Source organism: Pelotomaculum isophthalicicum JI (assembly GCF_029478095.1).
GTDB lineage: Bacteria > Bacillota > Desulfotomaculia > Desulfotomaculales > Pelotomaculaceae > Pelotomaculum_D > Pelotomaculum_D isophthalicicum.
In genome coordinates this window covers 1-57671 of sequence record NZ_JAKOAV010000016.1, presented here as the reverse complement: position 1 = coordinate 57671, position 57671 = coordinate 1, and the positions used below count along the sequence as shown (strand labels likewise).

The following is a 57671-nucleotide window of genomic DNA, read 5'->3' as shown; positions in this document are numbered from 1 at the left end:
AACTGAGCCTCGGCAGGAAAATCGCTCTCGTCCAAAACATACGCCCGCCTGAGTTGCATGATTTTGTTGGCATGCTCGTTCATATTGGGACACTGTTCACGGCAGGCCCGGCATGTAGTGCAAGCCCAGATTGCATGCTCGTCAATCACTTCACCAAGCAACTTTTTGGCATCCTCAGCATCTTCTGACTTTTGCTCCTGCTGATCAAACACCCAATGACCGTCAACCGTCTTGATCCGCGGTTCGCCGGGGACGATCTCTTCCAGGTGTTCTTTGATTTCAGCCAGCAGTTTTTTCGGGGAAAGTGGCTTCTGGGTCAAATAAGCCGGGCAGTTATCCTGACAGCGGCCGCACTCGGCACAGGCATAACAATCCAGCAGATCTTTCCAGGTAAAATCCGCCAGCTTATTAACGCCGAAGGTTTCTCTCTCTTCATCTTCAAAGTCGATTGGTTCCATCGGCTCGATCTTATTGTCCAAATACCTGAATATAATATTAAGCGGGGCGGCCGCAGGGTGAAGCAATGGAGAGTAACGCGGAACACCGATCATGGTAAAAGCGGCTAATATATGCACCCACCAAAAGACCAACGAAAGCTTGCCGGCCATGGCAGGGTCCACACTGCTAAACAAGGAGGCTACCAGAAGGCTCGCCGGAGCCATGGAAAGCCGCCAATGGTCAAAATAATCGGGTGAGCCGATGAGTTTAAACCCATAGGAAAGGAAGAAGGCTACAACAATCAAGCTGATATCTGAAATAAGAAAGACAATAAATCTTTCTTGTTCCCAAGTTCCCGTGTCCAGGCGGGGAATTTTCTGAATATAACGCCGCCAGGCTGAGAACAAAATCCCGAACAGAAGCGCAATACCGCCAATTTCAGTAATTAAATAAAAGTACGGTGACCCAAATATAACCAGGCCTATCACTTTTTCCAGGACATAATGAACCGCGCCAAGAGCAAATAAAATTAATCCGTATAGAATAGGAAGGTGCATCAGGGCCGCACCCGGCTCCCGTGCAATCTTACGCTGACAATCCTGGCGGCCGAAAAACCCCATTATACGTTCCATAAGACGATCGGAGCGGTCGATAGGACGGCCTATCCTCACTCTGTTATAAAGCTTGGCTAACCCCATCACAGAAAAGTAGCCAGCTATAGCTAGAAGCAAAATGAATACAATGATGCCTGTCGTACTGAGCATCCCCACACTCCCCCTTCATATTGATATGTACTTTTTCTAACATGAAAAACAAAAAACAAAAACCACGACGGTCTCTTTCATGAGAGAAAAGACCTTCGCGGCCAATTCTTTACTTATCTTAACCACCCCTCTTTCGTGGCAGGTTGTTAGTCCGCACATCAGGCAGGTCTTCTAACTCATGTCTTCACTTCGTTAAAAACTTTATCATATTTTAACTACCCTGTCCATAAAAATTTTGTTGTATTATACAAGCCTGCAAACGTTAATTTACTCTAATTCAGATACTGAGCCGTTAATGCCAGTACCAACAGGTGAAAGCACTGATCAATAACAATATTCATCCATGGCAGACTCTCAGCATTGTTAACCCGGCGAACCCAGAAGAGTACAAACTTTCTATGATCCAGAACAATATGGCTGGCAAAGATAACGATAATAGCCTTTAGACTTAGACCCCCCGCAGGCAAGACAGCAATGTAGATAGTCAAAGTGTATACCAAACAATGGGTTAATAAAGAAGTAATGTTGATAGTTTTTTTAGCCATCCAGCCTGTTTGAAGCAGAAAATCACCTACCATGTGACCTACCAGCATCCAGGAAAACATATTCATGTAGTATACGGCCTCCGTTTATAGCCTGCAACTCAGCTATAACTAACAACTTTTAGTTGTTAGTTAGTTAATATCATTAACCAGTTCAGCAGGGACCCTGCTACAGTCTGATAATCCTTCCCGCAGACCTCTCCGGGGGATGAGCGGTCCCCCCGATAATAAGCTGTTTAATTGATATGGTGGGCTGCGCGTCGCTCACTGGAACACCTTGTCCATCTTTACCGCAGGTACCAATTGTAAAACCCAAATCGCTTCCAACCGCTTCCACGGTACGCAACACATCGGGCCCGTTTCCGGTCAGGGTGGCGCCACGCACCATTGGGCCTGTTTCACCATCCTTGATCAAGTAGCCCTCCGTCACCTCAAAAACGAAATCTCCGGTTGTTGTATTTACCTGACCACCTCCCATCTTTTTAACCAGCAACCCTTCTCTTATATTCCCGATAATCTTATCCGGATCCGTCTTGCCAGGTGCAATATAAGTATTACTCATTCGCGGAATGGGTTTATGCTGATATGATTCCCGCCGGCCGTGACCGTTAGAATCGTTGGTTTCCCTCATGGCAGTCAGCCGGTCGTACAGGTAGTCTGTCAACATCCCCTTACGGATTAGTTCAACTTTACGCGCGGGGGTTCCCTCATCATCAAAGCGGTAGGAGCCATACCGATCGCTTATGGTCGCATCGTCAATCACAGTCACTTCCGGGGAGGCCACCTCTTGGTCTTTCTTTCCAGCATAAACGGACAGACCCTTCTGCACGAGATCAGCCTCCAGGCCGTGGCCACATGCTTCATGCACCATCGTGCCGCCTGCTTCACCAGCCATGACTACAGGCATCTTACCGGCAGGCGCGGGCTTTGCCGCCAGCATCTGCACAGACCGGCGCGCCGCCACTTCCGCAACCTCTTCGGGATGGCAGCGGTCAAAAAGTTCAAAGCCGCTTAAGCTGCCTACAGCCTCGTAACCTGTTTGGATTTTACCATCTGCCGCCGCCACCGCCTGCACTAACAAACGTGTGCGAATCCGTTCATCTTCAACAAATACGCCGGCGCTGTTTGCTATAACCACTTTCTGTACTACGTCCGCATAACCGACAATAACCTGTTTAATCTGGTTGGAATCAACCGCCCGGGCTGTGCGGTCGGCAGCCTCCACCACGGCGACTTTCCTTTCTGTAGACACTTCATCCGGGCGTTCTTTATAAATGAAATCAACTGATGGCTTTACCTTAGTCAAATTCAAACTAACTTCTTTTTTTAAACCATGCGCGGCATGGTTAACTATCCTTGCCACTTCTACAAGACCTTTGCGAGTTAAATTGTTAGTATACGCGTACGCTGTCGTATCACCTGATAAAACCCTAATCCCTGCCCCCATGTCCATACCAGACTGTATCCGCTCAATTTTTCCCGCCTCGCAACCGATACCGGTAGTCTTCTTTTCTTCGATGAAAATATCCGCGAAATCACCGCCTTTAGCCATTGCAACGTCCAATACTTCTTTTATTGTCGATTTATCCAGCAAAGATATCCCCCTTTATCATGCGACAACGCTTATTATAATTATTCCCCATTAATGGCAAAAACCCTTTTACATACATAATTCGTCAAAAAATAAAAAAATAACATATAACAACAACAAATGATATTATTTTTATTCTAATTCTTATTCCTAATAGCTGACATTAGAAAAGCGTTATCCCTCCCGACAGCCCAATTTGTAATTTGCTCCATATGCATCCCGGCCACCGGCGAAGGGCAGGAATAAGTAACAATATCAAGCGTGGCCATTACTTCGCCGTATTTTGCCGGAGGTATTTTCAGAAGCTCTTCACCCATAGCTTTTTGTTTTTTTTGAGCAGCATCCGGTAGACGAATCATATTATTATCGTAACCAGTTATTTTAAACATTCTAATTTCAGTTAAGTTTGGGAAACTCTCTATCTCCCTAATAAAACTGCATACTTCGTGATAACCGCCGCGTACTTCGAACTTTACCGGATACTCCAGATAAGTCCCTTTGTCATGAACCGCTGCGGGAACTACCGATACGATCTCAACCTGCGCCTCCATAGCCTTTAAAGCAATATAAACAAAAGCCATCCCGTCATCCATCACGTTGTTAAAGAGCACCTTATACTCATTCAACTGATCTGTCACTTTGCCGGCAAGCTCTGTTTCACGTTGCAATGACTCCGCCGCTGCCACCGCAGCCCGGTATTTTGACCGCAAGTCGGCAATCCTGTCATTGTTTTCACATTGTCTGTGATACTGTGGCATAAAAACATATTTAATAAAAACCAGGCACAAGACCACGATTCCAAGAACCAGCAGGATCGTTCTCCGGCCGGACTGCAATTCCTGCCGCATTACTCGCCACTCTCCCCGATCGTTGCCGTAATTTTAAACTTCACGGCGGCTTGTCCATCATCTTTTTTTATTTCACTAAGCCTGATTTTTTTTATATATGGCATTTTGCCCAAACTATTTACAAAAATACCGACAGAAGGCAAACTGCGGGAATAACCCTCCACAGTTAGAACGTTTGGAGACGGTACAGCTAGTTGTGAAATTCCTTTTAGGTCCTGGTCAACATTTGACTCCTTGCCGGTGCCTGTCCGGTCAATATTTGTTTGTGACCGGGCCGGCATACCTTTGGCCTGTGTTTTAGTCTGACCGCCCCCCTGTCCATCAATCCCGGCCGGGCTCTGCGGTTCAATAAATGACACATCTATGCTCTCCAGCCAGATATCCACAGGCAGATAAGAATTTAATTCTTCCAACATATTTGACCAAGTCTTTCTATTATCAACCAGATCTTTGAAATTCTGAACAATTAATTCATTATTCTGCCGCTGTTTTTTAATCTCCTCAACCTGTTTTACGGTATCTTGCAACTGAGCCAACTCTTTTTCCGTCTCGGCAATTTCCTTTCCAGTCATGTAAAGCCTGAAAACAAAAGCGCCATAGCCAATCAGCAGAACAACCGCAATAATAGAAACTGTCATTACCTTAATCAGTTTATTGACATCAAAGTTAATGTTATCATGCAACTCCAGAGGTAAAATGTTCACCTTATACATTTATTCAACCACCTCACGCAACGCGGAACCCAGAACCACCGCGAAAGCCGGATCGAACCGGGCGGCAGTTGGATCATCTCCCGGAACGCCGGGCACACCCGGATAGCCAAAATCTACCGGCGTCCCCATTGCCTCAGCGAAAAAATCCCGAAAACCTTTCATTTTGCTGGTACCACCACTGATGATATACCTTTCAATCGCCGTGGCGTTCTCCTGGGCGGCATAGTAATCAAGTGACCTGCGGATCTCACGCACCAAACCGGTAAGTCCGTCGCGCAATGAAAAGTCCGTTTGCATAGCGCTAGCGGTTGCTGATGCGGCTTGTTCAACACTAAACAGCTCACCCTCATCCTCTTTCATCCGCTGAGCTTCCAAATAGCCGAGTCCGTAGTGCGCCGCCAACGACCGGGTGAGCAGGTTTCCGCCCACAGGAAGCGTCCTGGTCAATTGAAGTGCCCGGTCTCGTACCACCAAAAACTGAGTGGTGGACGCCCCGATGTCAAAGATGCCCACCGTCCCTTTTCTCGCGGCGGAAGTCTTGAGACCGCTGAATAAACGCCACAGGCTGAGAGACTGAAGATCGATCACCGCGATATTCAGACCAGCCTTGGCAAAAATACCATAGTAATCATAAACAAAAGAAGCAGGCACAGCCGCCAGCAGGAGATGAAAGAATCTCTCGCCACCTGATTTGATAACACCCAAATTAACGTACCTTATGATTAACTCCTCAACAGGAACTGGAACAAATCTCTCAATTTCAAAGTTTACGGCGGCTTCCAACTCCCTTGCAGGCATCACCGGCAATTTGACATGACGCGTGATTACTCTGTCGCCGCTGATAGTGGCGATCACTTCATTTACACGAATCCCTGAAGCCAAAATAACCTTATTAAGCGCGTTTACCAATTCACTTTCATTAATCGGTGTATCCAGAGCGCCCACGGGTGTAGGAAGCCGGCCGGAAGCTGTAACCACAGGGCTGCCGTCCGCAATACTGACTTGCACTACTTTGATTTCCCTTGAACCGATGTCAACTGCCGCATAATCTGTCTTCTTTGGCGCCAGCTTACGGATCAATCTTCCGGCAAGCAACGCTTTCAAACCGGCAGGACTGATAATGCCATTTCTTAACAACCTTTTCAAAATATGCTCCTCTTATTTAGTAATAAAGGACTTGGTTCCTGCCATGAAGTAACGCTTATATTAGTGGTGGTCCAATCCGGCTGATTATCTGATAAAGATTTTTCGTATTGAACCAGGGCATTGGCAGCAGGGTTTATTATAATTTTATCGCAGATGATACTGCCGTGTACTATTGCGGCGCTCCCGATATTGACCACCCGCACGTCCGATGGACCGCCGGGAGGCGTGTACAGCAATGCCCAGACTTCTTTGCCGTCAGCAATTGTTATACCTCCGCTGCCAAAACATAAAATTGCCAGGCTGCTGGCTTGATCATCATGATATCTTTTCAAGTCGCCTGAAACATATACATTACCTCCGGCAACAATTGCGCCAACCCCACGATAATTCCCCGATATCGTCACATCACCCGCAACATATACAATCCCGTTGACTTGGAAATCACCGGAAATAGTTTTATTGCCTATGTATTTTACATCATAGTTTTTTTCATACATCGACAGATCCAGAGCCGGAAAGGGCGGCACTGTAACAGCACCGGCATTGCCGTTGCCAAACTCCGAATCCGGTGAATTAACCCACACACCCCTGGCGAAATGCAGCGGCGCATTTACTCTTGCCCTCACTTCAAGCGATTTTCTACTATTTTCACAAGTGCCTTCCGAAATTATTAAAATATTGGTATAAGCGACATCTTCCCTAGACAGTGGAACTGCAGGGTAAATGCTTTCCTCTTTAACTGTTACCCTGGTGATTACACCGCCGGCATAGTTTTGATTGAGGATAAATTCTACTTCCCTATCAGAATCAAAATGAACTTCATTCCAAAGCCAGTCATTGTCCGACTTGACTTTGGCAAGTGCGCGCTCTACACCGGCATCTGCAATATAATAAGCCTGAACCATTGTTTTTTCTACGAAGGATGCCTTGCGGCACTCGCTAACCAGAGTGAGTGTTGAAAAACTTAGTAATAGGATCAGCAATGTAATCATCACAACCAAAACAAGTGTCTGGCCGGATTCACTACCAATACTTTTCACGGCAACGCCCTCAATCGAACTTTTTGAGTGAGAACAACCGGGCCAACGGGAACGCCTTGTTTCCTCGCCGTTAATGATATTGTCAGAAGGCTTATGGAGTCTGTCCAATTGGGCAAAAGTTTTTGTCCGGCAATATTGGTCTGGTCAATAACCAGCCCCGCGTTGGTGGTATAAGTAAAACTGACATTTACAATATCACTCGCCAACGGACTTGATACGCCCTTCTCCCTGCGAAGCAATTCATTTAAATTACAATAATAGCGAATAGTATCCCCATCAGCATTGACAAAAGTGAGGCTGTTGACGTCACTAAATGTTGATATATTTTTCGCGCATATTATTTCCCTACACATCCTATCCAGCGATATGCGCAGGCTGTCATAAAGATCCACCTTATCTCCCGCCCGCCTCCAGAATATAGAGCACTGGCTGAAAATATCCCATACCGTCAAGAAAAGTATGCTCATCAAGAGAGTCGAAAGCATTAATTCAACCAGGGTGAAACCGCGCTCGTTCTTAAGATGACCCACGGTTTCACCTCCTCGTAATTTCTCCCGTCAGAGCCACTTCTTTCGGGGTACCTTCATCATTGTAATAAACCGTGACGACAACCGTTTTATTGATTAAATTGTTGTCTGTGACAGCTACAGTGTACTGATAACCGGCAAATTCGGAATAGTCGCTTTCCTCGGTAAAATCAACTGGACCAATATCCGCCACAGAAATAAAAGGGTTGTTTTTTATTTCTTCCATCTTGCTTTGAGCCAGCGACAAAGCAACATTATAACGGTATACGTCAGCATTACCACGGCTGGCCGTAGTGAAGCTGTCCATCATCGCCACAAGCGACACAGCGAGAATCGCTAATGCCACCAGCACTTCAATCAATGTAAAGCCCCGCTCATTTTGTATAATAATTTGTCTCAACCTGGCACCCCAGCGAAAACAAGGTTTTTTAAATATGGATTTCACTACTTGGGAGCGCTTTTGCTGATCCGCACCCTGCCGACGGAGTCAATAATAACATACAGGTAATCCTCGGTTACCCGGTCCTGAAGAGTGATATGACCACCTATCCCTCCGAAGGGATTTCCGCTCGCGGTAAAAAATAGACGTTTATCGTTAGTTTGGTCAAAAGTTGAACGTTCCAAATTCACACCGGCAGGAAGCTTTATTGTTTTATAAGCGTTTACACCTGTGCCGGTATTAATCAGCTGATAACAATCTGCAGCATTGTCAAACAGCACGCAATAACCAAAGCTTTCGTCTTTTATGGCATTTTGTTGAAGAGCGCGTATATCCGAAACCATTTCCCTGGCCACGCATTCCAGGCTGTAACGCCCGATTAATCTATTAAAATCCGGCAAGACAAGCGCGATGATCACACCGGTAATGGCAACTACAATCATTACCTCAATTAACGAAATTCCAAAAGGATTAACCAGGCTTTTTATCTTTATATTTCGCTTCATCTCTTAAGAACTAATTCTCCGTTAGCGGCCTTTGGGCATATAACGCGGCTCATGGTGCAGGTGTACTACCATCCGAATTTATCCTATAGCTAAAGAGAGCGGCATCGGCATTCGAAGTACTTTCAGCCGGGTTGGTACTACCGGTTGCCATAATATTATCGTTTTCGGTAGTAAAGCCACCGTCCGGGCCATAGGAAACAATCTTATAAGCTGACGGAGCAGTGTTGACATCCGTTGAGTATACATACGGCTTCTCCCACGGGTCTTTGCATGAGGTCGCCCCGAAGTTTATGCCATAATCCTTAAGAACATCATTAATCTGCGCAGTTGCCGGATATGAACCTTTTTCAGCTTTATAAACGTCTATTGCCGTTTTCATAGTTTTCATTTCCACCATGGCCCTTTTCACCTTGGCTTTGTCAACTTGCTTGCTCATTGTGGGAACGGCGATAGAGGCCAATACGCCGATAATAACGATTACCACCATCAGTTCCATTAGAGTAAAGCCACTTTCGTTTTTTACTAATCTAATATTATGGCACATTCTTTTCCACCTCTGATAAGGCAAGACTTCCCCGTCAAGACATAATTAATCACATGAACACTGACTATTTTATATAGTTCATCATACTGAACATCGGCAGCATAATGGACAAAATGATAAAACCAATTATTCCCCCCACTCCAACGATTAAAACCGGCTCGATTAGGGAAGATAAACGTGCGACCAGTTCTTCAACTTCTTTCTCATAAAAGTCAGCGACCTTCTCTAGTAGAGTATCAACAGCTCCTGTTTCCTCACCTATGGCGATCATCCTGATTACCATCGGTGGGAAAACCCCGCTTTTGTGTAACGGTAAAGAGATACCATCGCCTTTTTTGATACTGCGCTCCGCCTCTTCGATACTTTTTATGACAACATAATTCCCCGTGATATTTTTAACCACATCGAGTGACTGCAAAACAGGAACCCCGCTCTTTAAGAGTGCGCTAAACGAACGGCAAAAGCGGGATATAATCATCTTTTGAATCAAAGGGCCGATCACCGGAATTTTAATAATTGTTTTATCTTTAAGTATTCTGCCACGTTCAGTTGTAATCGCCCGCTTGTAGCAAAACACAACTCCCGAGAATGAAAATGCGGCTAAATACCAATAGTCATGAAAAATACTACCGAACTGGACAATCAACCTGGTAGCAAACGGAATAGGAGCCATCATACTATTTAATAACGAGATAAATTTTGGGATAACGAACGTTAATAACGCAACCACTGAGACTATAGCCACTACTAAAACGGCTGCCGGATAGGTCATAGCCGATTTTATTTTTTCTATAAGCTCATATTCCTTTTGCATGTTCATGGCGAGCCTGTTCAGCACTTGATCAAGCATCCCGCTAACCTCCCCCGAATTCACCATATTTATCAATAATGGCGGGAATACTTTTGGGTATGATTTAAGCGAGTCTGCCAGGGACATGCCTTCTTTAAGATGTTCTGTTACTTTCTTTAATGTTCTTTTAAGGATCCCATTGTCACATTGTTGTATTAATATATTTAGACACTGAAGCAGCGGGATGCCGGCTTGTGTCATAGTGGCTAACTGATGACATATAAGAGCCAGTTCCCTTGCACTTACTCTTTTATGGAAAATATCAACCGGAATAATATACCTATCGGCGGATACTTCCTTGATTTCCACCAGGAAGAGCTCGCGTTTTCCGATCATGTCTATCGCTTCACGCCGGTCTCCCGCTTCGAGTTTCCCGGTAACCAGTCTGCCATTCTTACTGCGAGCTTTATAAAAAAACTTAAACCGCATTTTATTTCACCACTAAATTTTTAACATGAATATTATGGCAAATTTATGCTAGTATTTACCTCTCTTTATTGATTCTTTGCAATAATTGAAATTCCTTTATACCCAGGAAATATTTTCAGTCATTTTTATTTTTTACAACAATTTAATGTTTTTATTTGTCACAATTTAGTATTTAACTACTACCAGGCTTGATCAGTATAAGTGACTCGCATAACTTCTTCAATTGTCGTCAACCCATCTAAAGCTTTCCGTATACCATCAGTTTTCAGACTAATCATTTTTTCCGCCAAAGCTTTTAACTCAATTTCATCAACTGACGCATTTTTAGTTACCAGCGCACGCAGCGCGGCTGTCACAGGCAAAATCTCGTGAATAGCCAGGCGGCCCCGGTAACCAACATAATCGCACTCATCACAGCCCAAGCCTCTATATAGCGTGACTGGCTTATCCGGACTTACTCCAATGAATTCGCGCTCAGGGGCATCTGGCCCTAAAACATATGCCCGGCGGCATTTTGGACAGATTAACCTGACCAGTCGCTGCGCTGTTGCCGCAAGCACTGATGATGCGACAAGGAACGGTTCAATACCCATGTCGACAAGGCGGATAATAGCCCCCGCCGCATTGTTGGTATGAATAGTCGATAGCACCATGTGCCCGGTCATAGCTGCCCTGGTGGCAATTTCGGCAGTCTCGCTGTCCCGGATCTCCCCCACCATAATCACGTCCGGATCCTGTCTCAAGATAGCGCGCAAACCGGCCGCAAAGGTCATACCAGACTTTGTGTTAACTTGCGTCTGGTTTATTCCTTTTAGCGTGTATTCAACAGGATCTTCAACGGTAATAATATTCCTCTCCACTTTGTTGATTTCATTAAGCGCCGCATAAAGGGTAGTAGTTTTTCCGCTTCCGGTAGGTCCTGTGATTAATATCATACCGTGAGGCCTTCTTAAGACACTCATAAACCTTTTCAGATTCTCAGGTCCTAATCCTATTTGATTAATTTTGAATGATTTCATATTTCCCTTATCCAGGAGTCTGGCAACAATCTTTTCCCCGTAAACAGTAGGCATAGTGGATACCCTTAGGTCAATTTCCCGCAAGCCGAATTTTAGCTGAAACCTGCCGTCTTGTGGAACTCTTTTTTCGGCGATATCCATATCAGATATTATTTTAACTCTTGAAATCAGCGCTAATTGTATTCTTTGAGGAATTGTCATTATCTCCCTGAGCATACCGTCAATCCGGTACCTGACCCTGGCATGGTCCTCTTGCGGCTCAATATGAATATCGCTGGCATTTTGCTCAATTGCTTGAAAGAGAATTGAATTCACTAAACGCACGACCGGCGCTTCATTCACTTCTGCCTCCAAAGCAATGTTTTCAGGTTCCTGCCGGTCTGCCGGCAACTCATGTTCCTCAAGGAATTTGTCAACATCCCATATTCCAAAATGTTTTTTGATAACCGTAAGTACATCCTTTTTAGTTAAAATATTGTTCTCACTCCTTACGCTGTAATAAAACCTGATGAACCCTAATCCAACAATAACTTCTATAATAATACATTATTTTCCTCCTTTCTTGCATTTATTTAATTAAAAAAAGACCGATTAACAAATCGATCTTTTATGACAGTAATGTTTTAAAGGCAATTATTTTGCTGTCAACATATTCCTCATCTGTGAAATTAGTGCCGTAAATAACCAAATCCGCAACATTTGACCGCGCATGAGATTGGCAAAAGTTAGATTCATTTTGTTCTGCCCGTAAAGCACAAAATGATTGCCTCTTATAAAAGCCGGCGTAAAAAACGGGAAACCCTGGATATGATCCCAATGGGTGTGAGTAATAAAGATTTCACCTATGAATAATTTAACAGTTAGACAAGAGGTAACAATATTTCTAGTATATTCTTTGTAACGGACCCATAACCTGATTTTTTCGGAATAGTTAAATTCTATTTCTGATATCAGACATGATTTGGGCACTATACCAGAATCTTTTTCGTTTTATTTTTTTAAAAAAGATAACAATATTCCAAAAGGAAGTGGCGGATAGACATAGCCCATTCATTACGTACCATTGCGGAAAGAGACAAGTAAAGGCACGAAATCAAGGAGGGCAACTAAATTGGCTAAACGTCAAACAAAACCGGCCCAAGAGAGAACAACCGCTCCCATAGGAAACGGTTCAATAATAGCCAGAAAAGGTGTTTGCGCTAAAAAAGCAAAAGAAGAATCCCTGAAAAACAAAACCGCTGAATAATGGCTATAATATTTAACCGCAATTTCTAACATAACCCTCTATTTCTTTAATGTTTTTAATCAGAACTTCCAGTTTTTCAGGAAGTAAAGACTGCGCTCCATCACACAAAGCTTCTTTCGGTTTGTTGTGAACCTCCACGATAACACCGTCGGCTCCTGCCACAATCGCCGCCAGGGATGTTTTGATCACATAACGCCATTTCCCAATTGCGTGGCTGGGGTCGACGATTATCGGCAAATGAGAAAGATGCTTTATAATTGGCACAGCGGTTATATCCAGGATGTTTCTGGTAAAGCTGTCAAAACCTCTTACTCCCCTCTCACATAAAATGACCTGTTCATTGCCTTCTAATAAAATATATTCCGCGGCCATCAGCCACTCCTCAATTGTAGAAGACATTCCCCTTTTAAGTAAGATGGGTTTACCAATTCTTGCAACTTTTTTTATTAAATTAAAGTTTTGGGCGTTGCGAGTTCCTATTTGCAGCACGTCGGCGTATTTTGCGACCAGTGGTAATGATTCCTCGTCTGTGACTTCAGTAACAATCGGCAGACCTACCTTTTCCCGGGCCTGCGCCAGGATCTTCAGCCCTTCCTCCCCTAACCCCTGGAAAGAATAAGGAGAAGTTCTAGGCTTAAAAGCCCCCCCGCGAAGCATTGTCGCTCCCGATTTTTTAACAGCCCTGGCTATAGAGATCAACTGGTCACGATTTTCCACAGCGCATGGACCGGCAATAACATTAATCGAACCATCGCCGATTTTAATGTTGCCGATTTTTATCACCGTATTTTTTTTATTAGGATTACGGCTGGCTAATTTATACGGTTCCTGTACTGACACCGGTTTTTCAATTCCTGATATATTACCCAAATCAAATACTCTGTCAGTTACCGCCGCTATCTCTTCCCCGGTTGGTTCCTTTTTTGCAGCTAAAACCACTCTAAAAACCTCCTTAAAATAATTTAAGCCGTGAAGTTAACCCTCACGGCTTCTATATCTTAATATAAAGTTAAGAACTCCCCCGCGAGTGTACTCCGCTCGCGGTAGTTTATCAACAGCGCAAGCAGATGTTATTTTTTTGTAAGCAAGCCAAAAAGCACTTGATAAAAATAACCAAGTGCAAAGCTGGTAAAGTACTTTTGACCGCTTTGGCATGCTGACATTTAAATACACCTACTTTTTAATTACTAAAATTATATATTAAGCAAGCCTTATCTGTAAAGATCTATTTTTTTTGCCAGTCATTCCACACGAAACGGCTGTTTCGGTAAAACAACCCGGTAATGTTATAATAATAAAAAAATTAATATTGTAAAAGGAGCTTATTATTTATATGGAGGATTATCTTGTGCGCGGAATAGGCGAGGATGGGCAGTTTCGTGTTTTTGCCGCTGTTGCCACCAACCTTGTAGAGGAAGCCAGGCGCAGACACGATACCTGGCCGGTTGCCAGCGCAGCCCTGGGGCGCGGGCTTACCGCCGGGCTGCTGCTTAGCGCCAACCTGAAGGGTGATGACCTTCTTACCATGCGTATTCTGGGTGACGGACCCCTTGGGGCAATTATTGTCACGGCAAACGCCGCGGGTGAAGTGCGGGGGTATGTTCAAGAACCCCACGTTGACCTGCCGCCCGCCCAGGAAGGAAAACTGCCGGTGGGAGCCGCGGTGGGAAAAGGTTTTCTTCATGTCACCAGGGACCTCGGTTTAAAAGAGCCCTTCACAGGAAGCGTGGAACTAGTTTCAGGTGAGATTGGCGAGGATGTGGCACAGTATCTTTTAACCTCGGAACAAACTCCGTCAGCAGTGTCACTGGGCGTGCTTGTCGGTCCCGATGCTGGCGTAAAAGCTTCGGGAGGCCTGATTATCCAGCTTTTCCCCGGTGCAAGTGAAAAGATTCTGTCCCACCTGAAAAAATGCCTGCTAGATATGCCCCCCGTAAGCAGCTTGGTCAACCTCGGGATGACCCCCGAGGAGATTGTTTCCCGGGCTGTAAATGGCCTGAATGTACGTTACCTGGAAAAAAATCCGGTGCGCTTTGCCTGTAAGTGTTCACGGGAAAAAGTAGGGGATATTTTGGCCGCAATGGGGAGAAAGGAGATTGAAAAACTCTTGCAGGAAAAAGGCAAGGTGGAAGTATATTGCCATTTTTGCGGTGAAGAATATATTTTCGACGCGCCAGATTTATCTGTATTTATTTAATACTCAATATCATGCAAGGAGTACTGAGGAAGTATTGTGGGCAACGTCAAATGATTAACGGGACGAGCTTCAATTTGCCGCAGGCGGCCAGATTGTCGTCTTTTATTATCAACGCGCCGGTGATACCCTCGATTCCTACTGCATATTCTACCGCAGTTTGAACATCTTCTTTGTTTTGAACCAGGTTGCCCGCGGCGGTGGCTACCGCGTCAGCCAGGATGGCGGAAGGAGAAAGGATCACGGTGGCGTCGGCTTTACCCAGACTCAATGAAGGGCCGACGGTGCCTGAGGAGGTGCAAATCCCGATGGGTGTATCTTCCGGCATGATCTCCAGTGCAATTCGATTGGACAAAGCGGAACTGCCGGCGAACACCCCGATCCTGCGCTGCCGGGTGCTGCGCAGGTAAATATCACCGCCATTTTCCACTATAACATCCTTCGAACGCCGGACAAGCGCCTTGCCCACATATTGAGCAAAGGCGCCCGCCACGGCAGCCATAGGGCCCACCCCCGCCTTGCGTGCCGCTTCGGCCATATCTGCCGCGATGGGAGGCGCGTCCGGACTGACTGTATGTGGTTTCAGCGTGTTAAGAAAAACAGGGTCCGACTTGATATAATTTTCAAGAAGAACCCTTTCTTCCCGCACCATTTCTTCCACCCAGCGCGTCAATTCCAAAGAAAATCTGTCCCGGCGCACCCCAATACTTAAATCAGTCTGGCGCACTACAACTTGAAAGTAAGTCAAGTCTTCCTGGCGGAACTGCCGCCGGTATGAACGTTCAACATAATCCAATTAGAATTTTACCTCCATAGCCTTGACCGGACAAACCTTTACGCAAATCTGGCATAGTACACAGCTGTCACTGTCAAACCTTACTTCCATTGAAGGCCTATCCAGGTACAGCGCTCCGGTGGGACAGATATCAGTACAGGCGCCACAACTGGTACACTTCAATTCGTTCCGTGACAACTGTTCAGCCAAAGGCTGCACCCGGACACCTTCACTTTCAAGGAACTCCAGTCCCTTTGCATATTGTTCCCCGGTAAGCTCCAATACAACAGTACCTTCTTTGTTTGGGTTGACATTCGCTTTAATTATATTGAAGACAAGTTCGTAATCCTTGGCGAGGTGATAAATAATAGGCTTGTCGGATATATCCTTGCCAAAGTGAAGAATTATTTTTTTCGCAGCCAAGCGCCAATCACTCCTCTATTCAATTAATAATCAATCTATTAGCTACTAAACGCCTTTAATGTCCAAAGTTTTCGCCGTAATTTGATCCTGGTAAGAAGGTAATAGCCGTGCCGGCTCCGACAGTAGAAAGTCCCCCCGCAAAATCCAATTCTTTAACTCTCCGGCAATCTCCCTGGCTTTTGGGTAGCTTGACAGAGGCGCGGTTGGGATTTCTTTGCCGTTGATGGTAATTTTCCCGGTTTTCAACTCCGCGTAGCTGACATAGCCTAAATTGCCGGGTATGCGCTGGCTATAAGCCTCGCTGTAGTCGACAACAGGCGCGTAGAGATCGCGATCAGTGATAGAAACGCAACTCATCACATCCTCGTTAAGGATGGGGATAGGGATGCCGATGCCCACCGTCAGGGTAGCGCCATAACCCAGGTAGCTTGTACCGACCAACCATTCAGGTTTCATTTGCTTTAAATCCCCGATCACGGCAAGTGTACCGCCGGCCGGGCCATAAGAATTTTTCTCCGCGTCTGTCTGAATGCCGGGAAAATGTTGCGTACCGTGCCACGCTACATAACCGATTCCCCCACCCAAAAAGATCCTGGTGCCAATCCCGATAGTCAAAAAGTAAGGGTCATTCAGCAACGGACTAAGTTGTCCGGCGCTGCAATAGTGGGCGTTGCCCAAATTCGGCTTAAGCATTCCCATATAAGTATAAATAGTTTTACCGCTTAAATTTACAGCACAGTTATAGTTTTGGTAGGCATTGCGCGGATTGAACAGCGTAGCCTCATTTATTTCATCCAGTGTAATATAAGTTTCCAGCTCCCGCCTGGGGTAACAATCCGTACCATATGATAACGCCTCTAATTTTATTGACTTACCCTCCAACAGGTCTTGGATTACGTGTCCCCCCCCATAGCGGAACTCGCCCGGGTAATTGCTGTTGCAGGGATCATCCTCCGGAAGTTCGGTAGCGCCCAGGTAAACATCAACCGCAGCTATTCCTGTGTACGCGGGAATACCGTTAAGCCATGCTTTTGTCATTCTGATTCTAGGCTTGGAATGGCCGAAATTCAGAAAAACACCGGAAGAACACATCGGGCTAAAAGTACCGGTTGTCACAACATCCACCTGGCGGGCGGCTTCAGAGACACCTTTTTCCTCAACCAGTGAAATAACTTCCTCCGCAGTTAATACTACCGCCTTGCCGGATCTAATTTTCTCATTAATCTCAGCGTAGGTTTTTTCAATAGCCATTTACATACCCCCCTATTATGCCCTTCCATTCCGACAAACCGAAGGCCCCTTCAAACAGAAGAGGCCTGCAAAAAATTGCTTCCTCTCATCTGCCAGAAGAAAAATCTTCTGCTGGAATTAGCACCATTTTGGGTTCTTAACTCCCAACGGTTGCCGGGCTTCATTGGGCCAGTCCCTCCGCCGCTCCGGATAAGAGCACATATTTATATTACATTTGCTAAACTTAAGTTTACCAGTAACCACATTTCATGTCAACGGTTCATGTGTGATTCAAACGACAGAATTAATTTCCTCTACTAATCCTTCTGGCATAATATGCTATATTTAAAAGCCGGCTAATTGATAGATTTAACTACTGTTTAGCGATTTAGAGCGCTTTCTCCTTAAAAAGCAGACTACTATCGTTTCCGGCGATTGCTTCATTTGATACCGGCTTTACCGGTCTAATGTGAAAGTGATTATGCTGGATAACCATCTGATGAACCGTACCACAAAGCGGGCATTTCTTACTTTCGCCGTCTTTGAAACGCATCTCCCCAATATGCCTGCTGCAGCAAGTAACTTCCACACTAATAATAGTACCGTTGTTAAGAATATTTACCCGGTAGTCATTACTGTAATTTTTGGTTTGGTGGTTCATAATACATCACCCCTTAAACAATTACTTTTTTAAGTGATCCAAATATAGCACTAGTTTCTCATGCTGACAACCCCCGGGCCGGGCTATTAATTTATATGAATTTCATACTGGACTGAATATCGCCAAAATAGGCCGCAGGTCATTGTTTATTATTTTAGCTTATAAAAAAAAGACCTATAATAGGTCTCCTTTATCTCGCGGTTTTTTTGTCATTCTTTGAATCAAATATTTCTGCACAGCAATCTCCTTCAATTTCCTGGCAAATGTCACATTCTTCTTCTATGGGTGAGATAACTGCATCAGGAGTTTCGTCTGGATCTTTCTTGCGTGGAATCATTACCAGCTGCCTCCTTATAATCTATTATTATAGTGTAGTAATACCCATATTAAACTTCTCGTATAATTCACTTATATTATTTATCCCTTACCGCAGTATTTTCCCTGAAAAAGAATGATATGGAATATAGGCCGGCTAGTCCAACCAACGTATAAATTACCCTGCTAAAGTCAGATGACGCTCTAACCGTGTCTCCTCCGAATAGAGCTGTGACCAGATCCCACTGAAACAGACCGACCAACAACCAGTTCAAAGCGCCAATAATGACCAGAACTAAAGCTGTTCTTGACAACCATTCCATATTAACACGCCTCCTGTGATTAAGATATATTTATTATGCTAAAAAACAAAAAAGTTATTCTTTTCTTGCATAAAAATATCCAAAGAAATTAAACTTAAAGAAAATGTATTTTTACCTAATGGATAAGGAGGATGCCGGGCATTAGTGTCGAAGGTAATATGTGGTCGGTTATATTCATAAGATTACTATTTAACTCAAAATATTACGTAAAATTATGTAAGCAAAATACTATATCATAATGATGCAAGGTGAAATAATGGTTAACGAGGGTATCACTCAATTATGCAAGTTTGCGGCGGTAGGATGTTTAAACACGTTTATTGATTGGGTCGTTTATTTTACCATAATAAAAATACTTCCTAACGAAAGTATCTTTTTTTATGCCGTGGCCAAAGGTTTCAGTTACTTTTGCGGTATAGTCAACAGCTTTTTCCTCAACCGGTACTGGACATTTAAAACAAGCCCGGATGAAAACGATAAAAACAGGTTTCTAAAATTCACTTTGGTCAACGCGCTTGGTCTTGGAATAAACAGCACTTCTGTATATATACTGCTAAATTTATATATCTCTCAGATGGTAGCGCTTTTTTTAGCGACTTCTATCGCGTTTAGTTTTAATTTTATCCTTAGTAAATTATGGGTTTTCCGCAAAGGCAAAATGGTGCCCAAAACAACCGGGGGTTAATTCGTGTCCAGAAAAGATTTTACACGTGTTGGTTATATCTATCTGCTTAACAAGATTTATATTGTTTTTCTAATTTGGCTAACGAGAGATGTTCTAAATCCATTTCTCCCCGCAACTACCGACGGTCTTCATCCCAATGTAATTTTTGATTCTTTGCTTCATTGGGACGCCGGATGGTTTCTCAGGATAGCCGGACAAGGTTATGATTTTGACAGCGCCCCTTTTTTCCCTATGTTTCCCTTTTTGATCCGCCTGTTCACTTACGTTGTTGGGAACGGGGTAGCCGCCGGGTTTTTGATTTCCAATATTGCGCTTTTTATTGCTTGTTGCTTTCTTTATATTATTGCTAAAGAAGACTTTGACAAGAAAACGGCCACTACAACAGTTTTTATTTTGCTATTTTTTCCTACAGCTATATTTTTTACCTCCATTTATTCCGAATCTTTACTATTGGCTTTTGCCCTGGCATCTTTTTATTTCGCCAGGAACGGGCGCTGGGTATGGGCAGTTCTCCTGGCTAGTTGCGCGGCCCTCACCCGGAATATCGGAGTAGTCTTATTTTTCGCTTTTTTGTACATGCAATACCAGGAAAACAATAAAAAAATAATACTTAAAAAGGCATTGCCTCTCCTCTTAATACCGGTATCACTATCTATCTTCATGCTTGTTTTGTGGAAGCAAGCCGGAGACCCCCTGGCTTTTGCCCATTCATTGAACAGCGAGTATTGGGGATACCGCCACTTTGCCTACCCGGGCGCAGGCCAATTTCTTAACCTGACAATTTTTTTCTATCACAGCGATTTTTATAGTCTTTTTGAATCAGGAATGGCGTTGTCATTCCTTTACTTAATCATAAAGAGTTTTAAATATTTAAAGGACAAGCCGCAACTGATTTTCCTGACACTGGGGTTTTTGATTCCATTTTCTTCAGTAGTTGATAACTTGCCCCTTGGAATGCCCCGTTATATTTTAGTATTATTCCCGGGGTACATCGCCTTGGCCCGCTTACTGTATAAAAACGGTTTGACTCAAGTATATTCGGTCATTTCCATCCTGGTTTTCTCAACGGTAACTATTCTTTTTGTGGTTGGACGGTGGATAAGCTAACACTATGACGAAGATTCAGAACGAATTAGCTTTTGGAGACCTTTAGGCATATAACACGGCTCATATTCAATTCTGGTGTAAAGTTAGCTGGTTAAAGAACCAGTTTTTTTATTTTTATCAAGAATTTTGAAATATCGTCATCGGTATTGACTTATTCAGCAGACTAGTTGTTATCATGGAACCCCCGGATACTCATTCACATAGTATATATAGATTCACAAAGGTATTTTCAAACTATTCAAAAGTAAAGTGTGGTACGATACTATGACAACTTATCTTGACGCAGTTACTTCCCTGGGCAAAGGCAGCCTACATCCGGGGGGATTCTTCCACACTCTCAATGTGCTTAGACAAATTGATCTGTCTGATGAAGATATTGTTCTTGATATCGGATGTGGGACCGGCCGAACCGCTTGCCATATAGCAAAAAATTCAGGCGCATTTGTTTTTGCCCTGGACAACTCTGAGGAAATGTTGCAAAAGGCTACGTATAGGGCGTCACAAGAAGGTGTGCAAGTGCAGTATGTGCTTTGTGATGCTGGAGACACACCATTCCGAAATAAAGTTATTGATTTGATCTTAGTTGAGTCGGTATTAATATTTTTACCGGCAATTTCTATACTGCGAGAGTGCAATAGAATATTAAAAAAAAATGGGATATTAATTTGCGTAGAGATGTGCGCAAGCAAATCTCTGCCCAAGATAGCGAGGGAACAAATTCAAGCAGCCTGCAATTTGCCTCATATACCTTCTTTTGAAGAATGGTTGATATTATTTCAAAATACAGGATTTGCACCCGTCAAAGTACAGCGTAATAATTTTCCGGGTTTATTAGATAATATTAAGAACATACTGTATCCGGATCCTTACCAAGTAGTATCACGAGGAACAGGATCAAGCCGGGAAGTTAATAATGTAATGCAAAAATATATGCAGTTAATCCAAATATATAAAAAATACTTGGGATATGGCACCTTTCTCATGAAAAAACTATAAAAAGAAGCTTGACCATAAGTAAAAAAAATGATAGACTAAAAAAGTGCGGGCGGCACATTAAAAAACTAAATCAATAATAACGTGGGGATATAGCTCAGCTGGGAGAGCGCCTGAATGGCATTCAGGAGGTCAGCGGTTCGATCCCGCTTATCTCCACCAGAAAAATCAAGGCCTAGAGGCCTTTTTTTATTTGCATAAAATCAACTTTATGCCCATAGTTATGATACCTGCCTCTCTCCTATACTTTTTATAAGTTCATATGCAATATTGGGGCTTTCAAGCCGCATGATGCTTTCTTCTGCACTGCCAAAGCTCAATAGATTTATACTACCATACCATACGATCCTTTGGTCTATAACTGCAAATTTTTGGTGAATATTTGATCTAAAAACCACACTTACTCCAGCATCTTCTAATAATTTCAAAGTACCTTGCAAAGCGTTCATATTCTTTTCCTTGAAATCTTCAACCGGCCTAGTCACCACGATTACTCTCACTTTATTTTGCAATACAACCCTTAGGTGTTGCAGCATTTGCAAAGTACGCTTCTTGGTAATAAACGGACTTACAATCAATATTTCTCTTGCTGCATTCACAATATCATTTGTATATACAGGTAAAAAGTTGCTTTTATCAAAAATAATGTTTATTGACTCTGCTGCAAAACTTTCGCCCTTTGCTTTATAACCAATTGAAGCATATCCGGTAAGCCTTTTATTATACATCTTTTCCAGCATCCTTACATGGATATCCACATAATCATATATTTGTACCTCATTTTTATTTTTAAACAGCCTGTGAAGCCTGCCTGCATATTGCTGTAAAGTCCCTTTCCACGATATAGGCATTGCTAAGAATAACGTATCAAGACGCGGTTCATCAAAACCCTCTCCTATATATTTACCTGTAGCCACTAGAGTTAGCTGTTTATCTGCAGGTGTATTAATTATTCGTTTCATTTTTTCTCTGGTTTCCTTCGTTCCCATACCACCCGTAAGAGATATCACATCAGGAATTCTGTTATTTATTTTTTTGGCAAGTAATTTAACGTGAGCGGTTCTTTCTGTTAAAACAATACAGTTCCTGCCGTCTTCATGGCTTTTAACCACATCATCAACAATTAGCTGATTTCGCATCTCATTAATTACTATTTCGGAATATAACTCCTGAATTGAAACGTCACTTTCATCTTTATTCAACGGAACCCTTAGAGATGTAAATCTTGGTATAATATAATGCTCAAAAGGTCTTTTTTCCGCCTGTTTTTTCGCGTCATCCCTGTATCGTATGGAACCACATTGCATGAATATGATCGGATGATGTCCATCTTTTCTGGTAGGTGTTGCGGTTAATCCATAAACATATTTTGCGTTTGTGCTTTTAAGTATCTTTTCAAAGCTAAAAGCTGAAACATGATGACATTCATCAACAATAATCATACCATAATTTTTCACATATTCCTTGACTTCACCCATTCTATTTAACGATTGCATTATGGCTATATCAATTACTCCACTTAAGCTGTCCTTTCCTGCTCCTATTTGTCCGATAATACTATTAGCTTTTTTTCTTCCTCTCTTTTTTCCCTCATTGATATCTTCATCCGGCAAAGTCTCATTTATCGTCAGAAATTTCATCAATCTTTCTTTCCATTGTGGAACCAAATTGACTTTATCAACCAGAATAAGTGTGTTAACTTTTCTTTCGGCAATCAATTTAATTGCCACAACCGTTTTCCCGAAAGCTGTAGTTCCGCAAAGTACTCCGATATCATGTCTGAGCAATTTATCGAATGCCAGAGGTTGTTCATCTCTCAAGCTACCGTTGAATTCAACATCAATTTTTTTGCCGCAATTCGTCTTGTCAATGTAGTTAACAGCCATTCCTAGTTCTTCAAATATAGCTTTCAAGTCTGCTTCACATCCTCTTGGCAGACACAGATATTCTGCTGTTTCTTCAGAGCAAGAAATAATTCTGGGTATTTTAGTAGTCGGCATGCGCATCGCTTGAGCTCTATAAAACTCCGGATTTTTGAAAGCCGCTAAACGTTTCAAGTGGTTTAACGCCTTTTGAGAAATGCCTGCCTTCGGGATAAATAGCATATTTGCTTTTACAATTTCAACATCTTGTGGAAAATCGTTTTTCAGCAATTTGACTTTGCTTGTTTCCCACGGCTTTTGGTTTTCTTCTTCGTCTTTTTTCAATACTCCAAGTTCGTTCCCGTGGCACAATTTTGTTGAAAGCATTTCAACATCATTTTCGGAGAGTTTATGAATTGTAGCTAAAAACGCCCACTGGTCATTATACGGTTGAAAATTTTCATCGATAAACTCACTATTATTAGCTTTTCTTGCTGCCTTTTGCAAAGGAAGCGCAATCAGATTTCCCAAACCGCCCTTTGGCATTGTGTCCTGATTGGGAAAAAACCTGTCATAGGATTTAAATGTTATCTCATGCCTTTTACTCATGGAGAAGGTAAGTAGCGCACTTCCAAATCTCCTTGCCAGAGCGGCAGATATCGGGCTTTTAAAGAAAAACCACGCATGAGCTCCTTTGCCTGAACGCGAGCGCTCAACAGCTATAGGAATATTAAACTCCGTACACACTTGTCTGATCACTGAAATATCTTTTTGCCACTCTCCATCATCAAAATCAATAGCTAAAAAGTAGCATGTCTCATCTAGGCACAAGGGATATATTCCCGCAACGAAATTGTCACGCCCTCGTAAATGATCATCAATAACCATTTCATTTAAAACAGCATATTCCTTAAAGGCGCAACCTGCACATTTTCCCTTTGGTTTTGCACATAATTCAGATTTCCATTCATGCAAACAGACCGGTGAATACCCGGATGTCCCCTTCTTTTTGTTTTCCCATCTTTTAGCGTAAACATCGTCCCGTCCTTTAAAGAGTGACATGAATAACTTGATTTTTTCTACGCTGTCTGACTTACTGTTTACGTTTAATTGCAAAGTTTTACCTGCAAATTCATTATTAAATATTTCTGGTTCTGATATATAATTGGGAATTTCACCAGGAACAACCTGTGGCTCTATAATACCCAATTGAGCCTTCAAGCTCATTATTTCTTCTTTCAAGCTATTGTTCTCAATCAGTAATGTCTGATACTTCTCAAGCAACTCTTTAAAATCCATATTATTCTCCTAAATTGGAAAATTAACATATTCTAAAGACCAACCAACTGCATATCCAAACCCTGTCGATTGATAATGAAATTGCTATGTTCAAATTCTCTAATGTTGATTTTAAATTGAAAAGGAAAAACGAACTGTGCCGCCGGGATCATCTCCAGCGGCATGTATTGACAATCCGAAACCCGCAGGACCACCTCAGCCAGCCATAGCTTTAATGCCGCATTGGTTATTTCGTATTTTTTCGGCAGGGTATAAATATTGCTTTTACTTCTCTCAATAAGCCCCCAAGATTTGATACTCATCAATACCGCTGTGGTAGCTACCTCCACCCTACGCCTGTCCCCATAGAGACTCTTCACCTTACGGCCTATTTGCCGGCTGGGCACCTCATTTTGCAATCTGAATAGAGTGCCCAATTCATTGACCACATCTTTAAAAAAGGGATAGGCCAGTAAGGTCATACCCCAATGAAAAACAAGACGATCATGAAACGATAAGGATGGCAGCAATTCTAAGGCCCTTTGGCGTAAACTCTTTAATTCACCGGGCGTCAAATACCAGATTTTCATTAATACCGTAACGGCGTTTTTTCTGGATTTAGCACCACGAATATCTGCATTTAGAAATTCATCTAGTTTTTCATGTACATTTTTACGATCCAAACTGCTCGCTTCTCTGGCAATATAGTCCAGATGCCGCAACTTTATTTTTTGATCAAACCCCACCGGTTTTGCCATTTTAAACCTCTAAAAATTATTGTTTGCCTGTAATGTGTATAAAAGGCACCACTACTTCCTCCAGGCTGATCCCCCCGTGACTGACCACATGTTCACCTTTTTGAATAAAAGCTTCTCCGCTTTTGGCCAGCAATACATACACGTCCTCCGGCAAGCCGGACCCGGTCCAGGCCAATGAAGAGTAAGCAGCAGCCGCCTTATCGCGCAACATCTTATCTTTATAGATTCTAACCCGTTCCCCCCGTGTTTCCGCCAGAACACCCTCCGAGACACGGCCAATGCCCCGGCTTTCCTTATTACCATGATCGGAAGTCAAGTAAACCTCGAAGCCTTTATTCATTAAATCTGCCAAAAGTCCTGCCAGATACCCTTTTTCAAGCCATAACTTGAGCTCAGCGTACATCCCTCTGTGCCCTTGCAGGGCCGTATGAACCAGATTGTCAATGGTATCAATCACCAGGCCAAGCACTTTTAGTGAAGGTTTTTGTAAACTATCAGGGGATCGATAAGCCCCTTCTCTTTGACCTAATCTTTTTTCATAGCCGGTATAAGCCTTGAACACATCATGGTTCTCCCAATAAAGTTTCCATGTTGCTTCTTCTTTCCTGGTGGTTCCCAAGGTATGGGAGAAATATACGGGCATTTCTCCGGTAAAAAGGGCTTGTCTGGATATAGAAGTAATGGTGGGAATCCAGGCGAAAACACTCAACTCATCAAAAACAAAGTTTTTCGCCTGTAAATGCTTCCGTATTTGCGCCCACTGGACATAACTCATACCATCCAAGACCACCAGGGCAACTTTTGCATAATGTTTAGCGGCTAAATAATGGGACACCTGGTGCAGCATCACCGGTTTCGGCAAATAGGGAAGGTTTAGCAACCCTCCATAGTTACGGAGCATCCATAGCTCAAATTGGGCGTCCATCCCGGCCTCGACGGCTTTTACTTCGCTAAGAACAGTTTCATTTTGGGTAAAATTCATGGATAAAATTAAATCTTTTATTTCACCGTACAACGGAACGACATTCAACCAGTCCCGGTAATTTCCGATTGCCTGAAGCTTCTCCTTTAAGTTTACCAGTAGTCCTTTAAGACGATTTTTGTGGTCGCTGGCAGGATCAATCACCAGCCCGACATGGGTCCATTGAGGTAACCGCTTACTGTTAAAGCCCTTCACCGGTTTCAAGTACCCTTCAATAAACAGGTTATCTAATAAACGGTAAACATCTTCATCGTCAAAGGGATGGGGTTTTTCTTTGCCATAGATGCCCTTTGGCAGGCTATCGTCCATTAATACCAACGGTTTTTCTTGCAGGATTTGCAAATACACAACCCACTGGTTTTGCAGATAGCTATAAAAAAAGGACGGGGATTTTACCAACTCTGCCAACGGCAGCTTATTTAACCCCTTTTGCATCTGTAATTGTTCGATGAGATATGACTCGATTACCTCCGGGTATAGTCTCTGACGGTAATGTTTAGAAAGCAAGTACTTGACCAGTTCCGTTTCATTATCGATCATGTCATAGGCCACTTTAAAAACCCTGCGCAAGATAAAATCACAGGTTTCGCCATAAGAAGCAGCGCCTTGATACTGTCCGCGGACGGCATACAAGGCATCTAAGTCCTGGGAGGCCAATTGCTTCACCACTTGGGGTGACAGCTTTGGAAATATGGTTTGCACCCGGTAGGTTAGTTTTCGCCCCATTTGCAGCAAATCGTAAGGCATTTGCTCCAGAGTAACATCATTTACCCGCACCAGCAACCTTAAGGTTCGCTCTTCCAGCGCTTTACGATAACTGAATTCAAACAGGTAACGAAAGGCCACCGGGTCACCGTATTGGACGAATTCCACTTGGCTGTCCTTAAAGGACGACAGTAGAACTTCATCCAACAGCAAATGATCCGGATCCGCCACCAGCGTAAGTGGCGGCACCGGTTCCTGAAAATCCCTCAGCACCTGATCGCGCCACGTACTCAAAAGGGGTCACCTGTCCTTCTCTTCATACCTGAACGGATTTGCACATTATCGTTGTAATGATTACTAAAAATGATATCCTTAGCTTACAATCAGTTTACCCTTTAAAATAATCTCGTCATAAAGGAATTGTCCTTTCTTGATATTTTTATATTCTTCCAGAGAATAGGGTCTTGGAGAAATATCTAAATCAATATCTTCACTGATTTCTTTAAGCATAACTGCTTCCTCCACATAGTCTTGGCCAAAGTCCGGAGAAATTACAGCAATATCAATATCACTATCTTTACCCGCGCTCCCTTTTGCATAAGACCCAAACAAGATGGCTTTTTCAACACGAATGTTCCTACTTTTTAAAGCCTTTATAAATTCACCCACAACTACTTCAACATGTTTTTTAACCATTTCACAGCCCCCTTTGAGCGTTCCAGAATTTCTTTCGTATGCTCTTTAGTGCATTTGGCTTCCAGAACGGCACGTTTATCGGGATACCTAGTTTCAATATAATATAGAGAAAGACGGCGTAACAAGTCCCTCAGCTCTTTTGTACATTTTTCAAGCAAGCCGGCACTACCAGCTAATGACACCAAATCCCATGCCCAAACGCCTTTATACCTTGCGTATATAACGCAAGAAGGCTGCAAATACTATCTTATTCACATAAAACCTCGTCATGGTGAACGTTACTACCATCTCCAGCAACAGCACCTTTACTCATTTCCACGGCTCCCTCAGCCTGGGCATATGAAATCTCACACTGCTTTTCGTCGACCAATTGCCGGATTACCTCAGATATACTTATACCCTTCAATCCGGCAACTTCAGTCAAAAAGCGGTATTGTGATTCTTTAAGTATAATTTGTGTTAAAGGAACTCCCTGCGCAAGCTCTTTCCCGGCATCAGTGAGCTTTTTGTTAACCTCAACAAGAGCAAACTGACGCTCATAGGTTTCTATACTCATCACAACCAAATCACCATATCCGTTTTTGGTAATAAAAACCGGTTCTCCTGGTTTATGGCATATTTCTGAAATTTCATTGGTATTTCTCAGATCGGTAATTGGTCTAATTTGTGGCATAATATCAACACCTCGTCAATAATTATGCTATTATTATAGCATAATTATGTACTAAACCACGAGATTACTCACATTACATCCCCAGCCGGATTTGCGCGTTGTCGTAGTACATCAACAATTTATCGTCCTCTTGCAGGACGCTTTCCGGCAAACGCCGGCCAATCTCGACAATTGTTTGATAATCATTATCTCCCCAGGCCTTTCTAAAGCCGGCCCGGATGGCCTCGGTACGAAACAGCTTTAATTTTCTCTTGCTTTTCTTTATTTCTTCAATATATGAAGCGAATTCGCGCAGCAGGGATTTCTCGCGCAACTTCTCCAAGTCAGCCTGTTTATTGGGGTCCGGAACATACCAGCGATCCTTCCCTCTACTACGAAGGGTCTCATCGTCCTTGGCCAATTTTCTGAGGTCCTTGAAATTCGTAGACAGGTAGCTGTGAATCTGGCTGGGTAATTCATCACTGCCGTCGTAGCGAAGGAAGTTTTGCTCGAGCAATACCGAAAGCTCCAGAGGTTTCTCGTATTTATGCCAACCACCTTGCGTTTCACGCATAAACTGCGGCTGAAGCTCCCTGAAAGTCTGTGGTTTTCTGGCAAGCTGCTCTTTGAGCCATTGGATGGCCGATGATTCATCGGAGACAAAGAATTCGGGTTGTATTATCTCACGGGAGGCCACACGCAGGCGCTCGTATTCAACCACCTGGTCCATCAGGAAGTACATGCCGTCACGCTCGGGAAAGCGCTGGGCCAGCCCCTGATAAAATTCGCCTGCAGACAGGGGAACGGTAACTCCACGTTGAACATGAAAAGCAACCATGCGGTCGAATAATAAGACCTGCTGTCTTTCCGCTATCACTTGTCCTGTCCCGTCTTTGACAATAAAGACGGGGAGCCGGCGCAGGTGAGTCCGGACAAAATCCCAGACCCCTTCTTCAGTTCCGGCTATGAGCTGGAATCTTTGCTCGAGCCCGCCGTTCGGTTTGTAGGCCGATATGACCAGGTCTTTGTCAACCGCTCTGGCATGCAACTGCTTCTTGGTCCTCATCCCCTTGTCGAGGACACTTACGTCAGCAATGATGAAGCCGGCGCGTCCCAGTGCTTCTTGTATCGCAGTCCATACGGCGTTCTTTGAATTGTGAAATTCCACCGTAACCCACCGGCCCGGCTTGAGGATGCGATAAACCTGTTTCAGACAGGACGTCATCATGTTCGTGTAAACGGCCAAGTCTTTTTTCCACTTCCTACTGACAATCGCATCCTGACCAGCATTGGTGAATACCCGAAGCCACGCCTCCCACAGGAAATTCAACTCGGCATAGGGTAAGTTGTCGCCGAAGGGCGGATCGATGAACACGTAATCGACGCAGTTATCCGGAATCAACACTGAGGCGAGAGATTGCGTGGTTATGACTGCCGGAGAGCCGCCCTTTGGAATAGCGTTGCCAAATCTTTTAATCTTGCCGGTCAATACATAGGTGGGGCTTGGCTCGCTGACTGTTGAGCCCATATACAACGTACCGCTCAGTGCACGATTAACCTGAGAATAGGCATTCTTTAAAAACCTATTTCGGCGGGTGAAGCTCACAAGGACGCTCTGTAATGTAAACCGCCAGAGCCGCTTCATTTCCTCACTGGGGAGGTCATCCGTCATTTGCCATAGCAGAGAGAAGGCGACGAGCTGGCGCGGCAAATGAAAATCGTGAACACGGCTGATTGTTGGTCGAAAGTCATCGCCCCATTCTTCCCCCTCCGGAACAAACATCATCAATTCAGTGGGGTAATAGATATCCTCCATCAGTTTTTCAACTCTCTCCAGGACGGCATTATCATCTTGATCAGGTTTTTTGCTCTTCTTGACTCCCATGTGCTGGTATCGGATATCGACCGGACGCAAGACCTGCCGCGTCCGGATTGACCCGACCGTATTGTCGTAGTAAGTGGTTGTGAGTCTAACGAGGTCACGTTTAGAAATATCCGCCGAACAGTGAGGACAGGTGAGTCGGTCTTCAAACTTCCCTGACGCCTCGTCATAGGCCAGACTCCAGAATTCCAATTCCCCGGAGCAATGAGGACAGTTGAATACTTCGGTCCAAACTGTGAAGTCAACCGGACAAACTGCGCCAGTTTTGGGGTCCCGCGTTTCATACATCCACCCGTATTCACTGTTGAACTTGTCCAAAAGCATCTTGGCATGCCGGGCGAACCCTTTTGCATCGGCTGTCAGGTTATAGCCTGCGGCGATCAAAGTTGCGGCGGGCGAAAGGTCGTTCAGAACAGGGTGCCGGCATCCAAACCGAGAGACCGTCTGCTTGTTTTCATCCAGGATGTACCCATCTTCGGTCAACTTATAGCCAAGTGAAGCAATTACGCTTTGGTCTCCACACAGTTGGGCCGCTACCCCCGTCATCCCCGTTCCGCAAAACCCGTCAAAGACCACGTCTCCCGGCTCTGTGTAATGCAGGATGTACCGCATAATCGCCTTATGAGGCACCTTGGTATGGTAACTATGCGCGTTATAAATCGGGTCATTCTTCCCTTCCGATACATCCGCGGCAAAAGGTTCCCTGTGATACTCCTCTTGGTCTTCACCATATAACTTTCTCTTTTCCTCTTTCCAATATTTAATAAAATCCGGTATGAACGGATTCGGGCAAGCAGTATAATAAGGCGGGTCCGAAAGGGCGAGGATGTCTTCATCCTCACCAATCGGAAACCCTTCCATTTGTCTTAATTCAGGCAGTCTTCTGCGCAGTTCCTCCGTAAAATACGCCCGGCGGGCCTCGTCATCGGCAAAGGTCATCCCCAGGCAGGTTACCGGTTGATCTTCGGTGTCTTGCTCATGATCTAACATCGTTATTTGTTTCGTATCCTTGAAAACCAAGTTCTTCTCCCCTCCATTACTTATGACCGAGCATAATGCGTACACGGTTGGCAGCTTGGGAGCCTATGCGATCCTTCAATAACTTCTCTAAACGCTGCCTTACCTCTTCGACGGTCAGGGGACTGCCGTTGCCCGCCATCTCCGTTAAATCGTCCATGGTAATTTCTATCCGCTCAATACCCTGTAAAAGTTCCTTAATGGCTTGAACCAGTTTAATATCAATAGGCAGTGTTAATTCCTTTTGCACCTGCAGCGCGTTGACTAACTCTTGCTGCTCCGGTTTCAATAAAGTGATATTTTCCTTTACTTCCGGGTCGTTGAAGTAATCCAGCAGCATCCCGGTCCAATCGTCCAGAAGTCCTTGCAGCTTGTCCGCCAGGCCGTTCAGGTTTTTCACCGCGCCGGGCTGCTCGTCTTTGGGACGGAACTTGCAATGCGGGCAGATGGAATGATATTCCAGGTCTTTTCTAGTCAAGCTCCAGCAGGTTTTCAGGGAATTAACCCGGTTTAACAACCGGCTTAACTGGTTTTCCGGCAGTAAATCAATTGTAGCCAGTTGTTTTAAAGCGGATACCCCCGGATCATTCAGCAAAATATTTTTTTGATTCTCCTCAGTGGCATTCAGCCTGGCTCTGTTGTGCATGACCAAATAAAATTCCTGGTACTGTTCCTTCAATACCCGGATTTGCTTCAGTTCCGCCTCGCAGGATTTCCCCCCTTTCAGGGCATGAAGCAAGTCGCCAAGGGCTACTTCCACATCCTCCTGCCACTGGTGGTCCAGGGGTAAATGCTGCTGGGCGGCAACTAGATAGTTGGCCTGACTGGAGATTTGTGTCACCCGCTGCTGCAACTCTGCCAACTGTTTAACTAAGTTAAGCGCTTCTCGCTTTTCGGTCACTTGTTCTACGGTAAACTTAAAGTTGTGTAATTTGGCAGGAGTGTTGTAAACCAGCACTGCCTCAAGGAAGGCTTTTAGATCTTCCAGCTTCTCTTTATACTGCCGCTGTTCGGCGGCGGATAAAATAACGCCGTCCCAGCAGGGAATGCCTGTGCGAACCACCTGCAAAATGTTTACAGTATTGATTAACCGGTTGTTGGCATACTTATGCAACTCTTCAATACCCTTCGCCAGGGCATTTTGTTGCAACAGCGCGTCGGAAATACCAAACAGGTCAAAGAGTGCCTGTAAAGCGGGCACCGGCAGCCCGCTGGGCTTTTTAATATGGCTGAAATCCTTAAGTTCCCTTAAGGGCAGCTTGATTAACTGCTCCATCTTCATGGCATCATAGGTGATCCCTGATACTGTCACCACAATATCGCCGCTGTAGACCAGCGCTGCCAGCAACACCACCAGCAGTTCCGGTTCCAATTTAAAGGCGGTGGTTAACTTTATATCCTCTGTTCCCTGACAACTGTAGACCGTTTCTATGAACTCCGACTGGTTTACTACCTGACCATGCGCCTTTTCCGCCAGTTTATCTAAAATCCATCTGGCATAGCCGGACCGGCGGGGAGCCAACTTTTCATTTTCCAGCAGCACCAGTCCGTCCAGAATGGCCGTCCCGCTCTTGGTTTTAGCTCCGGCAATACTTTTTAAAGCATCCTGCACATACCCGGGCAGATTTTCCCTGGTTAAAGGCATATTCAACTTGCTGAAATGGGGGTAATCCGGGTATTTTTCTTCAAAGCAGGATGACAAGCAGGCGGCGGCCACAGCATCAATAATTTCCCTTACACTGGCTTGGGGCGGCATAGTTTTAACCCAGTCAACCACCTTTTTGGTGATGCCTTTATAAGTGACTTCAAAAGCACTCAAAAGGTTTTCCCGCAGCCACTTGGTCAGCAGCTTTAAATTATCCCCGGCGCGCCCTTCATATAAATGCTTGGTTCCTGAAGCGGCGACGGCGCTCAATTCCTTGGCGCCGGCATAGAGGGAAAGAGCCCGCAGGAACATCTCGTCTTTGTGCTTTAACTTAAAGAATACTTCGTCTGCCCGCTCCTCGTCTTTAAACTTCGGCGGATCAAAAGGCTGCAGCATATAGATATAAAAATCCCGGGGCGGCTGGGCGGTGGAACGCTCATTGGGCGCGCCGAAGAACAGGTATCCCTGGCGTGTTACCTTACATTCCCACCAGGGCAGTTCATGCTGCCAGATGCGGTAGTTGGTAACGTAGGTATTTTTGGCGCTGTCGGTCACCAGGGCAAGCGCTTCAAAATAGTAGCGATCCAATTGCTCTGTTGTTAGCCCCCCGGCCTTTTGCTCAATCAAATCGTCAATGGCCTCTACTTTGCCTAAATCCAAATAATACTGGCCATTGGCTTCATTAAAGGAAATAAACTGCCAGCTTACGGTTTTTAAAATCTCTTTTAACACTGTTTCAATGGTGGTGCGCAAAAATGTTGAATCTTCCTCCGGCAACGCCACATAAAGAAAGAGGTTATCCCGCAGTTCTTCTGAGGTAACACCCAGCCTGGCGTTAATATCCCCGGTGGTTAACCGGTGCACGGACAGTGCCCGGACAATGCGCAAAGCCATTGGTTTATAAACCGGACGGGTAAAGGCATTTTGAATGCGGTCCTGTAATATTTTGGATTTGCTCATAACTTCTCTGATATCGGGGTTGCTTTTCAGTGAGGGATCATTTTCAATATATGGCCAGTAGCTGTCATAGGATATTAAACCAGGTTGATCACCGGGAACTTCCCGGTTCAGGAGTTTTTTCATTTCATAACTGATGGTTTTAAGAATTACACGTTTTTCCGCCACCATAACCTTTTCAAAGGTAGACAAATAAGCCGGGTGGATGGGAAATAGAGAAACATATTCTTCCAGGCGCTCATTCAATTTTTCATAAAGGGCGGAAAACTTTTGCAGGTGCTCACGAATAAGAGCCTTTTGGCGATCATCTTTCTTTAACAGTCGTTGGGATACCACATAGGCGATATCTTCCCGTATGATTTGCACTTGCTCGAAACGTTCCCGGACCCGGCGCAACTGCCCGGCTACAAATTGAAATTTGGGGTTGTCAAATAACATTTCCTGTATACCGGCAATGAAGCGGAAGCGTGTGGTGCGGCAGATTTCGCCCACCTCGCGCAAAAAGCCTAAATCCAGGATAATCTCCTGCTCTTTGCGTGCCCGTAAATAATCCAACAGTTCGTCCACCACCAGCAGTAAACCATGGCCGGGATATACTTCATGGAAGGCCGCCATCATTCCAATAAAGGCGTCTTTATTGTTACGCACCTGATTGGCCGGGGGGAATTGATAATCCACACCGATTTCAGCCAGGTGGTCCTCGATGTAGCCGCAAAGGATATCCCGCAAGGACATGATGGAAGCGCCAATCTCGGTACGGATCACCTGAAATTTGCCTTCGATTTCCTTTGCTTTGGACGCTACCCGTTTATCGGTTATACGTTCACTGACTCCCTCTTGCTCGGCAATGGTGGCTATAACACTCATCAGGTGAGATTTTCCGGTTCCGTAGTTGCCGACTACCAAAAGCCCCTTATTATCAGCATGGTGGTCGTATTGAAGCTGTTCGATAATGATTTCATCGATGGACTCCGCCATACGTTCTGAAATGACATAAGTATCTAATAACTGGAAGGCATATTCCTTTGAGTTTGATTCCCGCAACTGTACTACTGATTCAATAGGTTCAAAATGAATAAGATCACTATACTTCATCCTTTTCATCCCTCCGCTCAGTCAATGGCAAAAACGCTCGCTTCCAGTTCGTTATACGCGCGATATTCCGGGTGTTCCGGCTCGGCATAGGTTAATCTGCCATTTGCATAATGACCGTTCCAGGAAACAAGAATAATTTTGTTGCGGCTGATATTTTCCAATATCCTCATAGGGTCTTGTTGCAACAATGGATGGAACAGTAATTCGATATGTTCAAAGCATAAGATTTCCCCTGTACTCTCGCTTACTAACTTATCTACTAATTGGCTTACTTTCCGGCTGCGCCGGGCAACCGGCACCTCCAGCAATTCTTCGCTTAATTTTAAACTCAGGTTTATACGGGGAATAGCAAGTTCTCTGGTTATATCCTGGATAATTTTAGTACGATTAACGCCGCAAATTATCAACAGTTGGTGCCGGCGGTACCGGATTTGTTCCAACTCTTTTTTAATGGTATAGCCGGAATTATCTGACATGCTTAACACCTTTATTTATTTGGGAATGGCATTAATATTTCTCCAAAATTTATTCAACTTCAAGGTTAAAATATCCTTTTACTACCGGTAAATATCTTTTTTCCACATCATTAGACACAAAAACGCTCCGGGTAAACCGGAGCGTTTTCGTGTCTAATTAACGTTCTTTGGTCCTGATCTCTTCCAGCAGTTTCCCTTCAAACTCACCGAGCGGCATGGCCCCGAGATCGCCCTTGGCGCGGTGCCGCACGGCAACGCCGTCCCGCTCTATTTCTTTGTCCCCGGTAATCAGCATATAAGGTATCTTATGGGTTTGCGCTTCACGTATTTTATAATTTACTTTTTCATTACGCGTATCCAGTTCAACTCTGATGCCGGCTTCCTCCAACCTCTTGACGACATTGCGGGCATACTCAGCGTGCCGGTCGGTGATAGGAATCACACGCACCTGGACCGGCGCCAGCCAGGTTGGAAAAGCCCCGGCAAAGTGTTCTGTCAGAATGCCGATAAATCTTTCAATACTGCCGAAAACCACCCTATGGATCATCACGGGCTGGTGTTTTTGACCATCCTCACCCACGTAGCTCAAGTTAAATTTCTCCGGCATCTGAAAGTCCAGCTGGATAGTGCCGCACTGCCAGGTGCGGCCAAGCGAATCTTCCAGATGGAAATCGATCTTGGGGCCGTAAAACGCTCCGTCCCCTTCATTGACTTTATATTTCAATCCCCTGGCGTCAAGAGCGTCCCGCAGCACATCGGTGGCCATATCCCAGATTTCATCCGATCCCATCGCTTTTTCAGGTTTTGTGGACAGTTCCACAAAGTAGTTAAAACCAAATACTTTATAAAAATCGTTTACCAAGTCGATAACCCCGATAATTTCCTCTTTAATCTGCTCCGGGAGCATAAAAATATGGGCATCGTCTTGAGTAAAGCACCGCACCCGCATCAAACCATGCAGCACGCCGGAAAGCTCGTGACGGTGCACCAGGCCCAGCTCGGCAAGCCTGATCGGCAGTTCGCGGTAACTGTGCAGCTTGTTCTTGTAGATCAGGATACTGCCCGGACAGTTCATCGGCTTAACCGCGTAATCACCTTCATCTATCTTCGTGAAATACATATTCTCGCGGTAGTGATCCCAGTGTCCTGAATTCTCCCACAAAGACCTGTTTAGAATAATCGGTGTGCGTATTTCCTGGTAGCCCCTCTTTTGATGTTCTTCCCGCCAATATTTCTCCAGTTCGTTACGCAGAATCATTCCCTTAGGATGGAAAAAAGGAAAACCAGGCCCCTCATCCATGATGCTGAACAAATCCAGTTCGGCTCCGAGCTTGCGGTGATCGCGCCGTTTGGCCTCTTCAATCCGGAAAAGATATTCATCAAGCATGGATTTTTTCGGAAACGATGTGCCGTAAATACGCTGAAGCATTTTGTTTCTCTCATTGCCCCGCCAATACGCGCCTGCCACGTTCATTAATTTTACAGATTTAAGTCTCCCGGTGGAAGGAACATGAGGTCCCGCGCATAAATCGGTAAAATCACCCTGTTTATAGAATGAGAGTACAGTGTCAGCCGGCAGGTCCTCGATCAATTCAACTTTGTAGTTCTGCCCGTTTTCTTTAAAGAAATCCAGGGCTTGCGTCCGGGGGAGTTCAAAACGCTCAAACGGATAATCGGCCTTGATTATGGCTTCCATCTCTTTCTCTATTTTACCCAAATCATCCGGTGTAAACGTTTCACTGGTATCAAAGTCATAATAATAGCCATCGGCGATAGCCGGCCCGATTGCGAACTTTGTGCCGGGAAACAACTTTTGCACCGCTTGCGCCATAACATGCGCGGTACTGTGGCGGTAAGCCCGTTTCCCCGCCTCATCTTCAAAGGAAAGAAACTCCACGGAAGCATCAGCCATCATGGGATTCGCCAAATCCATCAACTCGCCGTTCACTCTGGCGATAAGAGCCTCTTTGGCCAAGCGGGGGCTAGTGCTCTTCGCTATTTCAAAAAGAGTTGTTCCCGCCGGGTATTCTCTCTCTGCTCCATCAGGTAAAACAATTTTAATATTATCGACAGCACTCATTATTAACACTTCCCCCTAAAACATATTATTGCAAAATGAAAAACCCGCCTCTGACAACTGTCAGGGACGGGATATTCCCGTTTCCACCCTGATTAAGGGTATATACTTTCTTTTACGACAGTTAACGGCTGCCTCCGGCGCGGCTTACTGGTGATTTCAGCCGGCGGTTCCAAGGTGGTTTTCAACCCATAGTACCCAAAAGTGCTTGCAGCCGATGACACTTTCTCTCTGATGGCCAAGACAGGTCTACTCTTCCTTTTCAACACCTGTTTCTAATATTGATATTATTACAGCAGTATTATATTGATTAGCTGGATATTTGTCAATAAATCTAATGAAGTAGAAATTTCTAACATTTAATTATTCAATGGAGTACATAGTTCACAACCCGGGCATTCACTGACTCTGCCGTCAAATACTTTTTTTATGGTTTCTATCGTTGCCGAATACCTGTCATTCTTTTTATGATGAAAAATAATTTTCTGGGGGGCAATTGTAACAAGAGCACTTACCAACATATCTTCATAATTTATTTCGCTATCCATCATGTCAACCAAAAAACCACCCAGATAATCGCTCCTGACAGGTTGCGTCTTATCGTCATACAGCTTAAAAGCTCCAACGTTATTTATCAGGACATGAACCATATAAGCGCGAGGCTCTTGAATCTCCACAAAATATTTTAGTAATTCAATAAACTCTCTATATTCCCTTTCCAGAAGAAAGTCATCTACAGCTTTATCCGTCGCATCTTTTAATTCATTAATATATTCTTTAAGTCTGAACCGGATAAAACCATCAATGATAATACTGTTGTTAAGTTTTAAATAATCCAATATCTTATTAAGAATCCTTCTCTTTCTGTTAAACCAGTAAACCGATTTACGCGGCTCATTTGATTTCCTGTTAATGTGTTGCAACGCATAATTATATATTATTTTCTTTTCTTCATCCCCATAATAATAATAATTTTCACAGATAATATTTTTTAACAAAAAAACTTCCCAATGAGACAGAATAATATCAGATATTAAATCCGCCACATATTTCTTTATGATAATTTGAGGATCATCTTCCAACTGACAGTATTCCGGGAAACCGTCTAAACAACAAGAAAAAAAGGTAAACTTGCCATCTGACCTTTCTTCCAGATTAATCTTAAACCCATTTCTTTCAAATATCATTAATCCCCTGCCCAGTTTATCCTTTAACAAATCAATATGCTGCGTGGAACCTATAGAAATAATCTGGGCCACCGGCTATCACCACCTCTTGCAATAGTGTATGCGTGATTAATAAATTTTATATTAAATACGCAAATCTTCCAGCCGCTTTACCCTTTCGCTGATAGGCGGGTGAGTGCTGAATAAACGGTTTATTGATGCACCCGAAAACGGATTAATAATAAAAAGGTGCGATGTCGCGGGATTTACCTGCATCGGAATTCTATGAGCCGCACTCTCCAGCTTGAGCAAGGCGTTTGCCAGGCCTCCGGATTTGCCTGCTATACGGGCGCCGGTTTGATCAGCCAGGTACTCCCTCGAGCGGGAAATCGCCATTTGAATAATCAGCGCCGCTATCGGCGCTATAACAGCCAATAAGATCGCTCCAATAAAGCTGCCGCCACCCTCGTCGTCATCGCGGCCCATACCAAAAATAGCTCCCCATTGAATTATGTTCGCTATCATGGTAATCGCGCCCGCAAAAGCGGCAGCTATAGCGCCAATAAGAATATCTTTATTTCTTATGTGTGAAAGTTCGTGCGCCAGGACACCTTCCAACTCATCCCGGTTCAAAATGCGGAAAAGTCCTTCGGTAACAGCCACAGCCGCATGGGACTGATTTCTTCCCGTGGCAAAAGCGTTAGGTTGCTGTGACGGGGTTATATAAAGCCTGGGCATGGGCATCCCCGCCTGCTTAGTCAATCTCCGCATTATATCGTATAATTCAGGCGCTTCAGCTTCGGATACAGGCTGCGAGCGGGTCATGGAAATAGCAACCTTGTCGCTGAAATAGTAACTGAAAAAATTCATACCCAAGGAAATTAAAAAAAACAACATCGCCCCGGATCTGCCGCCGACAGCTGCGCCAATCAACACTAGGATGATTGATAACGCGCCCATCAAAAGCCAAACCTTTAAGCTATTCACGTTATAAATGCCTCCCTAATTTAGAGTATTAACACATCTATTTTATTTTAGTCAGCAAATATTTACAACCATTTCCTTTTATAACATGCGGGTTAGAAAAAAAGAAGTGAAAAAGCACTCCACAAATAATTACATTTAAAGAAGAATTGACAATAAACCGAGTGGACTGTTTAACAGTAGAACATCTATCGCGTCAAAATTCAAAGTAACATCTTTAGATACTTTTAATGGAACCACCTCCAGAGTAACAGTCGCTTGCGCTCTTGTCCCCTGAATAGAAATATCACGGATATTAGACAGCTTGACATTGCCTTTTAACTTTTCAATTAATTTTTCTGCGATAGGACTGGCGGAACCAACATATTTCTTAACAACCTCAGTATTTCCGTCGTTTATCCCGTTAATCAGTTCAGTTACGGCGCTGCGCACATCTTGTTCAGTGAACGTTTTCTTCGGCGCCTCAGAATTTTGCATCAAGGTACAACCGGTAAGGACAATTGACAATACTAGAATAAGAATTAGTAAACGTCTCACAAAACTCACCTCTGTCTGGAAAAACTTAAAGAGTGTAATATAAAAAATCCCCCCTGGCCATAGGAAGGAAGATTAAGGACCATTTTGGTGGAGGGGGCTGGATTCGAACCAGCGAAGTCGTCGACGGCAGATTTACAGTCTGCTCCCTTTAGCCACTCGGGAACCCCTCCAGTTACCGCTAACTATGAAAGTTGGTGGGCGGGATAAGAATTGAACTTACGACCTTCTGCGTGTCAAGCAGACGTTCTCCCACTGAACTACCCGCCCATCAGTAATTATTTTGACAGATAGCTATAAAAATGTCAAGCTATTATGCGAACTCAAATGCCGTAGCGCAACTTGTCCCAAATCTGCCTGTGCCAGCCTTTTCTGAGGACATCGGCGCCTGCCAACAGATTCACGCGGCCCAGTTCCTGATTTTTATAAGTATAGACAACCTCGCCTAACTTCTGTCCCTTTTTTATTGGCGCGGCCAACGGCTCATTAATATGGAGCCGTTTTTCCAGTTTAGGAATCTCCTCCGGGTCCATGCGGACTTGCAGTTCTTTCTCAGCCACCGCTTCAACCGCCGGGCTGACACCGCCTTCGACGACCGGGTTTGCAACTGCTTGTCCTGAAGTTATTATCGATAATGGACGGATTACGTTGAAACCATAATCGAACATTCTGGCGCAATCCTGGTAGCGGTCGTCACTGTGCAGCGCGACAGCTATCAGTCGGCGTCCATCTCTGGTAGAAGAAGCAATCAGGCAGTTGCCGGCCATTGACGTGGTACCGGTTTTCACTCCATCCACTCCCTCATAACCACTGGTAAGCAAGCGGTTAGTATTACCAATTTTTTCCCCCCTGTCAGCCGGTTCTGTCCACCTCACTGTTGTTTCCCTGGTTTGAACCAACTCGTTAAACTTCGGGATGCCCAGAGCGTATCTCGTAAGAACCGCCAGGTCGTAAGCAGTTGTATAATGGTTCGGATCATGGTAGCCATTGGTATTGGCAAATCTTGTGCCTAACAGCCCCAATGCGCCCGCCTTCTTGTTCATCAGGGCAATAAAACGGTCATGACTGCCGCCCACATGCTCAGCTATGGCCACGGTAGAATCATTGGCGGAACAGACAAGCGCCGCTTTCAATAATTCTCCGAGAGTAATTTTTTCACCTTTGTTGAGTTCGATGGTAGATCCCTCTGAGACAGCGGCGGCCTTCCCCCCGACTGTGACAACATCGTTTAAGTCGCCATTTTCTAAAGCTATTACTGCCGTCATAATCTTCGTGAGGCTGGCCGGTTCGCGTCTTACCGTGTGATTTTTGGCGAAATAAATCTGTCCGGTCTCAACATCAATCAGCACGGCGGCATCCGCGGTGACCCTGGGTAATCCCGCATATGCCGCTCCAGGCGCAATAGATAATATAGTTACAACTAAAATAAAAAGAACTTTGCGATGAAAGCGCGCCAGCATATTTTAACCCCCTTTAATTTCCCGGCAACAAAAAACCGCCAGTGCGGCTTTAAAATTATTATCTCAAAAGTTGATAACGTTATTCAAACAAGATCCGAGAGCGAAAAAAAGCCCGTTAATAACGGGCTGGCGGATTGACTCAAAGTTTTTCATGGATTGTTCTTAGCCATTTTTAAAACAATGATCGGTGTTTGCTGGTCATCATTACCAAAAGGATTATCTTCCAGGTCTTTAATCAGACTATTCTGGTCAACTCCCTCCGAAGCGGCTAAAATATCAACTTTTCTAATGTCATTCACATCAGTGATGACTGCTTCCACGCCAGTGACATCCTTTATCTTTCTTACCACATCATGCGGGTTTTTGGGCCCGAGTATAATGTGCTTTTCAAAAGGCCACATGGTCCCGGCCACATCATCGATTTGCGCTAACTGACGGCCTGCAATCCGGTAAAAATCTCCCTTGCGGCGAATAATCCTACCAATAACCGCCGCAATGGCGCCAAGCATGATCCGGGTTTTGCCAACTTCCTGGATCGCCAACTGCATTGCCCGAGGTGTGGCAAGGCTCCCGTCTTTCCCCGGGAAAAGACACAAAAACTTTGCCAATAGACCCGGATTAATGGTATCCGGCAAAATAGCCCTGCCTTGCGTGATCGCCACCACGCTTTCAGCCATGGCAATAATATCGCCTTTTTCCGCGACCTCGCCGGTATATTTTTTCACCACATCAACCATGTCATCTTTTTCGGTAATTATATGTGTCCTGATTGGGATCCTGCCTAAAATCACTGTACCACCTCATTCTGCTGACCGGCGGCGGCAAAATAATTTTTTACCCCGATAAATATACCTTCCGCCGCTTTTTTATGGATGGTGGGACTACGTAAAAGACCTTCCTCAACCCAATTGGTTATCGTCACAACTTCCACTTCCACGCCGGGAACGCCGCCGGGAAAGACTAAATCCGGAGATTCTTTAACACCTCTGTCCTCAACTTTCAATTTTTTAACCAATTCTTTGTCTATCATGCCGGCAATAGTGCGGCTACGGTCACAGGACGGTTTGTAGCGCACCGAGGCGCCGCTAACCTTACTGTTCCTTGCGGAATAGGTGTGAATGCCAATAAACAGATCAGCCTTCTCCTTTAATGCCAACCCAAACCGTTTTTCAAACCTTATATTTTCATCGCCAGTCCTGGTCAGAAAAACTTGCGCTCCAACCTTGTTAAATATATCGGCTAATATTCTTGCGATTAATACAACAACATTTTTTTCCACAAGGTTAACCGGACCTTTCCCTCCCCAATCATCTCCCCCGTGCCCGGGATCAATCACAATCTTTTTATTCCTCATCAAATTTGTCAAGTAAGCACGGTTCAGGATAACCGCGGTGCTCGCCGGTATGCCCTCAGTTTCTATCACCTTATATTCGCATGGATGTTCGGCGACAATTCGCACCACCGCTTCACCGGCGCCGGTTTGCTCTAAAAATATCTCCCTGACCAGACCGTCGTTTACTTCAATTAACCCCTCCGGCATATTGACTGCGACACCGGCAGACTCCAGGATAAGATCATTTCCAACCCTGCTGACCACATGTTTAATTACTTCAGTGGCCTCTATCACAACCTTGGTTGACAGGCTGCCGTTTTCGCTTTCAATTACCCTTGACCAGATATTAGTAATCCTTGATAATTTCTGGGAAGACAATGGCCGACTCCCCCTGTAATTAATGTATCTATAAATATTCTATGTATTTTGCGATAATAGAATTCAATAAGAATTAATACTTACGCCAGTTTTCCTGCTGCCAACCCCAATTTTTTCGAAAGAAATTATTTTCATACTTTAAGACTAAGGCGCCGCAAGCCAACCCCAGCAAAGAACCAGCCAGTACATCAGATGGATAATGAACCCCTACATAAACTCTGGAAAAAGCCATTGCCACCGCAAGCAGGATAAAGAACCAGGTAAAACCGGGCAACTTGCGCATCAGTACAAGCCCGGCAGCAAAAGCATTAGCCGCGTGCTCTGACGGAAATGAAAAGGAGTGGACCGGCTTTACCAGCAGTTCCACGCCCGTTAATGTTTCAAAAGGACGAAGTCTCTGAAAGAGATGTTTAAAACATTCGCCCGTCAGATAGCTAGCCATGACCGCAACCAGCATCAGAAAAGCTGTTTTTCTAACCGCGGGCCTTCCGGTAGCAAATAAGATCAGGCTGATAATAATCCAGATCAGTCCGCCTACACCCGCGTTGCTGAGAAAGGGCATGAATTTATTTAAGACAGAGTTATGAAGGGTGTGATTTACCAGGTTAAAGCCTGCCAAATCCATATTATTAAAATAAGAAAAAATTTTATCGCACACTTCTATCACCGTTTTTTGCGCCAAAGGTAAACAACTACGGCAACAATACCAAGTACCACCACAACATCCAGGCGGTGGAACCAAAACTCAATCGTTTTCCAGTTTTGTCCAAGTTTTAGGCCGATATAAACAAGCAGCAGACTCCACGGGAGTGAACCTAAAAAAGAATATATCAAGAACCTATTGAAATTCATCTTGGCAATTCCAGCCGGCAGTGAGATAAAAGTTCTCACAATAGGCATCAGCCGGGTAAAAAAAACTGTCGCCTCACCGTATTGCTCAAACCATCTTTCAGCCACCGCCAGGTGTTTCATAGAGAAACCAAAATACCGCCCATACCTGGCCAGGAATGGCCTTCCCCCCAAGACGCCGAGATAATATGAAATTGCCGAGCCCACCATACCCCCGATTGTTCCCGCCAATACCGTCATGAAGTACTCCAGTCTGCCGGTAGACACGAGATAACCGCCAAACGGCAAAATCACTTCACTCGGCAAGGGGATGTTGGCGCTTTCGAAAGCCATGCCAATCGCAATTGCCCAATACCCCATGGCTGATATCACATTTGTAATGGCTGTAAAAACTTCTTCAATCAACCCAGTCAGGGATGCTCACCCCTATTTCCCCTTAATCTTTTCAAAGGCGGTCCTTTTGTAGAATAACGCTCGTCATAAGTCACAAGCTCCAATGACTGGCACAGCAACCGGTACTTTGACGAGATCGTCGAAGAAGCAACGCCATATTGTCCCGCCAAATCTTGTTGTTTTAATTCCTCCTCCTTTTCCAACCTGGTAAAAGCATATATTACCGCAGCTGCCCACACGGCCGTTTTCCGGATAGATGGCTGTTCTTTTGAGCAATAATCAAACCAAAGCTTCGCAGCCGCTCTTTGCTGCTCAATATTATATCCACGCGCTGCCAGCCCTTCCTTGACGCTTACCGCCACAACGGCATAACCCGGTTCAGGCCAAGGAAAAGTTTCTGCAACGGCTTCCGCCGTTACGTCCGCTTGATAAGAAATTTCTTCAGCGCTATCCTCGATAAATTCCTTAAAACCGTTAATGAAGAGTTTCTTTCCTGCGGATAATGTCTTGGGCGAACCTGCGGTGATCACGATGGACCGGGGTGTTAGAACTATATTGCCCAATACCCGGCGCAGCCCCTTTATCGAACGGGATTCACCGAGCCAGGCGGCCAGCACGCCGCATACGCCTGTCCGGTCTCTTAATTCCTGAGTAATGACAAATTCATCTGAGCATTTAATATGCTTTATCAATTCCCGCCAGTCTTTCAAAGGCAACTTTATTTTATATTGCTCCCTCTTCATGCCGGCTGACTCGCTGTTAAACCAGGTATTATCAGTTCCTAATTCCATGACCCAGGCATTTATTTTATGGGATCGTTCTTTCAGGTAAGTTCCCCACCCCCTGACCCCTTTCATCTTATTATTATAATAATCCTCACGGTCCTGATAAAGCCGTCTTAACAACGGTTCTTTGCACCAATCCGGCAATGCCAGGCCGCTCGTGGAAAACTCGTACTCATCACCAACTTTGAGGACTCTCATCAACAAGATACTTCCCGATTTAATCTCAGCCGCTGCGTTGATATCATGAACCACTAGCTTCTTACGGCTTAAAAGATCTTTGATCACGAGCCCTTTACCAGGCAACACCATTTGGACCTCGTACAGGGAAATCCGTGAACGAGACCATTCCTTTACTAAAACGTTTTCATAATTACTCAAAGGGTGCGAGTATTCTTCCCGGAATGTTTCAATAATCGTCGACCCCCTGGAGATATAAAAATCAAAGATAAACCATTCAAAACAACGTTCCATTGTAAAATCATCGTCATGCAGCATCAATCTTTGATCCATGCAACCTAAATACATATCCTGGGCTCGGGCCGCGTCCCATGCAAAAGAAGGCTGATCGGCAAATTCGCCCAGTTTGCGGCGCAGTTCCTGGCCGGCCCGCCGCCATCGGACTTGGTCGAGCGAACAACAGGCCTTGCTTTCACCGCAGCATTTTTCATAAGGCTTTCCACTACCGCACGGACATGACTTTTTAGTTCTGGGCACTTATAACACCTCCCCCATTATAAGTTATGCCAGGGTAGCAATTATCTTTGAACCATAACTGCAATCTTAATTCCCGGACGCGGACATTTTTTCAAGTGAAAGGTTGCTTTCTTCTGTTTTGCAACTGATATTAAAAACATTCAAATCAGAAAGGGGAATATATGTCGCCCCCTCTTCAATTTTCAGCGGGTCCAAGCCTGTTGTCTCCTTTCCATTGACAACTGCCTGCCCGTTCTCCGCGCTGAAAAGCGCGTTAGAGCCGTACCCCGTTATTCTAACACTATTACTTGAAGATTGCCAGTCAACCTTGTATCCCAACGCCTCAAAAGAAAATCTAAGCGGCAGGTAAGTAACGCCATTTTTTTGCATGACCGTTTGTTCGATTTTTACTGGTATCCCGTTAACTTGCGCCTCTGACTTTTCTATATCAAATTCTACCACATTCTTTTCAGATGGCTTCAAAAATCTCTGCGCCGCAATCAACTGCAGACCAGGTGTAAGCACTTGATAATCCGGGTTTAAGCCGATCCCGTTGACAACCCTGTCTTTTGGAGTTAAATACTTGGCAATGGTCAGTTTTAAGGCCCCGCCTGATTTAAGCGGGATAATGGTCTGGACAGTACCCTTCCCGTAAGTTGTACCGCCGATCAGAGTCGCCGCATGATAGTCCTGAAGCGCGCCAGCCAATATTTCCGAAGCGCTCGCGCTATTACGGTCAATTAATACCACCGTACGTATTCCCAAGCCGATAGCAGCGCCTTTAGTATGATATTCCTGACGTTCCCCGTTCTTGTCAACGGTACTTGTCACCAACTGGCCCGACTCAACAAAATCACTGGCGATACGCACCGCTTCCCCCAAAATGCCGCCCGGATTATCCCTGACGTCCAGAATCAGAGCGGTCACACCCTGTTGCTTCAATTTTGTCAAAGCTTTATCGAATTCGTCGGCGGTATTTACACCGAATTTGTTAAGACCTATATAACCGGTACCGTCATCAAGAACTTTCCAGATTACCGTCGGCGTGTCGATACTCATGCGGACCAGTTCCAGTTCAAAGTCACCGGCACCGCTCCTTCTGACGGTTAGTCTGACCTTTGTCCCTTTCGGCCCGCGGATTTTTTGCACAATCATTCCCAAGGGTTCATCAATTACATCAGTTCCATCCACTTTTATGATCTGATCGTTTACTTTAATTCCAGCCTCTTCAGCGGGAGTATTTTCAATAACCCCGATCACTTCAGGAAAATGCTCACCTGGCTGTAATTGCATACCAACACCAACGTATTCGCTTTCCAGTGAACCCTGAAATTCTTTTAATTGCTCCGGAGATAAATATACAGTATACGGATCGTTCAAAGTATTAATCATACCGTCAATAGCACCCTGGATCAGGGTATCCGAGTTTGGATTGCTAATGTGTTGGCTTTGGATATTATTCAGTATCTCCTCAAAAGTTTCTGTCCCGATGGCCGTGTTTTCGCCCGCGAGTACAGGTCCGGCAAAACAAAAAATAACAAATAACACAAAAGTAAAAACAAGAGATAATTTACGCAATACGCTCACCTCAATTATTTGATATGGGTTTTATTCGCCCTTGCCGGCTAAAGTCCTGCAAATTTTTGGTCAGATCAACCTGCCCCTGACATTTATTCAGATCTGTTTATCACAACAGTATATTTTAGAGCAGGTATTTTGAGTTCATGCGGTGAAATACTATGGGAGTATATTCAAGGCAGGTGCGATTCACATGTCTCTTGAAACCATTATGCTTATTGACGGCAACAGTCTGGTGCACCGGGCTTTTCACGCGATACCGCCGCTTTCCACAAGCACAGGTTTACCTACCAATGCCGTTTACGGCTTTACCAGTATGTTGTTAAAACTCCTGGCCAAAGAACAGCCGGGCAGAATTGCAGTGGCCTTCGATATCGGTAAAAAAACTTTCCGCCACAACGATTACGACCAGTATAAGGCGCATCGCAACCCCACGCCGGACGATTTACGGCGCCAGTTTCCAATTGTGAAAGAAATACTCCGGGCCATGCGGATTATGATTTTCGAAAGCGAAGGCTACGAAGCCGACGACCTGATTGGCACACTTTCCGCGAAGGCTGAAGATGCCGGTCTGAATACACTGATCGTCACCGGTGACCGCGATGTCCTGCAGCTTGTCTCGCCATTAACGAGGGTTATGTTGACAAAAAAAGGAATCAGCGAAATTGATCAGTATGACGAGGGAAAAGTCTGGGACAAGTATGGAATTACCCCGCGGCAACTCATAGACCTGAAAGGAATGACCGGCGACCCTTCAGACAACGTGCCCGGCATTGCAGGAATTGGAGAAAAAACCGCCATCAGGCTTCTTAGAGAATACGGCAGCTTGGCGGAAATACTTGCCCACGTCGACGAACTCACCGGCCGGGCCGGTCAGCTATTCAAAAAATCCGGCCAACAAGCAGAGTTTTCAAGACAGCTTGTTACCATCTGCCGTGATGTGCCAGTGGAAATCGACATGGAACAATGCCGCTGGACCGGACCTGATTATCAAGAACTCCTGGAACTATTAAAAAAACTTGAATTCAACACATTGATTAAATCAATTTATTTTAAAGACATGGACGGCAAGGGCGATAATGCGCCAAGAAGCAAGAACCGTTCAATACAAAATGCGGTTCAAGCGCTCCAGCAATCAAATCTGGAAACATATTCTGTCGCGCACCAAAGTCTGGACAACCCGGACAAACTTAATACCTTCTTAAAAAATGTCAGGACCTCCGGGCGGGTGTCGCTGGAACTTGCCGGCAATCCAAACTCCGGCGTCACCGCAGCCGGCTTTGCAATTGACGGAGATACGGCTTACTACCTGAACATGTCTGGACAAGACGGTTTTCCCGGAAAAGCGCTTGAGGTCCTTAGAACCGTTTGTGAAGATTCAACTATAAAAAAATACTGCCACAACGGAAAAGACATCATTAAAATTCTGCACAAACACGATATTAAATTAACAAACTTGGCTTTCGACACCATGATCGCCTCCTATTTGCTTAATCCTGCCACCCCAAACCGGGAACTGGAGGACGTTTCCTTAGAGTATCTTAACGTAATCCTCCCCGGAGGCGATGAAGCGCTGCCAGCCCGGGCTGATTGCGTCAACCGGTTAGCCGGGCTTTTAGACGGCAAGCTAAAGCTGCAGGAACAAGACAGACTCTTTTACGATGTGGAATTACCGCTCATTGAGGTGCTCGGGGAAATGGAAATCAACGGCGTGGCCGTCGATAAAATTCAACTTGAATCCATGTCCAAAGCCCTGGGGGACCTGATCGAAGAATTAGCAGGTGATATTTATAAGCTTGCCGGTTGCAAGTTCAACATTAATTCTTCCAAGCAGCTTGGCAAAATATTGTTTGATGATCTAAAGTTACCGGTAATTAAAAAAACAAAGACCGGCTATTCTACTGACGCGGGGGTATTAGAAGAACTGGCGGCCGCCCACAGTTTGGTCGCGAAAGTACTGGAGTACCGCCAGTTGATGAAACTTAAATCCACTTATACCGACGGACTTGCCGCTCTGATAAATCCTGAAACCGGACGGTTGCATACATCTTTTCACCAAACAGTAACCGCCACCGGAAGACTTTCGAGTTCGGAGCCCAATCTCCAAAACATACCGATCCGTCTCGAGCAAGGAAGATTAATAAGAAAAGTATTCATTCCCTGCCGGGCGGGGAATTTATTGCTCACGGCGGACTACTCCCAGATCGAGCTGCGCATCCTCGCCCATATAAGCGGCGACCCGGTACTGATTGAGGCGTTCAAAAACGGGGAAGATATACATACACGCACAGCGGCGGAGATATTCGTTATTTCACCTGAAGAAGTGACACGCGAAACGCGCAGAAGAGCAAAGGCGATAAATTTCGGGATTGTTTACGGGTTAAGTGACTTCGGGCTGGCCAGGGACATTAAAGTAGGACGTCAGGAAGCAAGGCAATACATCGAAAACTATTTTTCCCGGTATGCCGGGGTCAAATGCTATATTGACAGGGTTATCAAAGAAGCGCGTGAAACCGGGTTTGTAACCACACTTTTAAACAGGCGCCGTTACCTTCCGGATTTGTTCAGCCCCAACAAGATTATACGCAATGCCGGTGAGCGCACCGCGATAAACACGCCGATCCAGGGCAGCGCGGCGGATATCATCAAGCTTGCCATGATTAATATACATCGGGAAATAGCTGAACACAGACTTAAAGCAAAAATGATCCTTCAGGTACACGATGAGTTGATTTTCGATACACCAGGCGAGGAAGTCGGGCAGCTTAAGCAATTAGTCAAAAGGTGCATGGAAAATGCTGTTATACTTGATGTGCCACTTGATGTTGTGATAAAAGTCGGGCCAAACTGGTATGATGTAAAATGAAGGGATGAATAAAATGCCGGAATTGCCTGAAGTAGAAACTGTTATGCGAACACTCCAGCCCAAGTTGATCGGGTTGAAAATTATTGCAGCGCAGATATTGCTTCCTAAAATCATCCGGACGCCGGACATTGATGAATTCAAGGAAAAGATTACCGGTAGAAAGATATTGAAGATAAACAGGCGCGGTAAATATTTACTGTTTATCTTGAATGACGGGTTAAATTTACTGTTCCACTTACGTATGACCGGCAACCTGGTGTATTGTCAGCAAGACGAGCCGCTGTCCAAGTACACTCACTTAGTTCTGGCACTCGACAACAGCTGTCACCTGCGTTTTGCCGACATGCGGCAATTTGGCCGGATCTGGTTAGTACCTGCCTCTTCCATGAATAGCCTTTCCGGGTTCAAAGACCTGGGAGTAGAACCTTTGGGCGCGGTTTTCACCACAAGTTACTTGAAAAAAGAACTGAAACGGCGACATGTTCGCATTAAACCGCTTCTGCTCGATCAAACCTTTATCGCGGGTCTGGGCAACATCTATACCGATGAAGCGCTGCACCGGGCTAAAATAAACCCGGAACGCCTGGCAACAACCCTCAATCCGCGGGAAATAACACGACTCCATCATGCCATTCGTGATGTTCTTCAGGAGGGAATAGAAAACAGGGGGACAACGGTGCGGGATTTCATCGACGGAAATGGACGGCCCGGTAATTACCAAGAGCTTTTACGGGTTTACAACAGGGAAGGCAAACCTTGCCGCCGCTGCGGCCAAAACATATTGCGAAAAAAAATAGGCGGGCGCAGTTCATACTACTGCCCGGCCTGCCAGAAGATTTAGCATGACTAACGCGCAGATAACGAAAATCATATTGTTGGAGGGTATCGATATTGTTAGTTATTGGTCTCACCGGGAATATTGGCAGTGGCAAGAGCACCGTTAGCCGTTACCTCGAAAGTCTGGGCTCTGTAGTAATTGACGCCGATCAAGTCGCGCGGGAAATTGTTCAGCCCGGAACCCCGGCTCTCGCGGAAATTGTCAAGGTTTTTGGTCCCGGTGTCTTAAATAGTGACGGCACCCTTGACCGTAAAAAAACGAGCTCGATTGTATTTACCGACCCGGACGCCCTGGCCAAGTTAAATGCGATCACCCATCCACGAATAGTGGAAGCGATAGAAAGTGAAAAGATTAAATTTAATAATCTTCCCGATTCCCGTGACAGATTGCTGGTCATTGACGCTCCACTTTTGATTGAAGTCGGGTTGCATAAAAGTGTGGACGAGATATGGGTAGTGAAAGTAGACGCTCAGAAACAGGTTGAACGGCTTATTGAGCGGGACGGCCTGAGCGATGAGGAAGCGCGAAAGCGCGTGGCGGCTCAAATGCCCCAAGTGGAAAAGTTGAAATATGCCCGGCGGGTCATTGACAACAACGGTTCGCCCGAAGAGACCAAGAGACAGATAGATCAACACCTGGCTGATTTAAAAAATGAACATGTTCAAGAAGCAGATCAAATATAACATATTATAAGCAGTTAATTCATGTTTCTCGCGGAGTGATAATTTTGGCCGCTGCCTTTCGCAAAAGGTTGAACAGAGGGAGGATTAAGCGCAGAGTATTTTTCCTCCTGTTAGTATTGTTAATATTATTTAATTCCGGTAATATCGCGAGGTTTTTCTACCCTTTCCCCTACCGGGATACGATATTTTTCTACGCGAATAAATATCACGTCGACCCATTTCTTCTAGTGGCGATAATGAAAACAGAAAGTAATTTTAACAGCCGGGCCGTCTCTGACCGGGGAGCCCGCGGTTTGATGCAGATCATGCCGGAGACCGGCCAGTGGATCGCCCGCCAGATAGGCGAACCGGCAATTAGTATGGAAAAGTTATTAGATCCGGAAACCAGCATAAAGCTGGGGGCATGGTATATCGCAGACCTAGGGAAAGAATTTAACGGCGACATCGTACTTGTTCTGGCTGCTTACAACGGCGGGCTGGGTAACGTCAAAGACTGGCTTGACCGGAAGAATCTCAGCGGGGGTGAAGAAAAAATAGATGAAATACCATTTCCAGAAACGCGCCTTTATGTGCGAAAAGTATTATTGCATCAACATATATACCACTATCTTTATTAAAACATACCTTTCAGCGCTTTTCCATTCAAGTAATCAAACTTTTTACCCTGGTAAATATTTTCCCCTTCCATGTAGTCTTCTATCTTTTTTTTAACCAACCACCAGCTAACCCCCCAGTTGCAAAACAGCAAGTTATCCTTTGGCCCTTTACCGACCAAGCGCTGAATTACTATTCCCGGATCAAGATACTCTAAAAAGCATGCTACTCTTTCGATATATTCCTGCATAGAAATAATTTCAAACCGGCCTTTTTGATACATGTCGCCGAGAGGAGTACCCCCGACAACATAAAGGGAATGCAGTTTGGCATAGTCTACCCGTAAAGCTGAAAGGACCTTGGCGTTTTCTACAGCGTCCTGATAATTGTCCCCGGGCAAATTAAGAATTAAGTGGGCGCAGACGTCAAAATCCCTGGCCTTAATCCGGTTAACCGCATCAATAAACTCGGCCAGGGTGTGCCCCCGGTTAACCCGTACCAAGGTATGATAATTAACGGTTTGCAGGCCAAGTTCAATGCTTATGTCTATCTTATGATCATTTCTTACTTCCTGCAAAAAATCCAGGTAGCAATCATTAACACAATCCGGCCTGGTTGAAATAGATATCGCGACTAAATCATCTTCAGTTACCGTTTCCAGAATATTATCCCGAAAAAGCTCAAAAGGCTGATAAGTATTGGTAAAAGCCTGGAAGTACGCAATAAACTTCTCAGCTTTAAAACGTTTGCTGAAATATTCCTTATTCTCTTTTAGCTGAAGTTTAACTGAAAGCATATTAGACAGACAATCAAAACCGGAGCCCTGCTCATCGCAAAAAATACATCCGCCTTCGCCAACCTTGCCGTCTCTATTCGGACACGTACCCGGCAGGTTAATAGGCAGTTTATATACTTTTTTCCCGTATTTTTTAACCAGATGCTCGGAGTACCGGTTGTAAAGGGCTGCGTTCATAGTTCACATTCCCCTGTTTTTTTCATAACCATTCTATCACAGCATGTTTTGCAGATAAAATTAATATTTAATAAGGGTAGAGCAACCTTAGTTCTTGCAATGAATTGCCTTACAGGTTATGATTATTTAAATATATAATTAGCAAGTGAACAAAATGGTAAAGGGGAAATCCTAAGAGTTGATTAATAAAAATCAATCTGAGAATATGCTTGCCAGGACTGCCGTCAGTCTTCGATTAACCTGGCATTATCTGTTGCTTCTTGCTGCGCTGTTCGCATACCTGTACCGTAATATCCCAATACTTTCTCCTATTCCTGCCTTGATGTTTCTTTTTGTGCTATTTTTCTTCCGTAATCCCAAAAGAAACATACCGGAAGACGGGAACTTGATTCTCTCACCGGCGGACGGCAGAATCATTGAGATAGAAGAAGCCTTTGAAGACAAATATATTATGGATAAAACTATCCGGGTCGCTATATTTCTATCTATTTTTAATGTGCATATCAACCGGTCACCATTGCAGGGGGAAGTGAAATTCAGACATTATCGTCCGGGAAAGTTTATACCGGCCTTTAAAAGCCATGCTTCGGAGATCAATGAAAAAAATTTTATCGGTATTGAAAGCAATGGCTTCAAAATAATGGTTTGCCAAATCACTGGATTTATCGCTCGCAGAATAAAATGCTGGGTTAATGAAGGCAATATTTTATCTGCAGGTGATATTATCGGTATTATTAAATTTGGTTCCGGCAATGAATTATTCCTCCCACCCGGCACTAAAATATTGGTAAAAAAGGGTGAACATGTCAAAGCCGGAGAAACTGTGATAGGGATATTGCCTGACGAGAAAACACGAACATCTGAATGACGCATTTAATCTTTAAAAGAAAAGACAGGGGTGTACATGTGAGCAGGATTGCAATAGTACCCAATATATGTACCGCAGCCAATCTACTGCTAGGCGTCGTAGCCCTGGCTAATACACTGAGCCATAACTACACAATGAGCATCATCTTGATTATTTTGGCAGCTTTGATGGATCGTTTCGATGGAATGCTGGCTCGCCGTTATAATGCAGCATCGGCGTTTGGCAAAGAATTTGATTCTTTGGCTGATATGGTTTCTTTCGGTATAGCGCCGGCCGCCTTGATGTACAGCTCCGTGGCGGGTAATTGGAGCTTGGCGGGATTGGTATGTTTCTGTATTTTTACACTTTGCGGAGGCTTACGTCTGGCCCGGTATAACGTGTCATGCACTCCCTCTTACTTTCAGGGTATCCCCATCACTGTTTGTGGAACCGCCCTGGCTATAATTGTTTTACTTATACCTAGCCATATAGTATTATTAGTTGCCAGTTTTATTCTTGCGCTGGCTATGATCAGTACACTACGCATACCCAAAATTTAGAAGAAAGCTTTGAAACAAAGCTACTCATTGAGCAAAGCTTCAATATTATTTTTTACCAAACCTGAGGTAATATTAAAAAAATCATTTAAGTCTAAGATCACACTTTCCGCAGCATCATTAATTAACTTTGTAACCATTTTCACATCTATCTCCACATGGTGTCTAAACTGCATCTGTATATAGTATTTTTTAGCCAGCGATTCAGCGGTAGCCCTTTCTATTTCAACAAATCCGGCAAACCGTTCAACCCGCCGCGCAAAGTTAAGACTGCTCTTTTTCCATAGTTCACGAAGTATTTCATCTACTTTATTGATCAGACATCTATTATAAAGCGCAGTTTTAATTCTTTCACTATAATAATCAGTTGAACTGATAATAGTTTCCACGCCCATTTCAATAATATTATGAGCTTTCCACCATCCCATTTCCACGGGTATATTGCAAGCTTCCACTGTTCTTGCTATAAAAGGTCTTGCTTTTTCAAAACAATAACCTCTTTCGTAATCCAGGTATTTCTCATCCCCGTAATAATCCAAGCCCTTTGGATTAAACCCGTGAGTAGAGACTGCCTTGCCGAAATCCAGTATTAAGCTATCCTTTCCGGCAAAATTATATATCTCCACACCTTTGCTGTGAGCTTCATTATGGTTAAAATCCTTCCCGATAAGCATATCCGGTAAAATACTTCCCAACGTAACAATATCACCCTGTTTTCCCAGTACAGTTTCAGCAAAGTATACATGAGTTTGAGGGTACAACAGATTTTCCTCCATGTATTTTTATTAGTTCTAAAGAAACAAACGGTCAACATGCTAGTTAGTAAAGTTAGTCTATCTCAAATCTTTTCTGATTACAATAGGTTTTATATTCATTCTACAAAGACTGTCTTTAATCACCTCAAAATCCGTGATACTAACAATCTACAATACTAACCACACACTAACCACTTGCTTTCAAAATGTCTGTCTGTTATAATATCATGTGCAAGGGCCACTTGCGTTCACATGTCGGAGTGGCGGAACTGGCAGACGCGCACGTTTGAGGGGCGTGTGGGCAACCGTACGGGTTCAAGTCCCGTCTCCGACACCAAATACTACAAAAGCCGTGGGCAGTAATCCACGGCTTTTTTTGGTTTTTCAAAACGCTTGCGGCTGCCACCTCTATTTTTTGCGTTTCCCCCATCCTTGTTGTTGTCCCCTAATTTGCCCGGTACTTATCAACAGCTTTGACAAAGGTTTCTTTCCCTCGAAGATAATAAATTGCCCAATCTGTATCCAACAAGAACTTTGCCATTACCAACCGACCTCTACTCTTCTGGGGTTGTATTGGCGACTCTCGTAGATATCCTCAATCAATTTCTCTGCGTCTATGTCATTCCACTTGCCAGCCGCCTGTTTTGATGCCTCAATATCTGATGTGCTAAAATCTTCGGCCTCTAGGGTAATACGCAGCTTGTATCGATCAGCCGGTGAAAGCTTCTTTATTTCCTCTATTAAACGTTCAATAGCCATTGTTATCACCCCGTTACAAGTAACTTGACTTTATTTCTTACCTCAACTATATCACAAAAAGGGTATTTTTTGATCATCTTATAAACTTAATCCACACATTTATGAAGTGCCGGCCCAGCACAATCAAGATTACAAAAAAGGATTCTTAATGCTTCTGACGAATAATAAATCAGACGCGCACATCCTATCCGCGCACATGCCTTCTAAAAAATTCGCGTGTAATTTTTGAGCAAGATGTACGCACTAACAGCGACAAAAGCGCGCTATCAAAATCGCCGCAAGCCTTGGGGTACAAGGGTTACAAACTTTTTGGCGCAACGGTTTTTTACCCCGCACGTTTGAGGGGCGTGTGGGCAACCGTACGGGTTCAAGTCCCGTCTCCGACACCAAGAAAAAAAGAGCTGGCCTTTGATAATTAGGTCAGCTCTTTTTTTTATGTTGAAAAACATGTCGATGCAATTTAAGATTAAGGATAGTTCAGCAGGTAGATATGTTTCAATGTACCGCACGCGAGGAGACAGTGGTTCTCCCCAAAAGGCAAAAATTAGGAGTGTATTCATTTATGATTATTGAAAAGATGAAAAAAGTATCACCATCTATCGATGAATGGCTCAAAGAAGCAAAAGCGGATCCAATGGCTTTACAGGAAGGGATGTTTTTAGTCCATAATGGCGTTGTGCGTCAGACGCCCAAAGCCAAGGTCCGCCAAGGGCTTAATGATGGTTCGTTGGTAAAAGGAATGGAATTTGCTTATGATGCAATGAAAGTTGATGCGGCGATTGCGGAAACTTATAAAATGGATGGTATCTTCTATGTTAAAGTTTGGCTTAATGAAGGCCGGCTTGAAGTTGGTGATGACATAATGTATGTAATGATAGGCGGCGATATTAGACCACATGTTGTAGATGCCCTGCAATTCCTGGTTGAAAAAATCAAAACCGAATGTGTTACGGAAATTGAGCAAAAATTATAATTGACATTAGGTTGTCTAGGCAGACATAGAAATTGCTTGTCAAAACGTTTCAAAATGGACACCTCCACTGGTTTTATTGTATCAGCCATTTGCCGTGTCCATCAAACTGGGGTATGATCTCATCTTTGACAGTTACAAACTATAAAAAGGCTTGAAAACCCTGTATTTGCAAGGAGTTCAAGCCTTTTTTGTTATTCTTAAAAAGTGAGTAATGTTATTATTTTTTAACCCTGCTTAAAATTT

Annotated in this window: 54 protein-coding genes, 4 tRNA genes, 1 pseudogene, 1 riboswitch and 1 other annotated feature (1 of these 61 running past the window's edge); of the genes and pseudogenes, 14 read left to right on the top strand and 45 right to left on the bottom strand. The window is 44.4% G+C overall.

The window, feature by feature from the left end:
• The 13 genes from L7E55_RS09690 to L7E55_RS09630 all read right to left on the bottom strand — a co-directional run.
• Positions 1-1202: the 5' portion of a heterodisulfide reductase-related iron-sulfur binding cluster gene (locus L7E55_RS09690; protein ID WP_277443961.1), read on the bottom strand. It extends 847 nt beyond the left edge of the window; only the first 1202 of its 2049 coding nucleotides appear in the window; its start codon is at positions 1200-1202; the stop codon falls past the left edge of the window.
• A 272-nt stretch (positions 1203-1474) separates the two neighbouring features.
• A complete protein-coding gene (locus L7E55_RS09685) occupies positions 1475-1813 on the bottom strand; it encodes a DUF3307 domain-containing protein (protein WP_277443960.1) in 339 nt (112 codons plus the stop codon).
• 100 nt (positions 1814-1913) lie between these two features.
• Positions 1914-3338, bottom strand: a complete 1425-nt coding sequence (locus L7E55_RS09680; protein WP_277443959.1) for a TldD/PmbA family protein — start codon at positions 3336-3338, stop codon at positions 1914-1916.
• A gap of 134 nt (positions 3339-3472) precedes the next feature.
• Positions 3473-4183: a type IV pilus inner membrane component PilO gene (locus L7E55_RS09675; RefSeq protein ID WP_277443957.1), complete on the bottom strand. Its 711-nt coding sequence runs from the start codon at positions 4181-4183 to the stop codon at positions 3473-3475.
• A complete protein-coding gene (locus L7E55_RS09670; protein WP_277443956.1) occupies positions 4183-4896 on the bottom strand; it encodes a PilN domain-containing protein in 714 nt (237 codons plus the stop codon). Before L7E55_RS09670 ends, L7E55_RS09675 begins: the two co-directional genes overlap by 1 nt.
• Entirely contained in the window at positions 4897-6042 is a 1146-nt protein-coding gene (pilM, locus tag L7E55_RS09665; protein WP_277443954.1) for a type IV pilus assembly protein PilM, read from the bottom strand.
• Complete coding sequence (locus L7E55_RS09660) at positions 6039-7082, bottom strand: hypothetical protein (RefSeq protein ID WP_277443953.1); 1044 nt, start codon at positions 7080-7082, stop codon at positions 6039-6041. Before L7E55_RS09660 ends, pilM begins: the two co-directional genes overlap by 4 nt.
• Complete coding sequence (locus tag L7E55_RS09655; protein ID WP_277443952.1) at positions 7079-7612, bottom strand: PulJ/GspJ family protein; 534 nt, start codon at positions 7610-7612, stop codon at positions 7079-7081. Before L7E55_RS09655 ends, L7E55_RS09660 begins: the two co-directional genes overlap by 4 nt.
• Positions 7613-7616: 4 nt before the next feature.
• Positions 7617-8009 carry a type IV pilus modification PilV family protein gene (locus L7E55_RS09650; protein WP_277443951.1) on the bottom strand — a complete coding sequence of 131 codons (393 nt, stop codon included), beginning with the start codon at positions 8007-8009 and terminating at the stop codon, positions 7617-7619.
• Positions 8010-8053: 44 nt separating this feature from the next.
• Positions 8054-8554, bottom strand: coding sequence for a hypothetical protein (locus tag L7E55_RS09645; RefSeq protein WP_277443949.1), 501 nt, complete (start codon positions 8552-8554; stop codon positions 8054-8056).
• A gap of 49 nt (positions 8555-8603) precedes the next feature.
• On the bottom strand, positions 8604-9098 hold the full coding sequence (locus tag L7E55_RS09640; RefSeq protein WP_277443948.1) for a type II secretion system protein GspG: 495 nt from the start codon (positions 9096-9098) through the stop codon (positions 8604-8606).
• A gap of 64 nt (positions 9099-9162) precedes the next feature.
• A complete protein-coding gene (locus L7E55_RS09635) occupies positions 9163-10377 on the bottom strand; it encodes a type II secretion system F family protein (RefSeq protein WP_277443947.1) in 1215 nt (404 codons plus the stop codon).
• Between the two features lie 179 nt (positions 10378-10556).
• Positions 10557-11786 carry a GspE/PulE family protein gene (locus L7E55_RS09630; protein ID WP_277443946.1) on the bottom strand — a complete coding sequence of 410 codons (1230 nt, stop codon included), beginning with the start codon at positions 11784-11786 and terminating at the stop codon, positions 10557-10559.
• A gap of 721 nt (positions 11787-12507) precedes the next feature.
• Here L7E55_RS09630 and L7E55_RS09625 point away from each other — a divergent pair.
• A complete protein-coding gene (locus L7E55_RS09625; RefSeq protein ID WP_277443944.1) occupies positions 12508-12642 on the top strand; it encodes a hypothetical protein in 135 nt (44 codons plus the stop codon).
• Positions 12643-12654: 12 nt separating this feature from the next.
• Here the strand turns inward: L7E55_RS09625 and aroF are convergent, their stop codons facing one another.
• Positions 12655-13581: a 3-deoxy-7-phosphoheptulonate synthase gene (aroF, locus tag L7E55_RS09620; protein WP_420852033.1), complete on the bottom strand. Its 927-nt coding sequence runs from the start codon at positions 13579-13581 to the stop codon at positions 12655-12657.
• Positions 13582-13975: 394 nt separating this feature from the next.
• On the opposite strand from aroF, the gene hslO reads away from it, so the two are divergent.
• Positions 13976-14839, top strand: coding sequence for an Hsp33 family molecular chaperone HslO (gene hslO, locus L7E55_RS09615; protein WP_277443943.1), 864 nt, complete (start codon positions 13976-13978; stop codon positions 14837-14839).
• Positions 14840-14885: 46 nt separating this feature from the next.
• Here the strand turns inward: hslO and L7E55_RS09610 are convergent, their stop codons facing one another.
• From L7E55_RS09610 to L7E55_RS09585, 6 genes are all read right to left on the bottom strand, one after another.
• Positions 14886-15632, bottom strand: coding sequence for a UPF0280 family protein (locus L7E55_RS09610; protein WP_277443942.1), 747 nt, complete (start codon positions 15630-15632; stop codon positions 14886-14888).
• On the bottom strand, positions 15633-16034 hold the full coding sequence (locus L7E55_RS09605) for a 4Fe-4S binding protein (protein ID WP_277443941.1): 402 nt from the start codon (positions 16032-16034) through the stop codon (positions 15633-15635).
• Positions 16035-16079: 45 nt separating this feature from the next.
• Complete coding sequence (locus L7E55_RS09600; protein ID WP_277443940.1) at positions 16080-17285, bottom strand: homocysteine biosynthesis protein; 1206 nt, start codon at positions 17283-17285, stop codon at positions 16080-16082.
• An 82-nt stretch (positions 17286-17367) separates the two neighbouring features.
• A riboswitch (SAM riboswitch) is annotated at positions 17368-17481 on the bottom strand.
• A gap of 171 nt (positions 17482-17652) precedes the next feature.
• Positions 17653-17925, bottom strand: a complete 273-nt coding sequence (locus L7E55_RS09595; protein WP_277443939.1) for a hypothetical protein — start codon at positions 17923-17925, stop codon at positions 17653-17655.
• A 190-nt stretch (positions 17926-18115) separates the two neighbouring features.
• A complete protein-coding gene (locus L7E55_RS09590; RefSeq protein ID WP_277443938.1) occupies positions 18116-18262 on the bottom strand; it encodes a hypothetical protein in 147 nt (48 codons plus the stop codon).
• Positions 18263-18338: 76 nt separating this feature from the next.
• On the bottom strand, positions 18339-18563 hold the full coding sequence (locus tag L7E55_RS09585) for a DUF378 domain-containing protein (RefSeq protein ID WP_277443936.1): 225 nt from the start codon (positions 18561-18563) through the stop codon (positions 18339-18341).
• A gap of 256 nt (positions 18564-18819) precedes the next feature.
• On the opposite strand from L7E55_RS09585, the gene L7E55_RS09580 reads away from it, so the two are divergent.
• The 4 genes from L7E55_RS09580 to L7E55_RS09565 all read left to right on the top strand — a co-directional run bounded on the left by L7E55_RS09580 (position 18820) and on the right by L7E55_RS09565 (position 21510).
• Entirely contained in the window at positions 18820-19248 is a 429-nt protein-coding gene (locus L7E55_RS09580) for a GtrA family protein (RefSeq protein ID WP_277443935.1), read from the top strand.
• A 3-nt stretch (positions 19249-19251) separates the two neighbouring features.
• Complete coding sequence (locus tag L7E55_RS09575; RefSeq protein ID WP_277443934.1) at positions 19252-20355, top strand: mannosyltransferase family protein; 1104 nt, start codon at positions 19252-19254, stop codon at positions 20353-20355.
• A gap of 264 nt (positions 20356-20619) precedes the next feature.
• Complete coding sequence (locus tag L7E55_RS09570) at positions 20620-21351, top strand: class I SAM-dependent methyltransferase (protein ID WP_338091204.1); 732 nt, start codon at positions 20620-20622, stop codon at positions 21349-21351.
• An 83-nt stretch (positions 21352-21434) separates the two neighbouring features.
• Positions 21435-21510 (top strand) — tRNA-Ala (locus tag L7E55_RS09565).
• A 59-nt stretch (positions 21511-21569) separates the two neighbouring features.
• On the opposite strand, the gene L7E55_RS09560 is transcribed toward L7E55_RS09565, so the two are convergent.
• The 22 genes and pseudogenes from L7E55_RS09560 to L7E55_RS09455 form a co-directional block, all read right to left on the bottom strand.
• On the bottom strand, positions 21570-24509 hold the full coding sequence (locus L7E55_RS09560; RefSeq protein WP_277443932.1) for a TOTE conflict system archaeo-eukaryotic primase domain-containing protein: 2940 nt from the start codon (positions 24507-24509) through the stop codon (positions 21570-21572).
• Between the two features lie 32 nt (positions 24510-24541).
• The gene (locus tag L7E55_RS09555; RefSeq protein ID WP_277443931.1) at positions 24542-25246 is read right to left on the bottom strand and encodes a hypothetical protein; all 705 of its coding nucleotides are present in this window, start codon (positions 25244-25246) and stop codon (positions 24542-24544) included.
• A 16-nt stretch (positions 25247-25262) separates the two neighbouring features.
• Positions 25263-27227, bottom strand: coding sequence for a BREX-3 system phosphatase PglZ (pglZ, locus tag L7E55_RS09550; RefSeq protein WP_277443929.1), 1965 nt, complete (start codon positions 27225-27227; stop codon positions 25263-25265).
• A gap of 78 nt (positions 27228-27305) precedes the next feature.
• The gene (locus tag L7E55_RS09545; RefSeq protein WP_277443928.1) at positions 27306-27629 is read right to left on the bottom strand and encodes a nucleotidyltransferase domain-containing protein; all 324 of its coding nucleotides are present in this window, start codon (positions 27627-27629) and stop codon (positions 27306-27308) included.
• Positions 27605-27811 (bottom strand): HEPN domain-containing protein, encoded by a 207-nt coding sequence (locus L7E55_RS09540; RefSeq protein WP_277443927.1) that lies wholly within the window; start codon positions 27809-27811, stop codon positions 27605-27607. The genes L7E55_RS09545 and L7E55_RS09540 overlap by 25 nt, the downstream gene beginning before the upstream one ends.
• A gap of 281 nt (positions 27812-28092) precedes the next feature.
• Positions 28093-28302 (bottom strand): annotated as a pseudogene (locus tag L7E55_RS09535) (type II toxin-antitoxin system prevent-host-death family antitoxin); the annotation flags it as partial.
• Between the two features lie 73 nt (positions 28303-28375).
• Positions 28376-31183: a DNA methyltransferase gene (locus L7E55_RS09530; RefSeq protein WP_277443926.1), complete on the bottom strand. Its 2808-nt coding sequence runs from the start codon at positions 31181-31183 to the stop codon at positions 28376-28378.
• A gap of 16 nt (positions 31184-31199) precedes the next feature.
• Positions 31200-34877 carry a DUF6079 family protein gene (locus L7E55_RS09525; RefSeq protein ID WP_277443925.1) on the bottom strand — a complete coding sequence of 1226 codons (3678 nt, stop codon included), beginning with the start codon at positions 34875-34877 and terminating at the stop codon, positions 31200-31202.
• A gap of 17 nt (positions 34878-34894) precedes the next feature.
• Positions 34895-35353 carry a BREX-3 system P-loop-containing protein BrxF gene (gene brxF, locus L7E55_RS09520; protein ID WP_277443924.1) on the bottom strand — a complete coding sequence of 153 codons (459 nt, stop codon included), beginning with the start codon at positions 35351-35353 and terminating at the stop codon, positions 34895-34897.
• Between the two features lie 157 nt (positions 35354-35510).
• On the bottom strand, positions 35511-37433 hold the full coding sequence (thrS, locus tag L7E55_RS09515; protein ID WP_277443923.1) for a threonine--tRNA ligase: 1923 nt from the start codon (positions 37431-37433) through the stop codon (positions 35511-35513).
• A gap of 59 nt (positions 37434-37492) precedes the next feature.
• Positions 37493-37705: a binding site (T-box leader), on the bottom strand.
• Positions 37706-37789: 84 nt separating this feature from the next.
• A complete protein-coding gene (gene ytxC, locus L7E55_RS09510) occupies positions 37790-38689 on the bottom strand; it encodes a putative sporulation protein YtxC (protein ID WP_277443922.1) in 900 nt (299 codons plus the stop codon).
• A 51-nt stretch (positions 38690-38740) separates the two neighbouring features.
• Positions 38741-39583 (bottom strand): zinc metalloprotease HtpX, encoded by an 843-nt coding sequence (locus tag L7E55_RS09505; RefSeq protein WP_277443921.1) that lies wholly within the window; start codon positions 39581-39583, stop codon positions 38741-38743.
• A gap of 135 nt (positions 39584-39718) precedes the next feature.
• Positions 39719-40117 (bottom strand): hypothetical protein, encoded by a 399-nt coding sequence (locus L7E55_RS09500; protein ID WP_277443920.1) that lies wholly within the window; start codon positions 40115-40117, stop codon positions 39719-39721.
• 85 nt (positions 40118-40202) lie between these two features.
• Positions 40203-40287 (bottom strand) — tRNA-Tyr (locus L7E55_RS09495).
• A 22-nt stretch (positions 40288-40309) separates the two neighbouring features.
• Positions 40310-40384 (bottom strand) — tRNA-Val (locus L7E55_RS09490).
• 53 nt (positions 40385-40437) lie between these two features.
• Positions 40438-41574, bottom strand: a complete 1137-nt coding sequence (locus L7E55_RS09485) for a D-alanyl-D-alanine carboxypeptidase family protein (RefSeq protein ID WP_277443918.1) — start codon at positions 41572-41574, stop codon at positions 40438-40440.
• A 149-nt stretch (positions 41575-41723) separates the two neighbouring features.
• Positions 41724-42365, bottom strand: coding sequence for a coenzyme F420-0:L-glutamate ligase (locus L7E55_RS09480; protein ID WP_277443917.1), 642 nt, complete (start codon positions 42363-42365; stop codon positions 41724-41726).
• Positions 42362-43285 (bottom strand): N-acetylmuramoyl-L-alanine amidase family protein, encoded by a 924-nt coding sequence (locus L7E55_RS09475; protein WP_277443916.1) that lies wholly within the window; start codon positions 43283-43285, stop codon positions 42362-42364. The genes L7E55_RS09480 and L7E55_RS09475 overlap by 4 nt, the downstream gene beginning before the upstream one ends.
• A gap of 73 nt (positions 43286-43358) precedes the next feature.
• Positions 43359-43943: a phosphatase PAP2 family protein gene (locus L7E55_RS09470; RefSeq protein ID WP_277443915.1), complete on the bottom strand. Its 585-nt coding sequence runs from the start codon at positions 43941-43943 to the stop codon at positions 43359-43361.
• A 5-nt stretch (positions 43944-43948) separates the two neighbouring features.
• On the bottom strand, positions 43949-44494 hold the full coding sequence (locus L7E55_RS09465) for a DedA family protein (RefSeq protein WP_277443985.1): 546 nt from the start codon (positions 44492-44494) through the stop codon (positions 43949-43951).
• 50 nt (positions 44495-44544) lie between these two features.
• Positions 44545-46026, bottom strand: a complete 1482-nt coding sequence (locus tag L7E55_RS09460; protein ID WP_277443913.1) for a DUF7986 domain-containing protein — start codon at positions 46024-46026, stop codon at positions 44545-44547.
• Between the two features lie 66 nt (positions 46027-46092).
• Entirely contained in the window at positions 46093-47583 is a 1491-nt protein-coding gene (locus tag L7E55_RS09455; protein WP_277443912.1) for a S41 family peptidase, read from the bottom strand.
• A 193-nt stretch (positions 47584-47776) separates the two neighbouring features.
• Between L7E55_RS09455 and polA the strand changes: the two genes are divergently transcribed.
• Genes polA through L7E55_RS09435 form a run of 4 tightly spaced genes read left to right on the top strand, consistent with a single transcriptional unit; the run spans position 47777 to position 52587 of the window.
• Entirely contained in the window at positions 47777-50449 is a 2673-nt protein-coding gene (polA, locus tag L7E55_RS09450) for a DNA polymerase I (RefSeq protein WP_277443911.1), read from the top strand.
• A 13-nt stretch (positions 50450-50462) separates the two neighbouring features.
• Positions 50463-51290 (top strand): DNA-formamidopyrimidine glycosylase, encoded by an 828-nt coding sequence (mutM, locus tag L7E55_RS09445; RefSeq protein ID WP_277443910.1) that lies wholly within the window; start codon positions 50463-50465, stop codon positions 51288-51290.
• A gap of 50 nt (positions 51291-51340) precedes the next feature.
• A complete protein-coding gene (gene coaE / locus L7E55_RS09440) occupies positions 51341-51970 on the top strand; it encodes a dephospho-CoA kinase (protein WP_277443908.1) in 630 nt (209 codons plus the stop codon).
• 35 nt (positions 51971-52005) lie between these two features.
• Positions 52006-52587 carry a lytic transglycosylase domain-containing protein gene (locus tag L7E55_RS09435; protein WP_338091203.1) on the top strand — a complete coding sequence of 194 codons (582 nt, stop codon included), beginning with the start codon at positions 52006-52008 and terminating at the stop codon, positions 52585-52587.
• Here the strand turns inward: L7E55_RS09435 and mnmL are convergent.
• Entirely contained in the window at positions 52584-53537 is a 954-nt protein-coding gene (mnmL, locus tag L7E55_RS09430; protein ID WP_277443906.1) for a tRNA modification radical SAM protein MnmL/YtqA, read from the bottom strand. The genes L7E55_RS09435 and mnmL overlap by 4 nt on opposite strands.
• 178 nt (positions 53538-53715) lie before the next feature.
• Here mnmL and L7E55_RS09425 point away from each other — a divergent pair, with 178 nt between their 5' ends.
• Together L7E55_RS09425 and pssA are read left to right on the top strand one after the other, a co-directional pair.
• Positions 53716-54405, top strand: coding sequence for a phosphatidylserine decarboxylase family protein (locus tag L7E55_RS09425; RefSeq protein WP_277443905.1), 690 nt, complete (start codon positions 53716-53718; stop codon positions 54403-54405).
• Between the two features lie 38 nt (positions 54406-54443).
• Positions 54444-54944 carry a CDP-diacylglycerol--serine O-phosphatidyltransferase gene (gene pssA, locus L7E55_RS09420; RefSeq protein ID WP_277443904.1) on the top strand — a complete coding sequence of 167 codons (501 nt, stop codon included), beginning with the start codon at positions 54444-54446 and terminating at the stop codon, positions 54942-54944.
• Positions 54945-54964: 20 nt separating this feature from the next.
• On the opposite strand, the gene L7E55_RS09415 is transcribed toward pssA, so the two are convergent.
• The gene (locus L7E55_RS09415) at positions 54965-55702 is read right to left on the bottom strand and encodes a hypothetical protein (protein ID WP_277443903.1); all 738 of its coding nucleotides are present in this window, start codon (positions 55700-55702) and stop codon (positions 54965-54967) included.
• Between the two features lie 248 nt (positions 55703-55950).
• Between L7E55_RS09415 and L7E55_RS09410 the strand changes: the two genes are divergently transcribed.
• A tRNA-Leu gene (locus L7E55_RS09410) sits at positions 55951-56033 on the top strand.
• 203 nt (positions 56034-56236) lie between these two features.
• On the opposite strand, the gene L7E55_RS09405 is transcribed toward L7E55_RS09410, so the two are convergent.
• Positions 56237-56455 carry a hypothetical protein gene (locus tag L7E55_RS09405; RefSeq protein WP_277443902.1) on the bottom strand — a complete coding sequence of 73 codons (219 nt, stop codon included), beginning with the start codon at positions 56453-56455 and terminating at the stop codon, positions 56237-56239.
• A 562-nt stretch (positions 56456-57017) separates the two neighbouring features.
• Between L7E55_RS09405 and L7E55_RS09400 the strand changes: the two genes are divergently transcribed.
• Positions 57018-57428 (top strand): molybdenum cofactor biosynthesis protein MoaE, encoded by a 411-nt coding sequence (locus L7E55_RS09400; protein ID WP_277443900.1) that lies wholly within the window; start codon positions 57018-57020, stop codon positions 57426-57428.
• The last annotated feature ends 243 nt before the right edge of the window (positions 57429-57671 follow it).

Coding starts and splice junctions, on each gene's coding strand:
- L7E55_RS09570 (WP_338091204.1), top strand. CDS start 20,620: ATGACAACTTATCTTGACGCAGTTACTTCCCTGGGCAAAGGCAGCCTA.
- mnmL (WP_277443906.1), bottom strand. CDS start 53,537: ATGAACGCAGCCCTTTACAACCGGTACTCCGAGCATCTGGTTAAAAAA.
- L7E55_RS09600 (WP_277443940.1), bottom strand. CDS start 17,285: ATGGCTATTGAAAAAACCTACGCTGAGATTAATGAGAAAATTAGATCC.
- L7E55_RS09560 (WP_277443932.1), bottom strand. CDS start 24,509: ATGGATTTTAAAGAGTTGCTTGAGAAGTATCAGACATTACTGATTGAG.
- L7E55_RS09640 (WP_277443948.1), bottom strand. CDS start 9,098: ATGTGCCATAATATTAGATTAGTAAAAAACGAAAGTGGCTTTACTCTA.
- mutM (WP_277443910.1), top strand. CDS start 50,463: ATGCCGGAATTGCCTGAAGTAGAAACTGTTATGCGAACACTCCAGCCC.
- hslO (WP_277443943.1), top strand. CDS start 13,976: ATGGAGGATTATCTTGTGCGCGGAATAGGCGAGGATGGGCAGTTTCGT.
- L7E55_RS09590 (WP_277443938.1), bottom strand. CDS start 18,262: ATGATTCCACGCAAGAAAGATCCAGACGAAACTCCTGATGCAGTTATC.
- L7E55_RS09635 (WP_277443947.1), bottom strand. CDS start 10,377: ATGCGGTTTAAGTTTTTTTATAAAGCTCGCAGTAAGAATGGCAGACTG.
- brxF (WP_277443924.1), bottom strand. CDS start 35,353: ATGTCAGATAATTCCGGCTATACCATTAAAAAAGAGTTGGAACAAATC.
- L7E55_RS09675 (WP_277443957.1), bottom strand. CDS start 4,183: ATGCGGCAGGAATTGCAGTCCGGCCGGAGAACGATCCTGCTGGTTCTT.
- L7E55_RS09585 (WP_277443936.1), bottom strand. CDS start 18,563: ATGGAATGGTTGTCAAGAACAGCTTTAGTTCTGGTCATTATTGGCGCT.
- L7E55_RS09465 (WP_277443985.1), bottom strand. CDS start 44,494: ATGGGGTATTGGGCAATTGCGATTGGCATGGCTTTCGAAAGCGCCAAC.
- L7E55_RS09645 (WP_277443949.1), bottom strand. CDS start 8,554: ATGAAGCGAAATATAAAGATAAAAAGCCTGGTTAATCCTTTTGGAATT.
- L7E55_RS09485 (WP_277443918.1), bottom strand. CDS start 41,574: ATGCTGGCGCGCTTTCATCGCAAAGTTCTTTTTATTTTAGTTGTAACT.
- polA (WP_277443911.1), top strand. CDS start 47,777: ATGTCTCTTGAAACCATTATGCTTATTGACGGCAACAGTCTGGTGCAC.
- L7E55_RS09545 (WP_277443928.1), bottom strand. CDS start 27,629: ATGGTTAAAAAACATGTTGAAGTAGTTGTGGGTGAATTTATAAAGGCT.
- L7E55_RS09595 (WP_277443939.1), bottom strand. CDS start 17,925: ATGAACCACCAAACCAAAAATTACAGTAATGACTACCGGGTAAATATT.
- L7E55_RS09580 (WP_277443935.1), top strand. CDS start 18,820: ATGGTTAACGAGGGTATCACTCAATTATGCAAGTTTGCGGCGGTAGGA.
- L7E55_RS09685 (WP_277443960.1), bottom strand. CDS start 1,813: ATGAATATGTTTTCCTGGATGCTGGTAGGTCACATGGTAGGTGATTTT.
- L7E55_RS09400 (WP_277443900.1), top strand. CDS start 57,018: ATGATTATTGAAAAGATGAAAAAAGTATCACCATCTATCGATGAATGG.
- L7E55_RS09405 (WP_277443902.1), bottom strand. CDS start 56,455: ATGGCTATTGAACGTTTAATAGAGGAAATAAAGAAGCTTTCACCGGCT.
- L7E55_RS09525 (WP_277443925.1), bottom strand. CDS start 34,877: ATGAAGTATAGTGATCTTATTCATTTTGAACCTATTGAATCAGTAGTA.
- L7E55_RS09555 (WP_277443931.1), bottom strand. CDS start 25,246: ATGGCAAAACCGGTGGGGTTTGATCAAAAAATAAAGTTGCGGCATCTG.
- thrS (WP_277443923.1), bottom strand. CDS start 37,433: ATGAGTGCTGTCGATAATATTAAAATTGTTTTACCTGATGGAGCAGAG.
- L7E55_RS09670 (WP_277443956.1), bottom strand. CDS start 4,896: ATGTATAAGGTGAACATTTTACCTCTGGAGTTGCATGATAACATTAAC.